This is a genomic window from Ascidiimonas meishanensis, from assembly GCF_037782385.1.
In the GTDB taxonomy this organism is placed as follows: Bacteria; Bacteroidota; Bacteroidia; order Flavobacteriales; family Flavobacteriaceae; genus Ascidiimonas; species Ascidiimonas meishanensis.
This window is the reverse complement of record NZ_JBBEXD010000010.1, coordinates 57672-115342: the sequence shown is the minus strand read 5'-3', so window position 1 is coordinate 115342 and position 57671 is coordinate 57672. Positions and strand designations below refer to the sequence as shown.

General features: G+C 35.3%; 56 protein-coding genes (1 of these 56 only partly in view). 35 read left to right on the top strand and 21 right to left on the bottom strand.

Translation table 11 applies throughout. The features are described 5' to 3' along the window. The 3 genes in view from WBG07_RS15980 to WBG07_RS15970 are tightly spaced (at most 26 nt apart) and all read right to left on the bottom strand, a layout consistent with a single transcriptional unit that may run on beyond the window. Positions 1-2007, bottom strand: partial view of a T9SS type B sorting domain-containing protein gene (locus tag WBG07_RS15980; RefSeq protein ID WP_340202674.1) — the 5' portion only. Its footprint begins 744 nt before the window's first position; only the first 2007 of its 2751 coding nucleotides appear in the window; it begins with the start codon at positions 2005-2007; its stop codon lies beyond the left edge, outside the window. Between the two features lie 26 nt (positions 2008-2033). Beyond that, positions 2034-2864 (bottom strand): ABC transporter permease, encoded by an 831-nt coding sequence (locus WBG07_RS15975; RefSeq protein WP_340202672.1) that lies wholly within the window; start codon positions 2862-2864, stop codon positions 2034-2036. A 26-nt stretch (positions 2865-2890) separates the two neighbouring features. Continuing rightward, positions 2891-3793, bottom strand: a complete 903-nt coding sequence (locus WBG07_RS15970; protein WP_340202670.1) for an ABC transporter ATP-binding protein — start codon at positions 3791-3793, stop codon at positions 2891-2893. A gap of 86 nt (positions 3794-3879) precedes the next feature. Here WBG07_RS15970 and WBG07_RS15965 point away from each other — a divergent pair, with 86 nt between their 5' ends. Next, a complete protein-coding gene (locus tag WBG07_RS15965) occupies positions 3880-4947 on the top strand; it encodes a hypothetical protein (protein ID WP_340202668.1) in 1068 nt (355 codons plus the stop codon). Here WBG07_RS15965 and WBG07_RS15960 read toward each other — a convergent pair. The 11 genes from WBG07_RS15960 to WBG07_RS15910 all read right to left on the bottom strand — a co-directional run bounded on the left by WBG07_RS15960 (position 4944) and on the right by WBG07_RS15910 (position 17965). Then, complete coding sequence (locus tag WBG07_RS15960; RefSeq protein ID WP_340202666.1) at positions 4944-5483, bottom strand: hypothetical protein; 540 nt, start codon at positions 5481-5483, stop codon at positions 4944-4946. The genes WBG07_RS15965 and WBG07_RS15960 overlap by 4 nt on opposite strands. 581 nt (positions 5484-6064) lie before the next feature. Further along, positions 6065-6775 carry a class I SAM-dependent methyltransferase gene (locus WBG07_RS15955; protein WP_340202664.1) on the bottom strand — a complete coding sequence of 237 codons (711 nt, stop codon included), beginning with the start codon at positions 6773-6775 and terminating at the stop codon, positions 6065-6067. After that, positions 6772-7248 carry a DinB family protein gene (locus WBG07_RS15950; protein ID WP_340202663.1) on the bottom strand — a complete coding sequence of 159 codons (477 nt, stop codon included), beginning with the start codon at positions 7246-7248 and terminating at the stop codon, positions 6772-6774. Before WBG07_RS15950 ends, WBG07_RS15955 begins: the two co-directional genes overlap by 4 nt. A gap of 915 nt (positions 7249-8163) precedes the next feature. Continuing rightward, positions 8164-8556, bottom strand: a complete 393-nt coding sequence (locus WBG07_RS15945; RefSeq protein ID WP_340202662.1) for a hypothetical protein — start codon at positions 8554-8556, stop codon at positions 8164-8166. Positions 8557-9148: 592 nt separating this feature from the next. Beyond that, complete coding sequence (locus tag WBG07_RS15940; protein ID WP_340202660.1) at positions 9149-9787, bottom strand: tetratricopeptide repeat protein; 639 nt, start codon at positions 9785-9787, stop codon at positions 9149-9151. A gap of 389 nt (positions 9788-10176) precedes the next feature. Further along, a complete protein-coding gene (locus WBG07_RS15935; RefSeq protein WP_340202658.1) occupies positions 10177-10917 on the bottom strand; it encodes a hypothetical protein in 741 nt (246 codons plus the stop codon). Between the two features lie 1948 nt (positions 10918-12865). After that, positions 12866-13924 (bottom strand): nucleoid-associated protein, encoded by a 1059-nt coding sequence (locus WBG07_RS15930; protein ID WP_340202656.1) that lies wholly within the window; start codon positions 13922-13924, stop codon positions 12866-12868. A gap of 68 nt (positions 13925-13992) precedes the next feature. Next, complete coding sequence (locus WBG07_RS15925; protein WP_340202654.1) at positions 13993-14505, bottom strand: IS1096 element passenger TnpR family protein; 513 nt, start codon at positions 14503-14505, stop codon at positions 13993-13995. Positions 14506-14528: 23 nt separating this feature from the next. Continuing rightward, positions 14529-15563 carry a COX15/CtaA family protein gene (locus WBG07_RS15920; RefSeq protein WP_340202789.1) on the bottom strand — a complete coding sequence of 345 codons (1035 nt, stop codon included), beginning with the start codon at positions 15561-15563 and terminating at the stop codon, positions 14529-14531. Between the two features lie 12 nt (positions 15564-15575). Beyond that, positions 15576-17009, bottom strand: coding sequence for a CCA tRNA nucleotidyltransferase (locus tag WBG07_RS15915; RefSeq protein ID WP_340202652.1), 1434 nt, complete (start codon positions 17007-17009; stop codon positions 15576-15578). A gap of 86 nt (positions 17010-17095) precedes the next feature. Next, the gene (locus WBG07_RS15910; RefSeq protein ID WP_340202650.1) at positions 17096-17965 is read right to left on the bottom strand and encodes an ATP-grasp fold amidoligase family protein; all 870 of its coding nucleotides are present in this window, start codon (positions 17963-17965) and stop codon (positions 17096-17098) included. 141 nt (positions 17966-18106) lie between these two features. Between WBG07_RS15910 and WBG07_RS15905 the strand changes: the two genes are divergently transcribed. Further along, positions 18107-18931 carry a glycosyltransferase family 2 protein gene (locus tag WBG07_RS15905; RefSeq protein WP_340202648.1) on the top strand — a complete coding sequence of 275 codons (825 nt, stop codon included), beginning with the start codon at positions 18107-18109 and terminating at the stop codon, positions 18929-18931. 42 nt (positions 18932-18973) lie between these two features. On the opposite strand, the gene WBG07_RS15900 is transcribed toward WBG07_RS15905, so the two are convergent. Together WBG07_RS15900 and WBG07_RS15895 are read right to left on the bottom strand one after the other, a co-directional pair. Then, the gene (locus tag WBG07_RS15900; protein ID WP_340202646.1) at positions 18974-19741 is read right to left on the bottom strand and encodes a glycosyltransferase family 2 protein; all 768 of its coding nucleotides are present in this window, start codon (positions 19739-19741) and stop codon (positions 18974-18976) included. A gap of 67 nt (positions 19742-19808) precedes the next feature. Then, positions 19809-20624 (bottom strand): 2,3,4,5-tetrahydropyridine-2,6-dicarboxylate N-succinyltransferase, encoded by an 816-nt coding sequence (locus WBG07_RS15895; protein ID WP_340202644.1) that lies wholly within the window; start codon positions 20622-20624, stop codon positions 19809-19811. Positions 20625-20721: 97 nt separating this feature from the next. Between WBG07_RS15895 and ruvX the strand changes: the two genes are divergently transcribed. From ruvX to WBG07_RS15810, 17 genes are all read left to right on the top strand, one after another. Beyond that, positions 20722-21129, top strand: a complete 408-nt coding sequence (ruvX, locus tag WBG07_RS15890) for a Holliday junction resolvase RuvX (protein ID WP_340202787.1) — start codon at positions 20722-20724, stop codon at positions 21127-21129. Positions 21130-21153: 24 nt separating this feature from the next. Next, complete coding sequence (gene def, locus WBG07_RS15885; RefSeq protein ID WP_340202642.1) at positions 21154-21744, top strand: peptide deformylase; 591 nt, start codon at positions 21154-21156, stop codon at positions 21742-21744. Positions 21745-21797: 53 nt separating this feature from the next. Next, positions 21798-22244, top strand: a complete 447-nt coding sequence (locus tag WBG07_RS15880) for a DUF5606 family protein (RefSeq protein ID WP_340202641.1) — start codon at positions 21798-21800, stop codon at positions 22242-22244. A 210-nt stretch (positions 22245-22454) separates the two neighbouring features. Beyond that, positions 22455-22970, top strand: coding sequence for a DinB family protein (locus tag WBG07_RS15875; protein ID WP_340202640.1), 516 nt, complete (start codon positions 22455-22457; stop codon positions 22968-22970). Beyond that, positions 22958-23638: an NRDE family protein gene (locus WBG07_RS15870; protein WP_340202639.1), complete on the top strand. Its 681-nt coding sequence runs from the start codon at positions 22958-22960 to the stop codon at positions 23636-23638. The genes WBG07_RS15875 and WBG07_RS15870 overlap by 13 nt, the downstream gene beginning before the upstream one ends. Before the next feature lie 39 nt (positions 23639-23677). Then, positions 23678-24721 carry an ATP-grasp domain-containing protein gene (locus WBG07_RS15865; RefSeq protein ID WP_340202638.1) on the top strand — a complete coding sequence of 348 codons (1044 nt, stop codon included), beginning with the start codon at positions 23678-23680 and terminating at the stop codon, positions 24719-24721. A gap of 92 nt (positions 24722-24813) precedes the next feature. Further along, positions 24814-28188 carry an amidohydrolase family protein gene (locus tag WBG07_RS15860; protein WP_340202636.1) on the top strand — a complete coding sequence of 1125 codons (3375 nt, stop codon included), beginning with the start codon at positions 24814-24816 and terminating at the stop codon, positions 28186-28188. A 234-nt stretch (positions 28189-28422) separates the two neighbouring features. Then, a complete protein-coding gene (locus WBG07_RS15855) occupies positions 28423-29535 on the top strand; it encodes a glycosyltransferase (protein ID WP_340202634.1) in 1113 nt (370 codons plus the stop codon). Between the two features lie 361 nt (positions 29536-29896). Beyond that, positions 29897-30427 (top strand): RNA polymerase sigma factor, encoded by a 531-nt coding sequence (locus WBG07_RS15850; protein WP_340202632.1) that lies wholly within the window; start codon positions 29897-29899, stop codon positions 30425-30427. Positions 30428-30457: 30 nt separating this feature from the next. Next, positions 30458-31225, top strand: a complete 768-nt coding sequence (locus tag WBG07_RS15845) for an anti-sigma factor domain-containing protein (protein ID WP_340202630.1) — start codon at positions 30458-30460, stop codon at positions 31223-31225. A gap of 84 nt (positions 31226-31309) precedes the next feature. Then, on the top strand, positions 31310-31516 hold the full coding sequence (locus WBG07_RS15840) for a membrane or secreted protein (protein WP_340202629.1): 207 nt from the start codon (positions 31310-31312) through the stop codon (positions 31514-31516). Between the two features lie 21 nt (positions 31517-31537). Beyond that, a complete protein-coding gene (locus WBG07_RS15835) occupies positions 31538-32641 on the top strand; it encodes a glycosyltransferase (protein WP_340202628.1) in 1104 nt (367 codons plus the stop codon). After that, positions 32632-33201, top strand: coding sequence for an RNA polymerase sigma factor (locus WBG07_RS15830; RefSeq protein ID WP_340202626.1), 570 nt, complete (start codon positions 32632-32634; stop codon positions 33199-33201). The genes WBG07_RS15835 and WBG07_RS15830 overlap by 10 nt, the downstream gene beginning before the upstream one ends. Then, positions 33198-34412: an Nramp family divalent metal transporter gene (locus WBG07_RS15825; protein WP_340202625.1), complete on the top strand. Its 1215-nt coding sequence runs from the start codon at positions 33198-33200 to the stop codon at positions 34410-34412. Before WBG07_RS15830 ends, WBG07_RS15825 begins: the two co-directional genes overlap by 4 nt. Before the next feature lie 47 nt (positions 34413-34459). Further along, the gene (lipA, locus tag WBG07_RS15820) at positions 34460-35335 is read left to right on the top strand and encodes a lipoyl synthase (RefSeq protein WP_340202624.1); all 876 of its coding nucleotides are present in this window, start codon (positions 34460-34462) and stop codon (positions 35333-35335) included. A gap of 41 nt (positions 35336-35376) precedes the next feature. Beyond that, positions 35377-36378, top strand: coding sequence for a type I glyceraldehyde-3-phosphate dehydrogenase (gene gap / locus WBG07_RS15815; protein ID WP_340202622.1), 1002 nt, complete (start codon positions 35377-35379; stop codon positions 36376-36378). 26 nt (positions 36379-36404) lie between these two features. Then, positions 36405-38612, top strand: coding sequence for a tetratricopeptide repeat-containing hybrid sensor histidine kinase/response regulator (locus WBG07_RS15810; RefSeq protein WP_340202620.1), 2208 nt, complete (start codon positions 36405-36407; stop codon positions 38610-38612). A 92-nt stretch (positions 38613-38704) separates the two neighbouring features. Here WBG07_RS15810 and lpxK read toward each other — a convergent pair whose 3' ends face one another. Further along, on the bottom strand, positions 38705-39721 hold the full coding sequence (gene lpxK, locus WBG07_RS15805; RefSeq protein ID WP_340202618.1) for a tetraacyldisaccharide 4'-kinase: 1017 nt from the start codon (positions 39719-39721) through the stop codon (positions 38705-38707). Between the two features lie 46 nt (positions 39722-39767). Here lpxK and WBG07_RS15800 point away from each other — a divergent pair, with 46 nt between their 5' ends. The 10 genes from WBG07_RS15800 to WBG07_RS15755 all read left to right on the top strand — a co-directional run bounded on the left by WBG07_RS15800 (position 39768) and on the right by WBG07_RS15755 (position 46741). Further along, entirely contained in the window at positions 39768-40862 is a 1095-nt protein-coding gene (locus tag WBG07_RS15800; protein WP_340202616.1) for a Nif3-like dinuclear metal center hexameric protein, read from the top strand. Positions 40863-40865: 3 nt separating this feature from the next. Next, positions 40866-41645 carry a zinc ribbon domain-containing protein gene (locus WBG07_RS15795; protein WP_340202614.1) on the top strand — a complete coding sequence of 260 codons (780 nt, stop codon included), beginning with the start codon at positions 40866-40868 and terminating at the stop codon, positions 41643-41645. A gap of 56 nt (positions 41646-41701) precedes the next feature. Beyond that, the gene (locus tag WBG07_RS15790) at positions 41702-42388 is read left to right on the top strand and encodes a hypothetical protein (RefSeq protein ID WP_340202612.1); all 687 of its coding nucleotides are present in this window, start codon (positions 41702-41704) and stop codon (positions 42386-42388) included. A gap of 117 nt (positions 42389-42505) precedes the next feature. Further along, a complete protein-coding gene (locus WBG07_RS15785; protein ID WP_340202610.1) occupies positions 42506-42976 on the top strand; it encodes a DUF2306 domain-containing protein in 471 nt (156 codons plus the stop codon). A 1-nt stretch (position 42977) separates the two neighbouring features. Next, on the top strand, positions 42978-43613 hold the full coding sequence (locus WBG07_RS15780) for a tetratricopeptide repeat protein (protein WP_340202608.1): 636 nt from the start codon (positions 42978-42980) through the stop codon (positions 43611-43613). A 35-nt stretch (positions 43614-43648) separates the two neighbouring features. Further along, complete coding sequence (locus WBG07_RS15775; RefSeq protein ID WP_340202606.1) at positions 43649-44980, top strand: 2TM domain-containing protein; 1332 nt, start codon at positions 43649-43651, stop codon at positions 44978-44980. Between the two features lie 24 nt (positions 44981-45004). Continuing rightward, a complete protein-coding gene (locus tag WBG07_RS15770; protein ID WP_340202604.1) occupies positions 45005-45307 on the top strand; it encodes a 2TM domain-containing protein in 303 nt (100 codons plus the stop codon). A gap of 15 nt (positions 45308-45322) precedes the next feature. Next, the gene (locus tag WBG07_RS15765; protein ID WP_340202602.1) at positions 45323-45619 is read left to right on the top strand and encodes a 2TM domain-containing protein; all 297 of its coding nucleotides are present in this window, start codon (positions 45323-45325) and stop codon (positions 45617-45619) included. A gap of 6 nt (positions 45620-45625) precedes the next feature. Then, the gene (locus tag WBG07_RS15760; RefSeq protein WP_340202600.1) at positions 45626-45949 is read left to right on the top strand and encodes a 2TM domain-containing protein; all 324 of its coding nucleotides are present in this window, start codon (positions 45626-45628) and stop codon (positions 45947-45949) included. Between the two features lie 36 nt (positions 45950-45985). Then, the gene (locus WBG07_RS15755; RefSeq protein WP_340202598.1) at positions 45986-46741 is read left to right on the top strand and encodes a LytR/AlgR family response regulator transcription factor; all 756 of its coding nucleotides are present in this window, start codon (positions 45986-45988) and stop codon (positions 46739-46741) included. A gap of 75 nt (positions 46742-46816) precedes the next feature. Here the strand turns inward: WBG07_RS15755 and WBG07_RS15750 are convergent, their stop codons facing one another. Together WBG07_RS15750 and WBG07_RS15745 are read right to left on the bottom strand one after the other, a co-directional pair. Next, positions 46817-48016, bottom strand: a complete 1200-nt coding sequence (locus WBG07_RS15750; protein ID WP_340202596.1) for an LETM1-related biofilm-associated protein — start codon at positions 48014-48016, stop codon at positions 46817-46819. 254 nt (positions 48017-48270) lie between these two features. Continuing rightward, on the bottom strand, positions 48271-48450 hold the full coding sequence (locus tag WBG07_RS15745; protein ID WP_340202594.1) for a hypothetical protein: 180 nt from the start codon (positions 48448-48450) through the stop codon (positions 48271-48273). A 46-nt stretch (positions 48451-48496) separates the two neighbouring features. On the opposite strand from WBG07_RS15745, the gene WBG07_RS15740 reads away from it, so the two are divergent. Next, the gene (locus WBG07_RS15740; protein WP_340202592.1) at positions 48497-49123 is read left to right on the top strand and encodes a putative quinol monooxygenase; all 627 of its coding nucleotides are present in this window, start codon (positions 48497-48499) and stop codon (positions 49121-49123) included. 84 nt (positions 49124-49207) lie between these two features. Beyond that, on the top strand, positions 49208-50068 hold the full coding sequence (locus WBG07_RS15735; protein WP_340202591.1) for a helix-turn-helix domain-containing protein: 861 nt from the start codon (positions 49208-49210) through the stop codon (positions 50066-50068). A gap of 66 nt (positions 50069-50134) precedes the next feature. Here WBG07_RS15735 and WBG07_RS15730 read toward each other — a convergent pair whose 3' ends face one another. After that, a complete protein-coding gene (locus WBG07_RS15730; protein WP_340202590.1) occupies positions 50135-51133 on the bottom strand; it encodes a nucleotidyl transferase AbiEii/AbiGii toxin family protein in 999 nt (332 codons plus the stop codon). Positions 51134-51135: 2 nt separating this feature from the next. Then, a complete protein-coding gene (locus WBG07_RS15725; protein WP_340202588.1) occupies positions 51136-51729 on the bottom strand; it encodes a DUF6088 family protein in 594 nt (197 codons plus the stop codon). A 617-nt stretch (positions 51730-52346) separates the two neighbouring features. On the opposite strand from WBG07_RS15725, the gene WBG07_RS15720 reads away from it, so the two are divergent. From WBG07_RS15720 to WBG07_RS15705, 4 genes are all read left to right on the top strand, one after another. After that, on the top strand, positions 52347-52997 hold the full coding sequence (locus WBG07_RS15720) for a DUF4331 family protein (protein ID WP_340202587.1): 651 nt from the start codon (positions 52347-52349) through the stop codon (positions 52995-52997). Between the two features lie 25 nt (positions 52998-53022). After that, positions 53023-53571: a DUF4331 family protein gene (locus WBG07_RS15715; RefSeq protein WP_340202586.1), complete on the top strand. Its 549-nt coding sequence runs from the start codon at positions 53023-53025 to the stop codon at positions 53569-53571. A 102-nt stretch (positions 53572-53673) separates the two neighbouring features. Further along, positions 53674-54966, top strand: a complete 1293-nt coding sequence (locus tag WBG07_RS15710) for a tetratricopeptide repeat protein (RefSeq protein ID WP_340202584.1) — start codon at positions 53674-53676, stop codon at positions 54964-54966. Between the two features lie 17 nt (positions 54967-54983). Further along, positions 54984-57212 carry a TonB-dependent receptor gene (locus WBG07_RS15705; protein WP_340202582.1) on the top strand — a complete coding sequence of 743 codons (2229 nt, stop codon included), beginning with the start codon at positions 54984-54986 and terminating at the stop codon, positions 57210-57212. The last annotated feature ends 459 nt before the right edge of the window (positions 57213-57671 follow it).

The window sequence follows — 57671 nt, the reverse complement described above, 5'->3', positions numbered from 1 at the left end:
TATTACAAATTCTATCAATTCAATTCCCTGGCATTGTCCTGCACTTTCAAGTCTAACAAATAATTGTGTATTGGAAGTTAAGAAGTTGCCACTTAGGGCATTTAATTCTAAGGCTGCGTCATTTCTATTCGTATAAAAAGTAGCCTCTAAAGGTGCATAGCTACTGCGAATCAATTCAAGGTCAAAAGAACTCTCTAAGAGGGTATCTTCTGCGGTAAGATCGCAGGCATAATATTTTTGAATATTGGTATCTGTAACTATGGTAGATTGAATATTTAAGATAAGTTCTGCTACGGAAAAGCATCCAGTAGCAGCTGTAATTTTTACATAGATGGTTTGGTTAAAAGGATTGGTATTTCGGTAATTTTCAGGCGAGGCAATCGCAACACCATTTTGAAGGTCTGCTGGACTTTCATGGAAGGTAATGCCATTTCCTAGGTTATTATTCATGAGTTCTGCGCTTGCCTGTTCCAGATTTACAAGGGTAATCCCATCTGATGGATTTGCTTCGTCAAAATCACATTGGGTGAGAATGGTGTTTTTTGAAGGGGGAAGCGGATTGACAGTTACAAATGCGAATCCTTCAATAGGGCAGCTACCATCATTTCTATCAATTTCAAGTTTATAGATACCAGAATCGTTTACAGTAGCATTTGCAAGGGTATAGGTATTGCTATTTCCAGGTAAAATGGTTGTATTATTGGTGGTATCTTCAAAAGTCCAAGTATAGGTTGCTCCCGGAATTACGGGTGTATTAAAAGTATAAGATTCATTTTCACAAATCACCAGATCTGTATTGCCTGTGTTACCAGCATCACCCAAAATATTTACTACCTCGTTAAAGAGCGATTGAATAAAGGGGGGGAGTCCAAATGAGGCAAATCTACCTCCCAATGCCTGCTGTCCAGCCACAAAATTACAAGCAGCCCCGCGTTCGTTAGGGTTGTTAATCACATTCAAGGCACCACTACCAAACTGTGAACCGTATATTTTTCCATTGGGCCCTAATTGCAAGGCACCATTGATAAATTCACCCAATTGAAATCTGGAAGCATCAATATCTGCATTCAACAGGTCGTATTGAAAAAGTTTTCCGTCAACATAAGAACCAAAACCATCATATAAATCAGTGGTTACATATAGAATTTCGTTACTAGGCGAAAATTCAATTCCATAAGGAGATCTGTTATCTATATTGAGTTCCTGTTCATTACTTACTTGCCCGGTAGCTGTATCAAAATTATATAGTAATAACTTTCCTGGAGCAGAGCGGTTGGTAACGTTTGAAACAGTACTATGTGCTACGGCTATTTTAGTACCGTCAGGGGAGGCTTTTAAATACCCAATAGCATTGTATCTATAACCACCTAGCGGCACCACGGTAGGCGTCACTGAAATAACGGGGGTGGTATTCACCCCTGCAGCCGAAATTTCATAGGCATAGAATGAATCCAGAAACTGGGTGATTAACCAGATAGAAGTACAATCTGCAGAGCGTACTGCGGTTATTTTTTCTGAGTTGGGTCTCAATAAGGGTTGATTGTTATTACCTCTGCCAACTACCGCACCATTGGCTCCAACACTCATATCAACAATATAATAATTGAGTCCTTGTAATAGGGTAGTATCGTGAATATCGCCTCCTAATGCATTTACCGTAAAAACATAATAGATATCATTATCATCTGGTTTTGGCACTATTAAGGCAGACTGTGTGCTGGAGGGATCTCCTAACAGTCCTGTGCCATTGGTCATGATTCCATTAGTTCTATCCCAAATAGTAATTCCGTCTGTATAGAAAAGAAGGTTTCCAAATTTATCTGAGATAGAAGCACAGCCTTCATTGGTACTTAATTCACCGTCAAGCAAGGGGATAACAGTGCCATCCCCATTAAACCGGAGTCCGGCATTGCGCCCAAAATACCAGTTAGAAGCTTCCCGTTGGGCAGATAGCACCCCGGTAGCCAATACGGCACATAGTAAAAAAATTAATCTCTGTAAGTTCATTTTGCCCCAATGCAGAGCTAAATATACTACAAATCGCGTCTTTTTAATAATAGATAGGACATATAAATGAAAAAGGCAATCCAAAACAACACTATTAGAACATCTCCAAGTTGTACTGCATAATTTTTAGTAAACTCTTCCCCCATTTGGTTGGCTACAGATCTTACTGCCGAGAGTCGGCTACCAGGTTCCTTAATCAAATTGCTCATAGCATTTAAAGGAAAGAATTGAGACACCCCATTGGCAAACGCTCCATCGCTTTGCCATCTTATGACGCCATAAGCAATCCCTTCTATAATTTGCCAGATGATTAAAAAACCTAGTGCAAAGGCAGACCTTTTTACCAGAATCCCTAAGAAAAGACAAAAACTAAAAAAGGCAGTGAGTTTTAAGAAAAATGCAAACAGGTATTCTAAATCAGTGAAAATGATGGATACATCTGTAAAATCTGAATAAATCAATCCCAGAATCAAGGAAACTACAAAAATAAATACGGTAGAGAGCGCTGCAAAACTTAAAACCGTCAAGAACTTAGAGGCTACAAACTCTTTTTTACTCAAACCATCAATAAGGTTTTGTTTAAGCGTTTTGTTGCTATATTCATTCGCCATCATAGAAACAATAACGATGGCCAGAAACAGCTTAAAAATAGCTGCTACATAGGTGTTAAAATGCCAGATGTAAGGAAAGTTAAAGATCCCTTGATCTGCTAAATGAAATTTAATAGGGCCAATATCAAATTTAATGGCAGCTATGAGCGCTACAGAAGTAAGCAGCACAAAATAAGAGATAATTAAAAACTTACTGGCTCTATTGTTCCATAGTTTGATGAATTCTATTCTTAGTAAACGTATCATTGTGTTTTTGGATTGAAGTGAGTGAATTAGTTGCTTTGGTTGTTGGTAAGGGTAAGGAATTGCTCTTCAAGGCTTTCTTTTCTCTTGACTAAATGAGATAAGATCACTCCTTTTTCAAACATTTCTTTGTTAAAAGCCGCTGCTTCCAGAGGCTCTTTAAGAAATGCAACAACTAAATCTCCTTCTTGTTTTATTTTGGCAATGGACGCATGTGCTTCTAAGAATTTTAGCATGGCCTCTTGCTGTTCACTTTTAATTTCAAAAAAGCCATGGCTGGCAATCATTTCATCTACCCTGCCTGAATATAGTTTTTGTCCTTTTCTAAGAATCACTACATGGCTGCATACTTTTTCTACTTCATCTAGCAAATGCGAAGCCAGCAGAATAGTAGTACCGCTAGACGCAATTTTTTTAATAATTTCTCTTATTTGATGAATCCCTTGAGGGTCCAGGCCGTTCGTAGGTTCATCCAAAATAAGAATCTCAGGGTCATTGAGCAATGCAGATGCAATGGCAAGGCGTTGTTTCATTCCCAAAGAAAAAGTTCTGAATTTGCTGTTTTTTCTGTCCAGTAAGCCTACTAATTCCAGTTTTTCATGTATCTTATCAAAAGGGACATCTTTTATTTGGCAAACCAGCCGTAAGTTTTTTTCGGCGGTCATATACGGGTAGAAGTTGGGGCGCTCTATAATGGCACCTACTTTTTTAAGCGCATTATGAGTTGAGATGTTTCCATCAAACCATTGAAATGTACCATTAGTAGGGTTTACCACGTTGAGCACCATGCCCAGGGTGGTAGATTTTCCGCTTCCGTTGGGGCCTAAAATACCATATACATTTCCTTTTTCAATTTGAAATGAAAGGTCTTTTACCGCTTGAACATAGCCATATTTTTTTGAGAGATTCTCGATGGTAAGGATGTTTTCCAAAATTGATTTTTTTGATTGATTATACTTACTTGACGATAACAAAGATAATTTGTTACATTTAATATTACATTTGAAAAAAATTAAGGATGCAAGAAAAGTTAATGTCTAAGAAAAAACCCTCTTTTCCTGTTTGTAAAGAATTGGGTGAATATCTTGAGAAGTACAATCGCACCATCAGGATTCCGGTTTTTTATGAAGACTTACTACGTTTTGCCGGTTCTGTAGTGGTGTATGATGAAAATGATGAAGATACCCTCTGGGTGCGGGTTTTTTATTCTGATTTTGACCGGGAAGAAATTGATCTTAGCCTGAAAAAAGTGTATACAATCCTGCATTCCGATGGTAATGAAGAAACCATTCCGTTTTTAAATATAGATGCCGTAGACTATTGCACCTTTGGAAATTCTAAACCCTTTCGGATTAAAGTACGTAATATTTTAAATGATAATTACACTTACTTCTACGTTAAAAAAGCAGATGCTTCCAGAATTTACGGTTTAGAACTAGAGCATTTATTATCACCAGACCGAATTAATTTTCTGGTATACAAAGAGACCCTAATAGAAGCACATATTGCCGGAATACCTGGGGATGTTTTTATAAAAGAAATGCTTCCGTCTTTTACTAATGCACAGAAATCGCAAATTTCAAAAGAGTTTGTAAAGTTTAATGAACGCTGTATGATTCGTTTGTTAGGTGATATGCGATCGTATAACTATGTAGTGATTCCCGTGCATGATTTTGATCATGTGGTCTTTAAAATACGTGCCATCGATTTTGATCAGCAATGTTATGAGGGGAATTTTAAATTATACCGCCCCCAATTTTTTAAAGAGAATTATGATATGGTAAGTATGGTAGAAAGTAGATTAAAAACAGAATCTATCGCGCAATATCAAAAAGAAGAACGCTCTCTTATCGCCAAACGAATCTTAACCGCTAATAAGCGCATTAAGGTATTATTAAAGGTAATGATCAAAGACGAGATTTCTTCTAAAAATAAGATACTAGAGTTACGCAAAGATTTGTATAACTATACCCTGGACGTAAAGTTTAAACGCTCTAAAAATATGGGGCAAATTGTAAGGACTGCTCTTGATTATGTAAAGCGGAATTATGAAGATGTAAGTATGAAAAGATTATTGCAAGGCTAATTTTGATTATTTAAATATTTAGGAGGAATAGGGTGGTCTTCCGTTTCTATAGACCATACCAAATTGGCAATCCACCATCTGTTGTTAAAATATACCAATTGGTAACTGGTGATACCTCTGCCTTCGCTATCTTCTGAATCTTTGGCATAAAAACTTTGAAACACCTGCGCAATGCCGTTGTATTCATCTACTACTTTACCTATTTCATATTCAATAAATCCTTCTCCGTAATAGGTGTCGTTCATCAATTCAATAAACTCATCTAGGGTTACCGTCTCTACAGCATCGGGCATTTTATCAAATTGATTTAGAATGGTAAATCTAACCGAAGGAAGAAATAAATTTCTAAACGCCACCCAATCTCTTACTTTTCCCTTTTCGCCCGAAATAATGTGGAGTACTTCTTTTACGGTACCATCTATAGTTTTAGTCGCTGTTGAATCCGTAGGCATTTTTTCTTGTGCTAAAAGGCTGTTGAGCATAAAAAGAAAGACTGCTAAAAGGTGATACTTAAAATGGAGTGAAGGATTTTGCATATTAAATAAAGTGATTTCTATATCACTTCAAAAATAACATTTTAAATCCTTTACACAATTTCGAGTTAACAAGCTTATTCTAAGATTCTTATTTTCATTTTCTTTGCGCGCCCATCCTTCGACAAAATGCTCAGGTTTCAGAAACCAAACAAAAGAATTCCGAAGTATCGGGAGTTTTTTAAGAGGTATTTTTAACGGAAAATCCCTGCTATACTGCGGAAAAGAAAAAATCCATAGAAAAAACAGTCCTTTTTACATGGAACTCAGGTTAGAATAACGTGATTTCTATGATATAACCTCCATAAAATATAATCTCAAAATTTTTAGACTATTTTAATATAACAATCTTATTTTTAGACTATTACTTTCATTTTCTTTGTTCGCACAAAGAAAACGAAACAAAAGAAAGTGCGCTTTTCCAGAGGTGTTTTTAGCCGAAAAGGCTAAAACCGCATTCATTTTCCTAAATTTTCTCCAAGGCTTCAAAAATTTTTAACGGAAAATCCCTGCTACACTGCGGAAAAGAAAAAATCCATAGAAAAAACAGTCCTTTTTACATTGAACTCAGGTTAGAATAAAGATTATTTTTTTATGCCACGTACATGCATAAAGGCAGGAAATTTGTTTAACTCTTTGTAATGTATGGGGTCTAGCTGTTTAAATTCTTCTACGGGTTTGGGTTCTATAAGTTCGTCCAAATAAAAGCCATTCTCAGTAAGGGGTCTAATACATTTCTCTAGCGGTCTTCTATAGCTATGCATTTTAATTGCCTTGCCAAATCCCCTCCAGGTGGTGCTCACAGCCTCTACTTCAAAATACTTCTTAGATTTAAAGTAGTTGTATTCAAAAAATGGATGTTCTATAGAGATCACCAAACTCCCGCCGGGTTTTAAAACTCTTTGAAACTCCTTGATCACGGGATTCCAATCTGCTACATAATGCAGCGCCAAGGCGCATAGCACCACATCAAAAGCCGCATCCTCACATCTAGTAAATGGAGCTGAGAGGTCATGCACAAAGAAATTAGCTTGGTTTTTATTTCTTTCTTTTGCCAAGGCAATCATGCTCGGGCTCAGATCAAAACCAGTAACGGTAGCTCCTTTGGCAAGCAAGATTTCTGCATATTTTCCCGGGCCACAGGCGGCATCTAAGATTTTTTTACCCTTTACATCACCTAGCAATTTCAAAGTAGTAGGTCTGTCATAATACGCATTATGTGGTTTTTGGTCTATAAGATTGTTATAGCTTACTGCCATGGTTTCATAGGCCGCTAAAATCTTTTCTTTACTCATGATGAGGTTTTAGTTTGTGCTAATTTTTTTAGTAAAGAGATCTGCCCTAAATGGTAATGGGTATGTTCTATAAAACCTAAAAAATTACGGTGGTAGTTTCCGTATTTAGCATCGGTAAAATCTGCTGCGAGAATGCTATCGGGTAGTTTTGCTACGAGCTCGCTTAATTCCAACCCTTGCTGTAAAACCTTCGCTACAAGAGCTTGCCATTCTTCTTCTGTATGAAGCGGCGGCAGATCAAAACTGTATTTATCTTTGGCTTCTAAGGGTTTTCCTTTGAGCACCCCGGTAATCGCATTTGCATAGTAATTGATATGAAATACCAAGACCGCAATAGTATTGAGATCTCCTATCTTAGTGGTAGCTTGTTGCAAGTTCACATTTTCTAATTGCTCTTTTAAGTTAGAAGCGGTCCAATTACCCCCAAAATGTACGTCTTTAATATGTTTGGCGAGTTGTTCAGTAGTATTCATAAGCCGTAATGCGGATTAGTGTTGTTACAAAGCTAGTGATTTTGCGGAATTTGATAAATCGTGTTTCTTTAACCGCTATTTCTTTCGCTATTTAAAATTTCAACTTAGAAAAGGCGGTTTATACAGTTTTTAAGGGTTTAGTATGGAGTTGTAGATTATAATCGATTTTATAAAATACTAATTATGAGTTTATTGAGTCTTTAATCATGGAGTAAACTTTACACGAAACGTTCCTGTGGATTACAGGAGGGAATGGTTGGGTTTTTTGTGGTTGTTTTTCTGCGCTGGTGGTACTACGGGAACCTCAGTGCCCGGTGCAGGATTTGGGTACGAAATGAAGAGTCCATAAGAATTTTCACTACGCGGAGCTTTTAGAGTGTAGTCATTTCGATGGAGCGTAGCGACGGAGAAATCTGCCAGACGTTTACTACCATGCCAATTGATCCTTGCGCCGGGCACTGAGGCACTCGAAGTGCGAGGGTTGGACAAGCAAAAGAAATGAAAGGCAAAAGCAAACGAAATAAAAATAGGGCACTTTACTATCTAGTAAAACCCTTGTCATTCATAGTTCTTATAAAAAGCAACCACATAGTACCTTTGGCAGATTTCTCATCATAAGACGGCACTTCGAGGGCCTCAGCGTCGGGCTTGGGCTAGGTTTTTAAAGGAATACTTAAAATTCACTCAAAATAAAGTGAAAAGTGGGGTAAGCCTACGGTTTTTATTTTATTGTCTAAATAGGCCTATTTTATACAAATTTGTGGTTTGTGCTGCACTTACTGGTTTTGGCAACAGGTTTTTAATTTTGTGTAGGAAATAAGTTAGTCTGATTACATTATTTCTTTAATTATCGGCGAGTATAAAAAAGCACAAACTATAAATAAATTTGTGCCCAAGCAAGATTACTATACTAATTTAGTATTTTAAAGGAGGAATGTCTACATTCCCCTTATTTATAACCTCAATATTGTAATTAGGAGTATTATCTTTTTTTATTGGAGCTATAAAAGCAGTATTCGTTCCATTTTCATATTGAGACATGTATACTCTGATTTTTTCAATGTCTTCACCTTTAGATTTTTTATATTCAATAAGTTCTACAAATTTTTTCACTTGTTCATAACTAAAAGTCACGTCTGTAACTTCTTTATTGCTATTTTTAATAAAATTGGAGCGATTAAGTTTTGCCTGTTCAATAGAAATAGAAGATTCAGGAACAGGAGGAGTAAAATCAGATTTCGTAAAGCTATAAATTAAAAATGTTAATAATAGAGGAATTGTTAACAGTACTTTTTTTCGATTTTTCATTTTAAAATTTTAATAGTTAATAACTAATTAAAAGTAAGAAAATAATTTTAGGGATTATAATTTTTTACAACGTTTTTGTGTAAGATTAGTTGCATATTATAAGCATTTAATTTAGCAAATAAAACCGAATAGAAAATCCTCGAATACTTTGGTAAAAAGGCTAGAACTAACAATTAATTTTATGCGGTGTGCCTGTTGCACAACTATTGCTTAAAGATAGGAAATCATATTAATTTTAATAACTACTAATCTAATGGTTTATCGAAGTAACCATTGGAATTAGGCAGGCTAATAAATGTATGCAGCTGTCTGAAATTGCTTATAAACCTTCGACAAAATGCTCAGGGCAAGCTTGAAAAAATACTTGAAATTCACTCAAAATAAAGTAAAAAGTGGGGCGAGAAACCTCCACTTTGTGCAAATTATAAAATCATGGCTTCAAAACTGTTTTTCCGCCTATTTAAAACCTGTTAATTTGACAATCTAAATCAATAAACTAAAATAAAAAAGCCCTTCTGAAGGGCTTGAAATGATTAACTTTATCATCAATTATTGGCTTGTGCAACGACTACCATCTTAAGTTTGAATTTCATTATTCATTTCCAAATATTGCGTTATATCCACCACCTTTATAATTCCGAATGTAAGGTTCAATCGAATTCACGTATTGTTTTTCAGAATCGGTCAATTTTTTTGACTTAAGTCTGTCCAATTCCGCTATTGCTTTTTGTTTTTCACCAACAACAGTTTGTAAAGTCAAATAACCAATATATTCCATTAAATTTTCTTCGTTCTCATAACGTATTTTTGGACTTTGTTCAAATGCTGTTTTATATAAATCCATTGCCTGATTTAGTTTGTCCATTTTTTCTAGCGTCATTCCTTTCAAAGTCAAAATAGAGTTAGTTTTTTGCATTTCTGTTGGTACAGATTCTAAAATTCCTATAGCCAATACTGGTTGTTGATTCCACCAATATGTTTTAACCAGACTTTCATAAGTCGGAATATCAGTTGGGTCAATTTCAAGAGCTTTCTTAAAGTAAACAATTGCGCTGTCCGATTTATTCTGCATTTGAAATTCAATTCCCTTTTCTTGGTATTCGATAACCAACGGATTTGTTTCTTTTTTCTCGTTTTTACAAGAAATAAAAAGGGTCAAAACCGATATGTAGATTGCTTTTCTCAAATTAATGCCAACTAGTAAATAAACGCAATTGCGTTTATTTACCATATATTTATTTTAGCCTAATTCTTTGTAATTCAAGAGTATATCCATTTTTAGTCGTTTGTAATCGCTTGTAAACGGCTCTTTATATGGCTAATTAGTAACCAAACATACCAAAAACCAATGGTTTTTCTTATAACTTAGTTGCAAACACGTATTTATTCGTAAGAAAATAGCACATATAGTTCTTATTCTTGCGGCAAGATAAAAAAGTGGAGGTTAAAATAGTTACGGGAATCCGCAAGGGGGAGGTAGTTTTAGTAATTGGATAAAAGTTGATGGTTTAGTGCTATTCATTATGCTAGTATTCTAAAAGATTCCTTATCTTCAGATGGCACTTCGAGGGTCTGAGTGGCGACCATTAAGTCGTCACCCGTCTGCTCGATTATGCTCTTTTATTGATTCTCAATTATATAAATAGGATAACCAAATGTCGATACATGTCCTCCATTTGGTGAATCATTACAGGATGCTCTCAATCTATAGACTACAGTAATATTTCTTTTATCAAGGAATTTTGCCCCAATTTGTCTAAATTCAATTAAAGGTGCAATTGAAAAACTATCATTTTGACCAGCAAAATAAAAATCATCTCTTTTAGTTCCTAATATGGTTTTTTTCAATTCCTCGTAATAATCATCTATTACCAAGTTCAATATTGTATATCCACTTAAAATTCTTGGTTGTTTATCTTCTCCCTTAAAATCCTCAATTAAAAACAGATGTCCATTCTGAAATTTGTCAGCTCCATATTCCTTGAACTTGTTTTCTTCAATCCAAATATTTAACCCATTGTTTACTTTATTTTCACTTGGTGCTAAATAAACTTTTTGAGCGATTATATTTTCTTTTACAAACACTTTAGTACTATTCCACCTTTTCCTATCGTTGGGTCTACCATGATTCAACTGTTTGTGTTTCGTAATATGTTTCTCAAACATTTCTATTTTCTCAATAAGAGTGTATTCTCTCTTTCTCTTGGATTGATTAATTTCAAATCCAGCATTAGTTATTCCTAATTTAAACTTTTTCAGAATTGATTTTTCCGTTTTTTCGGGAGAAGAAAATTGTTGAAAATATTTATCCAACCTACTCTCATCTATATATAAATACTCTAATATTTTTTCTTTTGACATGATTCTTCTTTTAATAGAGCATAATTAGTAAATCAACGCAATTGAGTTCTCTCATATTTATTTTAAGTTAAATCCTGAAAATCAATTTCATATTCGTTTTTAGTCGTTTGTAAACATTTAGAAACGTCTAGGGTTATCTCAGATTACCTATTCAAACATACCAAAAACCAATGGTTTTTCTTATAAATCAGTTGTAAAAACGTATTTATTCGTAAGAAAATAGCATATATAGTTCTTATTCTTGCGGCAAGATAAAAAAGTGGAGGCTAAAATAGTTACGGGAATCCGTAAGGGGGGGGTAGTTTTAGTAATTGGATAAAAGTTGATGGTTTAGTGCTATTCATGATGCTCGTATTATAAAAGAGTTCTCCTTATAAGACGGCATTTTGTGGGCTTCATTGCTCGGCGCAGAGATCAATTGGCATGGTAGTAAACCGCTGGCAGATTTCTCAGTCGCTACGCTTCTTCGAAATGACATTATTTGAGAACAGTGTTAGAAATGAAGGTTTTCTATATATGTTAAGAAGTCAATTAAAAACTATTTCTTTCACGTAAGTGTAGCAATCAGTATCCGTTAAAAAAAGTCGAAGCCTTGGAGACTTTTTAGGATGATGATTGCGGTTTTAAAAGTTGGTAAAACTTTTAAAAACACCTATCGGGAAAGGGTCTTTTTCTTTGTTTCGTTTCTAGCTTGCCCTGAGTTCTATCGAAGGGTGGACAAGCAAAAGAAATGAAAGGCAAAAGCAAACGAAATTAAAATAGGGCACTTTACTACCTAGTAAAATCCTTATCATTCATAGTTCTTACAAAAAGCAAGAAGATTGTAAACCGCTGGCAGATTTCTCAGTCGCTACGCTTCTTCGAAATGACTACACTTTAAAAGCGCCATGTAGTGAAAACCCACTGAGATTCTTTGTTTCGTACCCGAAGCCTGAGCCTGGTACTGAGGCACTCGAAGTGCCAAGGGTGTAGGAGCAAAAGAAATGAGAGGCAAAAGCAAACGGAACAAAAATAGGGCACTTTACTTCCTAGTAAAACTCTTATCATCCATAGTTCTTACTAAAACCAAGAAGATTGTAAACCGCTGGCAGATTTCTCAGTCGCTATGCTTCTTTGAGATGACTACACTTTAAAAGCCACGCAGTGAAAACCTACTGAGATTCTTTGTTTCATACCCGAAGCCTGTGCCGGGCACTGAGGCACTCGAAGTGCCAAGGGTGTAGGAGCAAAAGAAATGAGAGGCAAAAGTAAACGGAACAAAAATAGGGCACTTTACTTCCTGGTAAAACTCTTATCATCCATAGTTCTTACTAAAACCAAGAAGATTGTAAACCGCTGGCAGATTTCTCAGTCGCTATGCTTCTTAGAGATGACATTATTTGAGAACAGTGTTAGAAATGAAGGTTCTCTATATATGTTAAGAAGTCAATTAAAAACTATTTCTTTCACGTAAGTGTAGCAATCAGTATCCGTTAAAAAAAGTCGAAGCCTTGGAGACTTTTTAGGATGATGATTGCGGTTTTAAAAGTTGGTAAAACTTTTAAAAACACCTATCGGGAAAGGGTCTTTTTCTTTGTTTCGTTTCTTTTGGACAAGCAAAAGAAATGAAAGGTAAAAGCAAACGGAACAAAAATAGGGCACTTTACTTCCTAGTAAAACCCTTATCATTTATAGTTCTTACAAAAAGCAAGAAGATTGTAAACCGCTGGCAGATTTCTCAGTCGCTATGCTTCTTCGAAATGACTACACTTTAAAAGCCACGCAGTGAAAACCTACTGAGATTCTTTGTTTCATACCCGAAGCCAGAGTACTCGAAATGTCTTTAGTAAACGTGCCAACCGCTGGCAGATGTCTCACCCTAAAGGGATTCGACATGACCTTTGCCGCAAAAAATGAAGGGTCTTAGCATGGCTACATGGGTGCTAAGGCTACCCAACTAGTTGAGGCGTTAAGACTTCTCTTCTTTGTTAAAATACACTAAATAGTAGTACATCTGTTTTTCTTCATCCCAGCCTTTTTCTACAAACTTATCTGCAGATTCCGGATTGATAAAATCCATTTTAATCTGAATATTGGTATCTAGATTGATAACGTTTTTAATTTTCTTCCGGGCTTCTGAAACGGCTTTGTTGGCAATAGGGAAGGTAGACACGTCTTCTATGCTGTATTTTGGCCCTTTTTCTACTTTGTAGTGCTTGAATTCTGGTATTAACTCCGGATTTTCTATGACCTCGTTCATAAAACTGGTCTCTTCAAAATTATCATTCTTCGCAAAGTGATTCACCGCACGGTTCATAAACATCACTTGTTCTTTTTTATCTTCTGCGGGCAGCACCACATCTTTGGCAAAGTTCTGGCAGAACTTGAGGTATTTTTTGGTAATAAAGTTTTCATCGGCTAAGACATCTACCTCTAAAAAGTTTTCTATCCAGTATTTGGCATCATATCTATTACTGTCTACAGATAGAATTTTATAGCCTTCTTCTTGGGCTACATTAAAAATAAGGCAGCCTTTGTCTAGTTTATTGATGTTTACCCCTTGCTGAATCACAATATCCAGATTGTTGGTGCTTTCTTCAAACTGAAGGAAGTCGTGTTTTAATTCGCTTTTAAAGATACCAATAGCCTCTGTTTTTTGATTGTCTATCACTACATCTGTAAAATGGGCTACGTATACTTCTCCGTTTTTAATATGCGGGTGGTTGGATTGCTCAAAAAGATGGGTAGCAATTTTCTTAGAATTGGCATGGATGGTAGACGGGTCTGCAAAAGTAGCCGCTATAATAGGGTAGAGGGTATTAAAATCTACATCTACTTCATTGGTAAATCTAAAATAGTTTTCTTCTTTCTCACGAAAGGGTTTAAAGAAGTATTCTTTGAGAATCGCTGAGATTTCATCATTTAACCGATAGGGCTCTGCGGACAGGAAAACAGCTTCGTTTCTACTCTTATTTCCTATTCTATGCACAGAAAGGCTTTCTATTTGAGCGGGGTATAAATTGATCATCTACAGGGTATGTTGTTTGTTATGGGTTCTTAAATTTATTAGGTATGGTAAATGGATGCAATAAAGGATTAGTTCCAGTTTTCGTCAAAATCAAGATTGTCGTAATCTTCAATGTCCATATCATCTGGGTCCATAGGCTGCGGACTGTCTCCCGGAACTGCTTCAAACTTTTTCTCTGGAGGCGAATCTGGCAGTATGCCATGCGCAAAAAGAAGGTTAGGGTATAACTTGCCATTTTCCTTTTCGTCTATTTCTCTAAGTTCTACAAAGAAGGTCCACATATTCAAAAAATCGTACACATAAATAAGATGCGGATTTTCTTCATTTAAGACATCATCTATGGGAGTTTCGTTCATCAACCGAATATCCGTACCCGATTCACTCATGTCAAATAAGGAAATCTCTTCTCCTTGTTCCCATTCTTCGTCTGCCACATAGAAGGAAGCCATTTCGCCTCCATCAAAGCCAAATGCCTGAGTGATGGCATTGTGAAGCTCTTCTAAATGGTGCTCTTCTTCAATTTCTATATCTCTAAAGATATCTTCACTTGCATCAAGAATCACTCTAAGTTTAAAAATCATCTTAGTAATTTTGGACTGCAAAGTTACAAAGTTTCCCGCTGTTTTTTAGCTTCTAGGGCTTCTAGAACCAAATAAAATTGTACGCCAAACAATAGTGAGGCAATTACAAGGTGTAGCGGTTGCGATAAGAATGGAAAATCTACATAATACATGAGAATTCCCGTAAGAATTTCACTAAGGAGTAATAGCAATACCCAATTCATTTTATGATAGCCTAACTTGAGTTTTTTGTACTGAAAAAACAAGAGTACATTAAGGGCTAGCACCACTATGGAAAAAGAGCGATGGATATAAAATTGTACATTAGGATCTTGCAACCACAGATTTTTTGCGAGTTCTCCCACTTGGTCTATTTGATCGTCTACAAATTGCCTTACTTGTGTGCCTAGTATAACCTGAAGCATCGTTAGTAGCAAAGCCAGCCATAAGCCTGCATAAAATTTTGAGTTGTACACAAAACCCTTTTTGAGTTCGCGGCTACTACTTATAATATAGAGTACCAGTGCCACCAGTACTAAGGCGGCTACCATGTGTATGGTAATCTTAACGGGTTGTAAAACGGAGTATACCACTTTGGCACCTAACCACGCCTGAAAAACCATTCCAAATACCACCGTCCAAGACAGCAGTGTGATTTTTTTATTTTTTCGCCAGTAGCCAAAAGAAGCAATGGCCATTAACAGGGTAGCGAGCCCTGCGAGTGCCCCGATAAGACGGTTTATAAACTCTGTCCAGGTATGGAACGCATTAAAAACAGCATAATCATGTTTTATATAGGGTTTCCAGTTGCTTTCCTCATAAGTACTGCCTGTAGTGAAGTCCTTAGAAGCAACTTTGAGATTTTCGTTATAAATAATTACTTGTCCTTCTTCATACGCTCTACCTTCTTGCCATTCTAGTTGGGCTCTTTCTGTAGGTGGAATAAGGTATCCGAAGCATTTTGGCCAATCTGGGCAGCCCATGCCGCTTCCCGTCATTCGCACCACAGCTCCCGCAACAATAACGAGGTAAATAAGGATTAATGCCGTTTTTGCAATGTTTTGAAAGTTATTTTTCAGTAGCTGCATGGCTTACGATTTTGCAGGGGTTTTAAGTCCTAATTCTTTTCCTTTATTTAGCATAAATTGTCGGGCGTCTTCATATTCATTGGGAATCTCACCTTCTAAAATAGCTTCTTTAATGGCTTCTTTAATAATGCCTACTTCTCTTGAGGGGGCAATACCAAAGGTGCTCATAATTTCTTCTCCGCTAACGGGAGGTTGAAAATTTCTGATGTGATCTCGCTCTTCTACCTCGGTCATTTTTTGCCTTACGAGCTTAAAATTATGGTGGTATCTCCGAAAGCGTTTGGGGTTTTTGGTGGTAATATCTGCTTCGCAAAGTGTCATTAAAGACTCTACATCATTCCCTGCATCAAAAATAAGGCGGCGCACGGCAGAGTCCGTTACCGCATCGTTAGAAAGTGCAATGGGTCTTGAACTCATCAGCACCATTTTTTGAACGAATTTCATTTTCTCGTTGAGAGGCATGCGCAATCTTTTGAAGAGTTTATAGACCATTTTAGCGCCTACAAACTCATGCCCGTGAAAAGTCCACCCCACTTTTTTATTAAATCTTTTGGTGGGTGCTTTACCTATATCGTGCAATAAGGCAGCCCATCTAAGCCATAAATCATCTGTATGTACCGAGATATTATCTACTACTTCCAGGGTATGCCAGAAATTATCTTTGTGTTTTTGCCCTTCTACTTCTTCAATCCCTTGCAAGGCAGTAAGCTCTGGTAAAATAATCTGGAGTAAGCCAGATTCAAACAACAGTTGAAAGCCTACGGAAGGTTTTTTACTGAGCATTATTTTATGCAACTCATCTACAATCCGTTCATTAGAAATAATTTTTATACGTTCTTTATTTCTGCGGATAGCACTAAAGGAAGCTTTCTCAATTTGAAAGTCTAGTTGGGTAGCAAAACGAATGCCTCTCATCATTCGCAAGGGATCATCGGAATACGTAATATCTGCGTCTAAAGGGGTGCGAATAATTTTCTTTTCCAGGTCTTCACAGCCTTGAAAAGGGTCTAGTAATTTTCCAAAATTAGCTTTGTTCAAAGAGAGTGCCAAGGCATTAATGGTAAAATCTCTTCGGTTTTGATCGTCTTGAAGGCTTCCATTTTCAACGGCAGGTTTTCTGCTGTTTTCGTCGTAACTTTCTCTGCGGGCACCCACAAACTCTACCTCAATATCTGCCATTTTAATCATGGCGGTGCCATAATTTTTAAAGATCTGTACTTTGGGCTGGTTGGGTAGTTTTTTTGCAACCGCAATGGCGAGTTCAATTCCGCTGCCTACGGCAACAATATCAATATCTTTAGGTTGAGGTCTTTTGAGCAGATAATCGCGAACATACCCGCCTATTACGTAGGTTTCAAGGTTTAATTGAGAGGAAACCTGAGTAATTATATTGAAAATTTCGTGATCTAGTGCTGCTGTGTAATATCCTTCGCCCATACTTTGTTTTCAATACCATTTTAAGAGATGGCAAAGGTACGATATAAGTTCAGTTTGCACAAAAAGCAGCGCCGGATAAATGTAGATTAAAATGCTTTGGTAATTATCTTTTTTCCTTTTTCAATTTTCGGTAAGGTAATCATATCTCCTATGATCTTGTTATACTGATCTGGTGTAAAATCAATTCTACCATCTCCCGGATAAAACGTCATTTCTCCAAAAAGTACTTTTCCGTTTATATTGTATAGATCTACTCTCACAAAAGGAAATTTCCCGGCTAGTTTTTTAGTGATGCTAACCATTTCATCAAAATTCTCAGGCCGCTCTAATTCTCCTTCGTAAAGCTTCACCTTCCCTTTGTTGAAATTGGTTTTTTTCCAATTCATATCGTAATAACAACGCTGATTGGCTTCATTGCCTCTTTCCAGATCAATTTGAAGAAAAGTGGGTTCTCCGTTAAAGCAGTAAAATTTGTAATCGCTAATGGCTTCCTTACCCATTTCAGACAAATACTTTTCTGCCAGCAAGCGAGGTTTTACATCTTTATATGCCCATTCCAATCCGCCTCTGTAATATTGATTTTTGTTCATCCACTTTAGTAGTTTAAAGCGAGATTTAAGCGCATTCATTTTAGATTTATCATTTACAATAAGGTTAAAATGGCAACCGTGTACCCCTTTAATCACAAATTGGTCTGGGAGTTCATCAAAATTAACATCTCCCGCTTTGTCATACACCGCAATGGTTTCATTGAGATACTGTGCGCCTATTTTTTCTTCTACATAGGCTTTTACTGCATATTTGTCTACTAGCGTATTGAGTATTTTTGGTTTGTAATACACCTTGAGCCATTGTATTTTTTCATTAAATTCTTGGGGCTCTTTAAGATTGAGCTTTTTACCTGTATAATATTCGTAGTAAATCTTAACATAAAACTCCGGTGGAAGGAATTTCATTTTTTTTATCAATCCGTAAGCAATTTTTTTAAAGTTACTTGTGATGGCAGCAAACATTTTGGCAGGTGGTTAATGAAAAAACGTAAAAAGCAAAGATATGTAAATTGGCATTCATATTTTTGTCCTAAATTCTATTATATAATGGCACATCAAATATCGGTTATCATTAGCACCTATAATGCAGAAGCCTGGCTGGAAAAAGTATTGTGGGGTTATAACCAACAAACTTTTAAGGACTTTGAGGTAGTGATAGCAGATGATGGTTCTGGACCGGCTACAAAAGCACTTTTAGACCGAATGAAGAAAGAGGTGTTTTATGAATTGGTTCATGTTTGGCAAGAAGATGATGGTTTTCAAAAGTCACGTATTCTAAACAAAGCCATTACGGCATGTTCTGCTCCTTATGTGGTAATGAGTGATGGAGATTGCATACCCCGTGCAGATTTTCTTGAAGTACACTATAATGAGCGACAAAAAGGCTATTTTATCTCTGGCGGATATTTTATGCTGCCTATGCATATTTCTAAGTTGATATCAAAAGAAGATATAGAAGCTGGCCGCTGTTTTGATATAAATTGGTTGTTAGCAAATGGATTGAAACCGTCGTTTAAAAACAATAAGTTAACGGCCACCGGATGGAAAGCGAGATTTTTAAATGCGATTACACCTACCAACGCAAGTTGGAATGGACATAATTCTTCTGGTTGGAAAGAGGATATAGAAACCGTGAATGGTTTTGATGAACGGATGCAATACGGAGGGCAAGATCGTGAACTGGGGGAACGTCTTTTTAATTTTGGGATTAAATCAAAACAACTTAGGTATAGTGCAGTTTGTATTCATTTAGATCATAAAAGAGGCTATAAAACTCCGGAGTCTATTGCCAAAAATCAGGCGATTCGTAAACATACCCGCAGCAGTAAATCACCTTGGACGCCTTATGGTATTATCAAAAAAGAAATATAGGAGGAAGCTATTTTAGATTCCGTTTTCAAGATGAAAAACTAACTATTTTCTTGATCTGCGGAGTAGCCATAATTTCACGTAGCGCATAAAAACAGTATATCCTTGAATATACCCTATGACGAGACCGGGAACCCCGTCTCTAAATCCGCTTTGTACCATATAGTGCTTTACAAATCCCCAAATGGGTTTTACTACAAAATGATAAGCGGTTAAACGACCCGTTTTTGCATCGTAATCTCTTGCCTGCAAGGTAGCATATCTATTTAGTTTTTCCATAAATGTGTCCATAGACGCATAGGTGTAATGTAAAAGTTTTGCGTTTAATTGTGCAACTTCTCCTTGGGCAATGATTTCTTCATGTACAAATTTGTCTTCATAGCGGCATCTGCTTTTTCTAAAGAAACGAATCACCTTGTCATTACGCCAACCACTGTAATGAATTCTTTGTTCCATAAAATGATTGATTCTACCAATCCAAAAACCCGCTACAGATGCTTCTGGCGGATTTGCTAAGTGGTGTAAAATTTCTTCTTTTAATTCTGGAGTTACTCTTTCATCTGCATCTACAATTAGAATCCATTCATGAGAAGCCTGCGGAATAGCCCAATTTTTTTGAGCAGCGTGGTAATCAAATTTTCTCTGGAGTATTGTTGGATTGAATTCCCTTGCAATTGCCAGCGTATCATCTGTACTGTAGGAGTCCAAAACAATAAGTTCATCTGCAAAATCAACAGAAGCTAATACGTCTTTAATATGTATCGCTTCATTATAAACCGGAATAATTACCGTGAGTTTTTCTCGGGTCTTCAATGCTCCAAAATTAGAGACAAAAGATACAGATTTCTGCGAATATGAATGGTTTTAGACTTTAAGGCTCCTATACCGCTACATCATATTCTCTAAGCGCATCATTAAGAGATGTTTTCTTATTGGTACTTTCTTTTCTTTTGCCAATAATAAGTGCACAAGGCACTTGGTAAGAACCTGCGTTGAATTCTTTGGTATAGCTACCAGGGATCACTACAGATCTTGCAGGAACCAAGCCTTTTCTTTCCACAGGCGTATCTCCTGTAACATCTATAATTTTAGTAGAAGCTGTAAGCACTACATTAGCACCTAATACCGCTTCTTTTTCTACACGAACCCCTTCCACAACAATACAACGGGAACCTATAAAGGCATTGTCTTCAATAATTACCGGAGCTGCTTGTAAAGGTTCTAATACCCCCCCTATACCTACACCACCGCTTAAGTGTACATTTTTTCCTATTTGAGCACAACTTCCAACCGTAGCCCAGGTGTCTACCATACTTCCCTCATCTACATATGCGCCAATATTCACATAGCTAGGCATCAAAATTGTCCCTGAAGAAATATACGCTCCATGTCTGGCTACTGCATGCGGAACTACTCGGATTCCTTTTGCAGCATAGTCTCTTTTTAATGGAATTTTATCATGAAACTCCATAGGACCTGCCTCAAAAGTTTCCATTTTTTGTATAGGAAAATAGAGTACTACTGCTTTTTTGACCCATTCATTCACTTGCCAACCTTGATCTGTAGGTTGCGCTACTCGTAAACTTCCAGCGTCTAACAAATCAATAATAGCGCGTATAGCATTTATAGTCTCTGTTTCTTTGAGTAATTCACGATTATTCCAAGCGTTTTCTATAATAGGTCTTAAAGATTCCATACGTTATATTTTGAACAAATATAAACTCATAAATCGTAATAAATAATCGTTTTTTACAGTTATAACAATTTATCCCTTATTTTTGCAAAAAATTGTAGTGGGTAGAATTCTGGCTTTAGATTACGGTGTTAAAAGAACAGGTATTGCAGTAACAGATGAACTGCAAATTATTGCTTCTGGTTTAACAACGGTTGCAACAGAAACCTTAATCCCTTTCTTGAAATCATATCTAGCTAAAGAAGTGGTTGATATTTTGATTATAGGAGAGCCAAAGCAAATGGATAATACCCCCTCTGAGAGTGAAAAGCATATTGCGGTTTTTATTAAAAAACTAGCAAAAGAGCTTCCTGAGGTACCTATTGAAAGGGTAGATGAACGATTTACTTCTAAGATGGCTGTTCAAAGTATGATTGCCGGGGGAGTAAAGAAAGGAAAGCGAAGGGATAAAGCTTTGGTAGACGAAATTAGTGCTACCCTCATCCTACAAAGTTTTTTAAATAAGTAGTAGAAAATTAACTTTAAGAATAAGATGATTTTACCAATTTTAGCCTACGGTGATCCAGTATTAAGAAAAAAATGTGACACCATTGATAAGGATTATGAAGGCCTAGATACCTTGTTAGAAAGTATGTTTGAAACCATGTATGCCGCTTCTGGTGTAGGTTTGGCAGCGCCTCAGGTAGGGTTGCCCATACGTCTTTTTATTGTAGACGCCACTCCTTTTGGAGAAGATGAAGAACTTAGTGAAGAGGAGAGAAAGGAGTTAGAAACTTTTAAAAAAGTATTTATCAATGCAAAAGTAATTGATGAAACTGGTGATGAATGGGCTTTTAATGAAGGATGCCTTAGTATTCCAGATGTGAGAGAAGATGTTTTTAGACCAGATACGTTGCATATTGAATATATGGATGAAAATTTCAAAAAACACAAAGAAACGTTTACTGGGATGGCAGCAAGGGTGATTCAACATGAGTATGACCATATAGAGGGTATTTTGTTTACAGATAAACTCTCTCCGTTAAAGAAAAGACTTATCAAATCTCGATTAACCAATATTACCAAGGGAAATATTAAAGTGGACTATCGGATGCGTTTTCCTGCCATAAAAAAAGGAAGATAAAGTTTTGATATTCATTTTAAAGATTAAATATTTGCGCACTAAAAATTAAAAAAATGGCTCTGGACAAAATACTTTCAATTTCTGGAAAACCCGGATTGTATCATTTAAAAACACAAACAAGAACTGGCTTTGTAGCAGAATCTTTACTAGATGGTAAGCGCGTGACTATAGGTCTAAGACATAATGTAAGCATCCTTTCTGAAATTGCTATATATACACTTCAAGAAGAAGTTCCGCTTGCAGAGGTGTTTAAAAAGATTAAAGAAAAAGAAGGAGATGCGTCAACTTCGGTATCTCATAAAGATCCTAAAGTTAAATTGGAGGAATACTTTTTTGAAATATTACCAGATTATGATGAAGATCGTGTGTATGCTAGTGATATTAAAAAAGTAGTGCAATGGTATAATTTATTGCATTCTAAAGGGTTGACTGATTTTGAATTGCCTGAAAAAGAAGCGCAGGAAACACCAGAAGAGACAACAGAAGCAACAGAAGAATAGTAAAATACCCGAGAGGGTATTTTTTTATCTAATGATTAAGTGGTTTTTATAACTATTGAAAAGAACTTCCTTGATAGCTCTGAAGATTACAAATAAATTTGATATCTTGATCTAACGAAAACTCACTTTACATTATTTATACGTTTTTTATGTAAGGATTGAGGTGAAGTACGACTGTAATAGCAACAAAAATCAGAAAAAACCGAATCAATGCTTCTGGATGCAACCCGCCTGAATTTAAATCAATTAATCAGTTTGCTAAATCAATTATCAGATGTTGAGTTTTCTTCTAGATTGGAGATACTTAATGAATCTTCTATTGGGATGCATATAAGACATATTATTGAATTTTATCAATGCTTGGATAGTGCTACTAAAACCGGGCAGGTAAATTATGATGGTCGTAAAAGAAATCTCTTGCTGGAGAATGATAAAGCACTTTGTGTGAAAGCGATACAAGAAATAGAAACTTCTATTAGCAGTATCAAGACAGATCAATCCTTAGTACTCTGCTGTGATTATAGTCAGGAGGAGGATACTGCATCTGAATTAATACACATCAACACCTCCGTTTTACGAGAGTTACAATACAATTTAGAACATACCGTACATCATATGGCGATTATAAGAATAGGAGTTAAAACCTTTGAGACCAGTGTTGAATTGGATCCTGATTTTGGTGTAGCCGCTTCTACCATTAGAAATAAAAAAGTATGTGTACAGTAAGCTATATACCGCAAGAAGGCGGATTTGTACTTACCTCGAATAGAGATGAAAATCCCAATAGAAAGACTTCTGCTCCAGAATTGTTTACTTTAGAGAATTCAGTACTTCTTAAAGCTCCATTAGATATGGAAAAGGGAGGAACATGGATTGCTATGGAGCAGGGAATAGGTAGAGTTGCTTGTCTTCTAAATGGAGCGAGAATCAAGCATAAAAGAACACCTCCATACAGAAAAAGCAGAGGTGAAATTGTATTAGATGCTTTTTTGAGTAGAACTTTTGAGCAATTCGTAAAAGAGGTTTCTCTAGAAGAAATAGAACCTTTTACCCTTATTCTAGCCGATGCTAATTATTTAATAGAATTGGTCTGGAACGGAAATAGAAAAGAAATAAATAGCCTTGATAAGAATGCTAATTATTTATGGTCTTCAAGTACACTTTATAGTTTGGAACAAAAAAAGACTAAACAAGCGGTATTTGAAGCATTTGTAAATAACAAAATACCATCACCTAAAGAAATACTATCACTTCATGGCATTCATGGTAGAAAAGATTTCTTACTCAACAGAGAAAAAGTAAAAACCGTAAGCATCACACAGGTAATTACTACAGCAGTTAACGCTGTAATGGAATACCATGATCAAAGTGTACTGGAAAAAACAAATGCATAACTATTCATAGATTTAAGTTGGCATTCTTTAATTTAAAAAGTGGGAAATATTAAGAATCATCCTCTACTTATTAAATGGTCCAATTGGGAATATTGGCCAATGTATATTCTGTATGTTCCTGTTTGTATTCAACATATATGGTTATCTTTAAAGGCAAGAAATCCCTTTTTTTTTCTTACCGCTAATCCTGCTATAGATGAAGGTTTTATTTTAAGTGACAGCAAATACAATACCTTGCAACTGGTGCCAAAAGAATTTAAGCCAATAACTATCTATGTAGCAAATAATAAATCATTTGAGGGTGCATTAGCACAATTAACTATAGAAAAAATAGCGTTTCCTGTAATTCTTAAACCTGATATTGGCTATAGGGGGCTATTGGTTAATCGCGTTACCAACTTAGAAGATTTAAAGAAATTAATCACAGATATTAAGGTACCTCATATTATTCAAGAATATGTGGATTACGATGTTGAAATAGGTATTTTTTATTATCGTTTCCCAAACACAGAGACAGGGCATATACCCTCAATTACAGTCAAAGAATTTTTATCGGTAACCGGTGATGGCAAGCATATGCTGAAAGAATTAGTATGTCAAAATCAAAGAGCCATCCTTCAAAAAGAAAAGCTCAAGACCAAGTTTAGGAAACGTTGGGATGAGGTTTTGAGAGACGATGAAAAACTAGTATTAGAATATATTGGAAATCATAACCGAGGTACAAAATTTGTCAATGCAGCAGAATTGTATGATGAAGAATTACTGAAGGTCTTTGATGCATTAAACAAAAAAATGAATGGCTTTTATTACGGGAGGTTTGATATTCGCGCAAAATCAATACAAGACTTAAAGGAGGGTAGGAGTTTTAAAATATTAGAGGTAAACGGAATAGGAGCAGAGCCTACTCATATCTATGACCCTTCCTACAAGATTCTCAAAGCATGGAAAGAATTGTTGTATTTGTGGCGCATTGTGTTTAAAATAGCGTCTATGCATAAAAAATCAGGACTACCCTATTTACCGTGGATGGAAGGCACATCTAGATTTAAGGAGTATATAAGATATACCCGCCTGTTTAAATAAGAACTTTTGTACATTAGATGTTTCCCGATTTTTGTGTTTTTTTTATATATGAAAAACGGTATCTTGTAACTTCTAATTCTCAACACTTTTTTATGAAAAAGTTTGGTCTCTTCACCATCACCTTATTGACTTCTTTATTTTCTTTAAATGCACAGGAAGAAACAAAAAAGCAAATTGCCGACAGCCTTAAGAAGGCTACTAAAGAACTTCCACTAGAACCGGAGCGTACGGTTTCATTTTCAACGGATTCTGGCACTTGGATTTCACTGGATGTAAGTCCAGATGGGACTCAAATTGTTTTTGACCTTATGGGCGATATCTACCTGATGCCTATTGATGGCGGTATGGCAGAACGGTTAACTGAAGGTTTACCCTACGATGTTCATCCAAGGTTTTCACCTAATGGGGCTAAAATTGTTTTTATCTCAGATAAAAGTGGCTCAGATAATGTTTGGACCATGGATCTCACAAACAAGGAAGCAAAGCAACTGACTAAAGATAAAAATCAAAACTATTTCGCCGCAGATTGGAGTCCTGATGGAGCTTATTTAGTAGTGGCGAAAGGGCGTAGGAACATTAAATTGCATTTGATTCATGAAGAGGGTGGCAAAGGCGCACAGTTGTTAAAAGAACCCAAAAATCTTAAAATGACAGATCCTGCGTTTAGTGCCAACGGGAATCTAATTTATTTTTCAAAGAGAAATAATGCGTGGAATTACAATGCACAACTTCCACAATACCAAATAGGTGTCTATAATAGAGAAGATGGAACTCTAAATACAATCACTTCTCGCTATGGTTCCGCTTTTACCCCAACTCCTTCGCCAGATGGTAAATGGTTGGTGTATGGTACCAGATATGAAACTGAAACCGGATTAATATTGAGAAATTTAAAAACCGGCAAAGAAGAGTGGCTTGCCTATCCTGTGCAACGTGACGATCAAGAATCTATAGCTCCTCTGGGAGTTTTGCCAGCCATGTCTTTTACTCCGGATAGTCAAAAATTAATCCTTTCTTACGGGGGTAAAATTCACGCCGTTACGGTAGCAGATAAAAAAGCCGAAGCACTTCCTTTTACTGCAGCGGTAAATTTGGATTTAGGCCCCATGCTCAATTTCAAATATCCAATTGAAGACAAAACCGAAGCCACTGTGACGCAAATAAGAGATGCTGTTCCCTCTCCAGATGGAACCCAGCTGGCATTTACTGCATTGAATAGATTGTATGTAATGAATTTGCCAGATGGAACCCCCAGAAGAATGACGAATCATGATTTTACCGAGGCACAGCCAGCTTGGTCACCAGACGGAAGTTCTTTGGTTTTTACTACTTGGAATGCTTCCGGAGGACATTTGTATAAACTGAATGTAAAGGGAAAAACAAAAGTAGTAAAACTAACATCGGAACCAGGGTTGTATACAGACCCTGCCTGGTCTTACCAATCAAACCGTATTGTATTTACAAAAGGAGCAGCACAAACCTATAAAGATGCAATTGATCCGTTTAAGCCGGGAACAAAAGAAGAGATAGCATGGATTTCAAGCAGAGGAGGTGAAGTTGTCAAAATTGCGGATGCAAACTCAAGGAGTAATCCGCATTTCACAAAAGAACAAGATCGTATATATTTAAACCATCCAGAAAAAGGACTTGTATCCATTAGGTGGGATGGTACAGATGAGAAAGAACATCTAAAAGTAACCGGAATAACCACCTATGGCTCCTCAGATATTTTTGGAATAAGACATAATGATGCAGCACATGCTGCACTCCCGCAGTTAGAAGATGCATGGCGAGAAAATAAAAAAGCTTCAAAACCTTCAGAAATTTTAATTTCTCCAGATGCAACTCGTGCCCTTGCCAAAATAAATAATGAAATTTATACGATGGTTTTGCCAAGATTTGGGAAGACTCCGGAAATATCAGTGGCCAATCTAGAGAAAGCATCTTTTCCAGCAGAAAAGTTAACTATTTTAGGAGGTGAGTTTCCAGTTTGGGCAGCTACATCAGATAAGATACACTGGTCTTTAGGGGCGAGTCATTTTGTATATGACTTAAAGAAAGCTAACAGCTTTAAGGATAGCATAACCCAACTAGAAAAGTTTAAGAAAAAAGAAAAAGATACGCTTGCTGATGAAAAGGAAAAAGAAGATCTGAGATTTTATCCTGAGGAATTCAAAATTTCAGTTCGTTATAAAAGATTAATGCCTAAAGGATTATTAGTGTTAAAAGGCGCTCGCATTATTACCATGAAAGGCGAAGAAGTTTATGAACAAGGCGATATTTTGATAGAGAATAATCGTATTAAAAAAGTGGGTGCTTCTGGGAGTTTCACCATGCCAGAAGAAGCAGAGATAATGGATGTAAGTACCAAAACAATTCTTCCAGGGTTTGTAGATACCCATGCGCATATGTGGCCTAATTGGGGAATTCATAAAAATCAAGTATGGATGTACGCGGCTAATTTAGCTTATGGGGTAACTACTACCAGAGATCCTCAAACTGGAACAACAGATGTGCTTACCTATGCAGATATGGTAGATGCAGGAATGATGCCTGGGCCACGTATTTATAGCACAGGCCCAGGAGTAGGATATTGGTCTTATAAAATAAAAAGTCTAGCACATGCCAAAGAGGTATTAAAACAATATAGTGCGTATTATCATACCAAAAGTATTAAAATGTATCTTGTAGGGAATAGACAACAAAGGCAATGGATAATTATGGCCGCTAAGGAATTAGGGTTGATGCCAACTACAGAGGGTGGACTTGATTTTAAACTTAATATGACGCAGCTTTTAGACGGATATCCAGGTCATGAACATTCGTTGCCTATTTATCCTATCTACACAGATGTAGTAAATACGATTGCGGAAGCAAAGATGGCAGTAACTTCTACCTTATTAGTTTCTTATGGAGGGCCTTGGGCAGAAGAATACTTTTATGCCACAGAACAACCTTATCATGATAAAAAGCTTCGTTACTTTACTCCTTATGACGAGCTTGCGGGAAAATCAAGACGTCGTGGTTCATGGTTTATGAAAGAAGAGCATGTATTTCCAAGGCATGCAGAATTTGTGAATGATTTGGTAAAAGCTGGAGGTCTTGCCGGTATTGGCAGTCACGGTCAATTACAAGGTTTAGGGTATCATTGGGAATTGTGGGCAAATAGCAGTGGAGGGTTATCAACTATGAATGCGCTCAAAGTGGCTACTATTTTAGGCGCAGAGGCTTTAGGTCTTGACAAAGATTTAGGCTCTATTGAATCTGGTAAAATAGCCGATATAATTATATTGAATGAAAACCCATTAGATGATATAAGAAACACCAATAGTCTTGAATTGGTGATTAAAAATGGGGTGATATATAATACAGATAATCTAGATGAGGTATATCCTAATAAACAGAAAGCAACTAAAATAGAGTGGCAAGAAGAAATTCCTGAAAATCTACCTGGAATTAAAGAGTAGTGCTCACTGTTTTTAAGAATTGTAATATAAAAGGTGTCAGTATTTGCGATATCCATAGGGTTCACAGATAAATTTTCATGTACCTTTGTAACCTGATTTTTCAGGAGTAAAAGTATTTGTGGTTTTAATGAAAGAATCAGGGGGATTTGTCATGTTATGATCAATTTTGATATCGTATTTAAATATTGCCTTAATTACATTAACCTTAAAAGTTACAGGCGTTATCTGGATTTATTGAAAACACGCCGAAGCATCTCTTTGCAAAAAGTTGAAAAAGGGTTAAAAAGTAAGTACGCATATTTTAATCTTAAAGGTCCTGTTTGGCATTTTGATTCCGGTCGTTATACATATCTACTAATTAAGAGTTTTCATTTAGCAGGATTCCCTGTTTTAATCCGAAAGAATTACGGTTTATTATCCAGACTTGTAAAATACAAATCACTATTACTAAAACTTTCTTTTAAGATCGTATCAGAAGGTCTTGATACTAAAAAACAAGAGAGAGCTAATGTAATTCACATTCAAAACGGAAGTTTTGAAAAGCGGGTACATCTTTGCTTTAAGGATGAAATACCCGCAGAAAGTTCTACTACGTTTCTTATGCCTTATTTAATGCATCCGATGATGTATGCTGAAAATTATTTAGATAGTATTTACAAATTGAGAGAAAAAGATACTTCTTTCAAAATTATTTTTGCAGGAAATACTGATGAAAAGGAATATTCAAGATCTATTTTAAAGGATAAGTTTGCAAAGACAAATAGATTTCTGGCTATAAGCTATTTAATAGAGAATCTTTTAGAGAGTCAGGTAATCTCTGTAAAAAATGACAAAACCTTAGCGTGTTCAGGTGCTTATTTAAACAAATTACTTTTAGTACAATCCTCTCATTTAAAAGTACCTTTTAAAAATTGGTTGCCAACCTTGGCGAAGGCAGATTTTTTTCTTGCATGTTCTGGTTCCAGAATGCCTATGTGCCACAATGTAATAGAAGCTATGGCGGTAGGCGCTATACCTATACTTGAATATCCCGAATATTTTCATCCTCCATTAAAGCATGGGTATAATTGTATTGTTTATAAGGGAGTAGAAGATTTGAAAAATAAAATTGACGAAGTGTTGATTATTGACGAAGAAAAAATCAAATTATTAAAGCAGAACGTAGTAAATTATTATGATACCTATTTGGATGCATCTGCATGGATTAATGATCTTTTGGAAATGCCTTATAAAGAAGTTGAGTTAGTTGTAAATGCACATCTTGTGCCCTCAAATAAAGAAATCCCCACTGATGTGTACACCAGTGAGGATTCCATCCCAAACTTAACTAACCAAAAGTTATTATAGTTATCTCGGTAACACAAATTTATTTCATGTTATAAACTATAATAACCTAGCCTCCCTTTTCCACTGTAATTAATGACAACAAGAGTTGCCTTACAGCGAACTTTTTAACCATACATAGGTCATATTTTAAAAAATCATTCATTCTAATGATTTATTACTATCTTTTCTAAGTATCAAAATGTTTTCCAGATCGTGTTAGGTGTTTTGCAAAACTCAGAAAACCTTTTATTTTACGGTTTTTAAGATTTTTGATATATTAATTAATAAATTTGAATCTCAAAAGTTAACACCTACTATATTTACGTATTGGATTTTTATTTTGGACGGAATGAAAGTCTTAAAGTTTTGTTAACATTTTTATATGGCGAAATTATTAGAAAAACATATCATAGAGCTTCTTATGGAAGGGGACGAAAAAGGAATGTCTTTACTTTATGATTATTATGGAGAAACTTTATTTGGAGTAGCTTTAAAAGTTACTAATGACGAAGATTTGGCAAAAGACGTACTTCAAGAAAGTCTGATAAAGGTTTGGAAAAAAATAGATAAGTATGATGCTTCTAAGGCAAAATTATTTACTTGGTTATTTAGAATAACCCGAAATACTGCTATTGATAAAATAAGAAGTATTAGTGTAAAATCAGAACAGGAAATCCAATTTGAAGTTTCAAACGTATATAGTGTAGGAGTAGATGATATTAAACCAGAACATATAGATGTTCAGAAGCATATTAATACTCTAGAAAAAAAGTATCAAATAGTTCTGGAAGCCTTGTTTTTCAAGGGTATGACACAACAAGAAGCTAGCGAGGCTTTAGATATGCCGCTAGGAACTGTTAAGTCGCGCCTCAAAATTGGGTTAAGAGAATTGAGAAAAATTTATGATGTTTAATGCATTATTTAGGTTTAATTATTAGAAATTATGAAACAGGATATAAAAATATTTCTTGAAGATGATTTGCTAGAGAGGTATCTTATGGGAGATACGACTTCGCAAGAATCTATTCAAGTAGAACATTTTATAGATAAACATCCGGAAGTTAAAAAGCAGTATGATCTTCTTCAAAATGATTTAGAGCAATTTGCAGGCTCCTATGCCACAAAGCTTCCAGATAGTTTTAAAGAAGAGTTGTTGGCAAACATACCTCGTAAATCAACGGGTAAATCTTTATACCGTATTTACTTTATGGCTGCTAGCGTTGCCGCGGTAATATTTGCTGCAGTGAGTATTACACTATGGTCTCAGAATAACATGTTACTAGAAGAAAATAATATGGTGAGTTCTGAAATCTTAAGCCTTAAGGAGGATGTAGTAGCCACTAATATGAAACTTGATGGGATTAAGAATCAGTTTATAATGTTAAGCAATCCTGAAACACGAAAGTATGTTTTAAAAGGAAATGAAAGAGCTCGCAAACTGCAAACCGTTGCATACATTAATCAGGTAGAAAAGCTATCACTCATTAACGTGCAATCTTTACCTGAGTTACCAGAGGAGCAAGTATACCAAATGTGGGCCGATGTAAATGGTGAAATGGTAAGTCTGGGGGTTTTGCAAAAAGACAAAGAAAAGTTTGTGCCTGTGCCTTTCAATGAGAATGCCAAAAGTTTTAACATAACAATAGAACCAAAAGGAGGTAATGACCATGCAACTGTAGAAAACACGGTGGCAAATATTTCTTTCGAGTAAAATTTTAAAAAATATAATCTTATTAAAAACTTAGTCCTAAAAGGGCTAAGTTTTTGTATTTTTGTACAAATTTTTAAAAGTAAGATGAAATTATTTTTGATAACCATTGTATTGCTAGGCTTAGCTTTTGCAGGTATTGCTATAAAAATTTGGGCTAAAAAAGATGGTAAATTTGCAGGAACCTGCGCCAGTCAAAGTCCGTTTCTTAATAAAGAGGGAGAAGCTTGTAGTTTTTGTGGTAAGTTACCAGATGAACAAGATTGTCGTAAACCCAATCCGCAACATAATTAGAGGGTTTTGATAGCCAACCTCTTGTTTTACGTATTCGTCTCGGCGGCTGTAATTCAGTTGTTTTATTTTATTTTTATTTTTAGAAAGGTATCTTTTAGAGGTATAGACAAAAACAAACCTCTTACTAAAGAGTCTGTACCCGTTTCTGTGGTTATATGTGCTAAAAATGAAGCACAGAATTTGAAAAACAATCTTCCCCATATTCTAAATCAGAATTATAAACTTTTTGAAGTAGTGTTGATTAATGACGCTTCCTCAGATGAGACGCTGGATGTAATGGAAGAATTTGCCGCATTGAATTCCAACGTGAAAGTTGTAAATGTTTCAAATAATGAGACTTTTTGGGGCAATAAAAAATATGCCTTGACCCTTGGAATTAAAGCTACTACAAATGATTATTTGCTTTTTACAGATGCCGATTGTAAGCCTAGTAGTGCTAATTGGATTATTGAAATGGTCAATTGTTTTAGTGCCGATAAAACCATTATATTAGGATATAGCCCTTATGAGCGCATTAAGAATTCACTGGTAAATATGCTCGTTAGATTTGAAACTATGCTAACAGGATTACAGTATTTGTCTTATGCAGATATAGGAATACCATATATGGGTGTAGGCAGAAACTTGGCATATCATAAAAGTGAATTTTTTAAAGCCAAGGGATTTATAAATCATATGAAACTATTAAGTGGAGATGATGACCTATTTGTAAATCAAGCGGCAACAAAAGGGAACGCTACTATTTGTACAAATCCAGAAAGTTTCATGATTTCAGTTCCTAAAAGAACTTTTAAAGATTGGTTTAAACAAAAAAGAAGACATGTGTCTACGGCTTCTTACTATAAATTATCTCATAAACTGCTTTTAGGAACCTATTATTTGTCTAAACTATTGTTTTGGTTCACGTTAATTTTATTATTGGCTTTTTTTGTAAAACCAGTTTGGACTATCAGTATAGCAGTTGCTTTAATTTTTATTAAAATTATATTTTATAAGCAAGCTTTTAAAATATTAGGAGATATATCTATCTGGTGGTTGACTCCAATACTAGAAGTATTTCTTATTACAATTCAATTTGCTATTTTTATAACAAATAGCTTATCAAAACCAACCCATTGGAAGTAACGTCCCAACTTATCAATCAAGCAATAGAAAAAGCGAAAGAAGGAGATCAAAAGTCATTCAGTTTTTTATTGGATTATTTTTGGAATAATGTTTATGGTTTTCAACTTAAGAGAACGCAAAGTGAAAACGACGCAGAAGATATTACTATACAAACATTCTCCAAGGCTTTTGACAAAATAGGTACCTACGATTCTCAGTACGAATTCAAGACCTGGCTTATTGCCATTTCAAAAAATGTTCAAATAGACCTTCAGAGAAAAAGGAAATCTAATATCATAGATCAGGCATTAAAGGCAGAAGATAAAGCATTATTCAAGGTGGCAGATGAGACTCCTAGCGGAGAAGACCAACTAATTCGGGAACAAAACCTTGCCCATCTTCTGAAATGTATAAAAAGATTAAAAGAACCCTATCAGAAAGTTATAAACCTTAGGTATTTTCAAGAGTTGTCTTATAAAGAAATAGCAAAAGAACTTAATGAACCCTTAAATAGTGTAAAGGTTAAGTTGTTGCGAGCTAAAAAATTACTTTTGGAAGTCATACAAGGCACTCAAGAATGAAGAGCTTATTTAAAAAATTAGGACCAGGCTTGCTTTTTGCAGGAGCTGCAATTGGTGTTTCTCATCTAGTTCAAAGTACCAGGGCGGGTGCAGATTTTGGATTTGGATTATTATGGGCGCTGTTTTTAGTAAATATTTTTAAGTATCCATTCTTTCAATACGGACCAAAATATGCATTGGCAACGGGTGAAAATTTGTTAGACGGGTATAAAAAATTAGGAAAAGGTTTTCTAATTGCCTACCTAATAATCACCATGGCTACTATGTTTACTATTCAAACTGCTGTTACGATAGTGACCGCCGGTCTTGCGTCTCAGCTTTTTGGAATCTTTGATAACGTGATTGTCTGGAGCGTTTTAATAGTTTTTGTTTGTCTTATTATTCTTTTGTTAGGAAAGTACAAAGTTTTAGATCAATTGATAAAATATGTTATTGTTACATTAGCAATTAGCACTATTTTGGCTGTTTTTCTAGCTTCTGGTAACCAAAGGCCAGCGCTTACATTAACACAAGTTTTTCCTCAAGGCACCGCAGAAGTTGCTTTTTTAATTGCGTTTATGGGTTGGATGCCGGCACCCTTGGATATCTCTATATGGCATTCACTTTGGGCACTTGAAAAGAAAAAAACACTTACTTCATATAAATCTAAGGCAGGATTACAAGACTTTAATGTAGGGTATGTGGGAACCCTTGTTTTAGGAGTTTGTTTTTTAAGTTTGGGGGCTTTTATAATGCATGGTTCTGGAGAAGCTTTTGGAAGTGGTGCTTCTACTTTTGCAGCACAGCTTATCACCATGTATACTGTTAATATGGGTGACTGGGCATATGTAGTAATAGCATTAGCTGCTTTCACCACTATGTTTAGTACTACAATTACTACCTTAGATGCCTCTCCAAGAGCAATGGCTCATACCTCCAAACTGCTCTATCCTAATTCTAAATTTACTGGATATTTATTCTGGATTTTAGTGTTGAGTATAGGCACCAGCGTAATTTTTATTTTCTTTCTCTCTGAAATGAAATTATTGATAGAAATTGCTACGATTCTATCTTTTGTAACCGCTCCTTTTTACGCCATTGCCAATTATATATTAATTACTTCAAAACATACTCCTAAAGAACATCATCCTGGCCTGTTTATGCGAATTTTAAGTATTACAGGAATACTGTTTTTATCTGGATTTAGTATTTGGTATCTCTTAACATTGTAAAAGAAATTTTCAAAGATTAGTTTGTATCTTTGTCTCAAAATTGCATCATGAGCGCAGATACTTTAGAGAGCGTTGCTCCTCCAAAAGGAAAACCAAAATGGCTACGTGTAAAATTACCTACGGGTAAAAAATATACAGAACTTAGAGGGCTTGTAGATAAATATAACTTGCATACCATTTGTACTTCAGGGAGTTGCCCTAATATGGGAGAATGTTGGAGTGAGGGTACAGCAACATTCATGATTCTTGGTAATATATGTACCCGTTCTTGCGGTTTCTGTGGAGTAAAGACAGGAAGACCGGAAACAGTAGACTGGGAAGAACCAGAAAAAGTAGCCCGCTCAATCAAGATTATGAATATTAAACATGCGGTGGTTACCTCTGTAGATCGCGATGATCTAAAAGATATGGGATCCATAATCTGGGCAGAGACTGTAAAGGCGATTAGAAGAATGAATCCAGAGACTACTTTGGAAACATTAATCCCTGACTTTCAAGGAGTAGAACGCAACATAGATCGTATAATAGAAGTTGCTCCAGAAGTAGTTTCACACAATATGGAAACAGTTCGTAGACTAACTAGAGAAGTACGTATTCAAGCAAAATATGAGAGAAGTCTAGCTGTTTTAAAATATTTGAAAGACAACGGTATAAAGCGAACCAAATCTGGAATCATGCTTGGTCTTGGTGAAAGGGAGGAAGAGGTTATAGAAACCATGAGGGATCTCAGAAAATCCAATGTTGATATTGTGACTATTGGTCAATACCTTCAACCTTCTAAAAAACATCTGCCGGTGAAACAGTTTATAACTCCAGATCAATTTAAAAAGTATGAGCAGTTAGGGCTTGAAATGGGTTTTAGACATGTAGAAAGTGGTGCGCTCGTTAGATCTTCTTATAAAGCACATAAACATATTCAATAAGCCAATATTTAATAGCTACCATAAGGGATTTAACCTAAAATATGCAAAAAACAACTATTGCCATTAATGGTTTTGGCAGAATTGGAAGGACACTCTTTAGATTGCTGCTAAATCATTCTCAAATTGAGGTAGTTGCTATTAATGATCTAGCAGACGCGGCAACTTTAAGTCATCTGTTAAAATACGATAGTATTCATGGAGTTTTAAATGCAGCCGTATCTCATCGGGGAAATAATTTGGTGGTTAATGGTAAAGAAATTCCAATTTATAATGGTGAAAAACCTTCTCAGATTCAATGGAATTCGTGCGGTATAGACATTGTTGTTGAAGCTACAGGTAAGTTTAAAAGTTATGAGGCGTTACTTCCTCATTTAGAAACAGGTGCTAAGAAAGTAATACTATCCGTTCCGCCCTTAGATGATCAGATTAAAACCGTGGTGATGGGAGTAAATGAGCATATACTAGATGGTTCTGAAAAAATAATATCAAATGCATCATGTACTACTAATAATGCGGCACCTATGATCAAAATTATGGATGAATTATGTGGTATTGAGCAGGCTTACATTACAACAGTACATTCTTATACTACAGATCAAAGCTTGCATGATCAGCCACACAGGGATTTAAGAAGGGCGAGAGCAGCTTCGCTATCTATAGTGCCTACTACAACAGGAGCGGCTAAAGCACTTACTAAAATTTTTCCTCATCTAGGCGATACTATTGGAGGCTGTGGGATTAGGGTTCCTGTGCCGGATGGATCACTAACAGATATCACTTTTAATGTGAAGAATAAAACCAGCATTGAAGCAATTAATAGTGCTTTTAAAGAAGCAGCACAAGGAGATTTAAAAGGTGTTTTGGCGTATACAGAAGATCCTATAGTTTCTGTAGATGTTATTAACTCCGACTATTCCTGTACATTCGATGCACTTATGACCTCTGTGATAGGAAAGATGGTAAAGATTATTGGCTGGTATGACAATGAAACTGGTTACAGTAGTAGAATTATTGATTTAATCAATTACATTCATAAGAAATAATTATATTTACAGATTAATAACTGCCTATGAATCGATACCTAACCTGTCTTTTATTGGCTTTGGTTTTTGCCGGATTTTCTTTTGGGCAGGGAAAAGGTGCGCTAGAAGATAGCATTAATGATCTTTTTAGAAGGGCGTATTACTACAAAAATAAAGCTAATTATCGTCAAGCTATAGCCACTGTTAATGAGTTACATGCTCTTGCAGATAAACGTGTAAACAAAAAAAATCTCATTATTGACTGCAATAATTTATTTGCGCTGATCAATATTGAATTTGGAAGAATTGAAAATTCAGAGCACTTTCTTAAAGTTAACGAAATAACTTCTAAAGGGTATGAATATCCGGCAGGAGAAGCTACGAGTAATGCTTTAAATTCAGTCATACTGGCCAATCAAAAACAATATATTGAAGCACTACAGCTTTTGCGCGAATCTGAAACACTGATAAGATCTAAGAAAATAAATTTACAAAGCATGCTCTCTTACTATGAGGGAGCCATTCACTACCAAAGACAAGATTACGAAAAATCTTTGCTTGTTTTTCGAAAGTTATTACCAGTGCAAGGAGGTTGGGAGCCAGAATATATAAACACGAAAATTTTAATTTATCTTGCTTCTATTGATAGTAAAAGAGGGCTATTAGAAGAGGCAATGATTAATGGAAAAAAAGCACTTAGTGGGGCCATAAATAATGATTTCCCAAAACTTCAACAAGAAATATATCATATTTTGCATGAAATCTCCAGTAAAATGGGAGACTATGAAAAAGCCTATGCATATCTTGTTGATTTTAACAGAGTAAAGGAGGTACTCGAAAAAAAAGAGAAAGAAATATATTTAGAAGAACCCCTTGATAAAAATGCTCAAGATTATTTTGAAAGAGCATTGGATCAACTAGGTCGGGATGCCAAGGAGCAAGAAGAAAGGGTTAATATGTCTAAACTTACTTCTGTTTTAAGCTCTGCCTTACTTATTATAATTTCACTTTTAACTATTTCCTTATATCGCAATAATCAGATAAAATTCAAAACAAATGATCTGCTTCTAAAAAAGAATCTTGAACTGGAAACAGCAAAAGAAGAAGCAGAAAAGGCAATGCAGGCAAAAGCACAGTTTCTATCTACCGTAAGTCATGAACTTAGAACCCCTTTATATGCGGTTACAGGTCTCACGCATTTACTCTTGGAAGAGAACCCCAGTGAAAGTCAGAAAGAGCATCTAAAGTCTTTGAAATTTTCAGGGGAATATTTATTGAACTTCATCAATGATATCTTACAGATAAACAAAATAGAGGCTAAGAAACTTACAGTACAAAAAGTACCTCTTAATATCAGAAAAGTGCTTAAGGATGTGGTAGATTCATTATATCAAACCGCTAAGGAAAATCAAAATGTAATCCGATTAGAAATAGATGAAGATATTCCTACTGAACTTTTAGGAGATCCATTAAAGTTATCTCAAATACTTATCAATCTTATTGGCAATGCTTCTAAATTTACACAAAAGGGGCAGATCACAGTAATAGCAGAACTTGTTGATAGTAATGAAGATAATGCTTCTATCTACTTTAAAGTTAGAGATAACGGTATTGGTATCTCTAAAGAAATGCAAGCTACTATATTTGAAAGCTTTGCTCAGGGATCTGTACAGATAAATAGAAAATATGGAGGAACGGGTCTTGGTCTTACTATAGTTAAGAGCCTATTGAGCCTTTTTGATTCGGAAATTGAGCTGGAAAGTGAGATAGGTAAGGGGAGTACTTTTATGTTTAATATTAGGTTTGATACCGCAACTGGAAGCGAAGAAGTTCCACCTGTGGAAACTAAAATTGATGTGGACGATCAGTTTTTTGAAAACCTTCATTTACTGCTAGTAGAAGATAATAAAATTAATCAGGTGATTACCAAAAAGATGTTGGCGAAAAAAGGAATGACCTGTGATATAGCAAATGATGGTTATGAGGCCATAGAACGCGCTAAAAAACCAATATACAATGCCATTTTGATGGATATACACATGCCTGGCATATCAGGAATTAAAACTACCCAGGAAATTAGAAAGTTTAATAAAAAGGTGCCTATCATTGCACTTACGGCAATCTCTTTGGATGAAAGTACAGAAGACTTTTTTGAGGCCGGATGTAATGACCTAATTACCAAACCTTTCAGACCAGAGGTGTTTTACCAAAAAATAGGAGACAATATCCTTAGAAATATAAAGGTAGATATATAAACTCAACTTTGGCATGAACATTGATATTTAGATAAATAAATAAAGTTGTTCTTACAGTTAAATTTTGAGTTAGTTAGTTTTAAAAAGCGTATTCACTGAATGCGCTTTTCTTTTTGCAGATACTCAAGAATAAGCTTATCAAATACTAATTTTTCATCATCTAAAAAGAAAGGCTTAATAGCAATATAAAAACTCTCTGGAATATGCTTCTCCAATCGCATAAAATCTTTTTCTGTGGTTACTAGCTTTGATTTCTTTTTTAACTCTTCCAGTTCTGCAGCCGTAAAAAAGTGATGATCTCTAAACTGAATATGATCAAAAACATACCCTTTGTCTTTTAAATAGTTTACCAACGGCATAGGGTTTGCAATACCAGTAACCAAGGTAAAAGCTTGTTGTTTTAAATTGTCTAATAAAAATTCTTGATCATTATTTCTTATTGCTTCATCATATTTTATTCCAGTAAAGAAAATAGGGCTATTTGTAAAGCGTTTTATTTTTTTGCGAATAGTTTGTTTGTTTGATAAAGAAAGGTTGTTAGGACATTTGGTAATTAAGATCACATCAGCGGCACTGGCTCTTTTTTTTAAATCTCTTAAGTTTCCTGCTGGCAATAATAAATCTTCTGTAAAAAGATTTCCATAGCTAGAAAGTAAGATGTTAAACCCTGCTTTAACTTTACGATGTTGAAACGCATCATCCATTAAAATTACTTCTGAATCAGTATCTTGAAGTAATTTTTCAATACCAATTTGTCTGCTTTCAGAAACAGCAACCGTTAAGTCTTTAAACTTTCGATGATATTGATAGGGCTCATCTCCAATTTGCAGTGCATTAGAATTATTGTCTGCCAATATATATCCAGCGGTTTTTCTTTTGTACCCTCGGCTCAAAACAGCAACATTAAAATCTGGTTGAAGCAAGCGGATTATATACTCCGTCATAGGACTTTTTCCTGTGCCTCCAACACTTAAGTTACCCACACAAATAATAGGAAATTTATACGTCACAGATTTTAAAACTTTGGTATTGTAAAGAAAATGTCTTAACCAAATCACAAGTCCGTATAACAAAGAAAAAGGATACAGTAATTTTCTAAATCTGCTCATTATAACGAAAGTATAATATTTTATCTTTGAAAAAAAATTTGAGATCATGAACGTACAGCAAGTTATCGAGCTTTTGGAAGAATTAAGTCCTTTGAATTATGCCGAAGATTTTGATAACGTAGGTTTATTGGTAGGGGATAAGCATCAAGAGGTATCTGGAGTATTGGTTACCCTAGACACTTTAGAGAATGTGATAGATGAGGCCGTTGCTAAAAAATGTAATCTAATTATTAGTTTTCATCCAATTATATTTTCTGGCCTTAAAAAGTTAACGGGTAACTCTTATGTGGAAAGAGTGGTGATAAAAGCCATTCAACACCAGATAGCCATCTTTTCTATGCATACTGCCTTAGATAATTCATTTGAAGGAGTCAATGCAAAAATCTGTAGCGTTTTAGGGCTAAAAAATAGAAAGGTATTGATACCTCAAGAGCGAACCATTAAAAAATTGGTGACTTATGTGCCTGAAGCTAATGCTACTCCATTAAGAGAAGCACTTTTTAAAGCAGGAGCCGGTAATATTGGTAACTACAGTAATTGTAGTTTCAGTATTGGAGGCATGGGTACGTTTAAAGGGAATGAGGAAACTAATCCTGTTATAGGAGAGAAAGGTGTTGCGCATCAGGAAAAAGAAGTACAAATAGGAGTTACATTTGCGAGACATCTTAAAAGCTCCATTTTAAAAGCATTGTTTGAAAGTCATCCATACGAAGAAGTGGCTTATGAAATCACGACACTTGAAAATATCAATCAACATTTGGGAATGGGAATGGTAGGTGAATTGTCTGAAAAAATGGACGAACAAACATTTTTAAAGCATTTAAAAAAATGCATGCATACCTCTTGTATACGCCACTCAGAATTTACGGGTAAAAAAATAGAAAAGGTAGCTGTATTGGGGGGTAGTGGAGCTTTTGCAATAGAAGCAGCAAAACGATCTGGAGCTCAGGTCTTTGTGACTTCAGATGTGAAATATCATGAATTTTATAAAGCGGAAAACGTTTTAATGATTGCCGATATAGGTCATTATGAAACAGAACAGTTTACAAAAAACCTTTTAGTTGAGTTTCTTAAGGAAAAAATTCATAATTTTGCAATCATTTTATCGGATAGTATAACAAATCCCATCAAGTATTTTTAACATATGGCAAAGAAAACTGAAACAACTGTAGAGGAAAAACTAAGAGCTCTTTTTGATCTTCAACTCATAGATTCCCGTGTTGATGAAATCAGGAATGTACGAGGAGAACTTCCATTAGAAGTAGAAGATCTTGAAGATGAAGTACAGGGACTAAAAACACGTCTTGAAAAACTAAACGAAGAGTTGGAAAAACTCAATAATGACATTACTGGAAAGAAAAATCTCATTGAAGAATCAAAATCACTGATTAAAAAATACAATGAACAACAGAAAAACGTTCGTAATAATCGTGAATTTAATTCTTTAAGTAAAGAGATAGAGTTTCAAGAATTAGAAATTCAACTTGCAGAAAAGAATATCAAAGAATTCAAAGTACAGATTGAGCAAAAGAAAGAGGTGATTTCGCAAACCAAAGAACGCATATCAGAGCGTGACAGTCATTTAAAGCACAAAAAAGGAGAGCTTAATGATATTATGGCGGAAACCGAAAAAGAAGAACAAGCACTTATTAAAAAATCCAGTGAATATCAGGAAATGATAGAGGAGAGATTGGTGAATGCTTACAATAGAATTCGTGAAAATGTAAAGAATGGTCTAGCGGTAGTTCCTGTTGAAAGAGGCGCTTCTGGAGGTTCATTCTTCACAATTCCTCCTCAAGTACAAATGGAAATTGCTGCTAGAAAGAAAATAATTACCGATGAGCATAGCGGTAGAATTTTAATTGATCCTGCTATGGCTTTTGAGGAAAGAGAAAAAATGGAAAAGTTATTCTCTTCTCTCTAATTTAAATCATAGAATTTAAAACCCGCTTCTTGCGGGTTTTTTTGTTAAAAAAAATCATGCCGCAAACAACATTGATATCTTTTTTTAAGTATAATGGTATTGTATCTCAGTGGAATGCATTTACCCGCATGGGCTTCCCTCCCTTAAAAAAAAATCAAATCCCAGGTTTGGTTTTTTGGAAAGCATTAGGGAGTGGTGGTAAAAATGGATTTTCTATAAGACCAGATTTCTCTGTATATGCATTACTTACTGTATTTGAGAGTGAAGAAATGGCCTTTGAGTTTTCTAATAGTGCTATTATGCAAAGTTATCTTGATAAGGCAGATAAACATTCTCACATATATATGTACAATGTACATGCGCATGGTCAATGGGCAAAACAGCAACCATTTAAAGAAGAAATAATGCTAGATCGCTCTAAACCTATGTGTGTTATTACTAGAGCTACTATTAAACCATTAATGGCAGCCAAATTCTGGAGGTACGTACCCTCAGTCTCCGCTGCAATTGAAGACTATGAAGGGCTCGTTTATTCTAAAGGAATAGGGGAGTGGCCTATTTTTATGCAAGCTACTTTTTCCGCATGGCAATCGGCAGAAGATATGATGTCTTATGCCTATAAAAATAAAAGGCATGCAGAAATGATTAAGAAAACCAGAGAGTTGGGTTGGTATCGTGAAGAGCTCTTTTCAAGATTTCATCCATTTCAACAAATTGGAGATTTTCTTCCTTCCTTTCTCTAAGTATATTTCCCTTCTTTTTACGGTTTTACAATTCATCCTTCTGATTTAACAGTTCAGTACACTAGTTTTTAATTCTTCTTTTTGTTAGTAGATATTTGTGCTATAAAACAATAAGAAATGCATCTTCATTTTAGCACCACCGGATTAATTCACCTTACCACAGCAGTAATTGCATTGCTTGCCGGCACGATGGTTCTCATTCTTAAAAAAGGCGATCAAAAGCATAAAATATGGGGATATATCTACGTAGGATCTATGACGGTAATGTTAATTACCTCCTTTATGATTTACAGATTATTTAACGGATTCGGAATCTTTCATTTCTTTTCTATTATCAGTACAATTACCCTAGCAGCTGGTATGATGCCATTAGTCTTTAAAAGAAAAAATGCCATCGCTTTACACTTAAGTTTTATGTATTGGTCTGTAATAGGGCTATATGCAGCTTTGGTTTCTGAAATATTTACCAGAGTACCCCAGGCTCCTGCCGGAATCGTACTTTTCATTTGTATCATGGTGGTAATGGTAGTGGCAAATATAGTCTGGCGTAAAAAACAAAAACATTGGCTAACCTTTAATAATAATTAATATGATACGAGTAATTTTTTATCTAGTTGTTTTTTTAATAGCCCAAATGGGTATCACCGCTCAAGACACTACCTATGAAAAGGGAATGCAAAAAGGCTTTACACTTTGGGAGCAAGGTAAGCCAGAAGAGGCCTCTCAATTATTTGAAAGAATTGCAGCTGCAGAAAAAGAAAACTGGGTTCCTTTTTACTATGTTGCCTATCTTAATACAATACATTCTTTTGGAGAAAAAGATCTGGAAAAATTAAATTTTCATCTCGCCAAAGCTCAAAAATATATAGACAGTGCAATTACCATTTCAGAGAACAATGCAGAATTATTAACTTTACAAGCATTAATCCACACGGCCTGGATTTCTTACGACGGTCAGACTTATGGAATGAAACTTTCGGGTAAAACCACCGCTTTGCATCAAAAGGCAATGGCTTTAGCGCCCCAAAATCCTAGAGTAGTATTGGCTAATGCAGAATGGAATATGGGAAGTGCTAAATTTTTTGGAAAAGACACCAGTCCGTATTGTCAGGATATTGCGAAAGCATTAGAACTTTTCGCTACCTTTAAAACAGAAACCCAATTTCATCCCTCATGGGGAAAGGAAAGAGCAGCAGTGTTATTAAACTCTTGTGAAGCGAAGTAATTAGAATAAAAAAGAAGTTAATCCAGAAAAAAATCATGAAAAATTTCTTTAAAACTGTTTTTAGTGGCATGGTGATTGGCATCTTGATAACAGTGGTTTTTGGAATTATTAGGACGATGAATGGCAATGTCTTAAATTTTGATTTTGATTTCTTAAAAAACTTCTTGTATACAGTGTTTTTCTCTATCAATATAACACTGGTAAACAGTTATTACTTTGATTATATAAACGCTAAAATAGACTGGAAAAATAGTAGAATAAACAGGTTCCTTTTAGGCGGGGGAGGCAGTATAATCCTAACTATGATTGTTATTCTAATTTCAAAATTTATCATAAGAATAGGTTTTGAGAGAGAACCCATAGCTAATTTTATACCAGGGGAGCGGGCGGTATTTTATTTTAATGCATTGCTTATCACCATCATAATAACCATCTTTTTTCATGCGGCTTATTTCTATCGTGAAATGCAGAAAAATAAGATCAAAGAACAGAAGATTATTGCTGGTACAGCTTCTGCTCAATTTGATGCTTTAAAAAATCAACTGGATCCGCATTTTTTATTCAATAGCTTAAATGTATTAACGTCGCTTATTGAAGAAGATCCAATTGCAGCGCAAAAATTTACTACTGCCTTGTCTAAAATATACAGGTATGTATTAGAGCAAAAGAATAAAGAATTGGTTACTGTACAAGAAGAAATTGATTTTGCCAAACTGTACGTAAGACTACTTAAAATGCGCTTTGAAGATAGTATCATTTTTGAAATTCCAGAAAGATTAACGAATCCGGAGGCTAAAGTAGTACCATTATCACTCCAGCTATTACTGGAAAATGCCGTAAAGCATAATGTGGTTACTCCATCGGCTCCACTTAAAGTGGTGATAAAAGAAGAAAATGGGAATTTAATTATCCAGAATAACCTTCAACCCAAACAGGTATTGAAAAAAAGTACTGGGGTGGGACTCATGAACATTAGACAACGGTATGGGATTTTAACACACCGCCAGGTAGAAATTGAAAAAGATAATCAAGTTTTTAGAGTAAAATTACCTTTATTAACTAAACAAAAAAGCACTATGGAATCACAACAAAATTATATACAAGATAAAAGATATCAACGAGCTCTAGATAGAGTGGAGGCAATCAAGTCTTTTTATGGAAATTTAACCGCCTATCTAATCGTGATCCCTATTTTGATATTTATTAATTATAAAAGCACCAGTTTTCCTTGGGCTATTTTTCCAGCTTTAGGTTGGGGTTTTGGAGTCATAGCACATGGACTTGAAGCTTACGGGTTTAATCCTTTTCTTGGCAAAAGATGGGAAGAACGCAAGATTAAAGAGTACATGGAAAAGAATAAGAATTAAACAATCAAATCAAAAAAAAATTTTATGAATGATTTAGATCAAAATAAAAGATATATGAAGGCAAAGGAAAAAGTAGAAGCCGTAAAAAGCTTTTATTCCAGTTTGTTTTCTTACGTAGTTTTTATTAGCCTTCTTGGGGCATTAAACTATTATATTGATGGATGGAATTATCCATGGTTTTTGTGGGCAGCTCTGGGTTGGGGCATAGGACTGTTTTTTAAAGGAATTAAAGCCTTTAGGTTTAACCCGTTTTTTAATAAAGATTGGGAAGAGCGAAAGATCAAAGAGTTTATGAATGAAGACAGCAATAAAAGAAGATGGGAATAATTAAAATTAAGAAACATGGAACAGCAAGATAATTATGCATATAAAGAAGCTCGTGAACGAGTAAAAAGATTAAAAGGTTTTTACATTCACTTGGCAGTATTTGTAGTTATTAATAGTTTTATTTTAGTAAATGTATATGTAAGAACGCTTTATAATGACGAGACATTTTGGCAAATAAGTACTTTTTTTACACTTATCTTTTGGGGAATAGGACTCGTATTTCATGCCTTTGGAGTCTTTGCTAAAGAATTAATTTTTACCAAAGAATGGGAACAAAGAAAGCTTAAGGAATTTATGGATAAAGAAAATTAGTATAGGATGAATGATTTATTAAAAGAAGAAAAATTAGCAAGAGCCAGAAAGCGTATTGCATCGCTCAAAGGATTTTATTGGCATTTGTTTGTCTATATAATTATGAATCTTATTTTTATTACCATTATAGGAAGTAGTATTATGGGGTCTGGAGGTAGTTTTTGGAATCTAGGCACTTTTGTCATTCCATTTTTTTGGGGCATTGGCCTCGGGTTACATGCGTTAAGCGTCTTTGGAATTAATTTTATATTTGGTAAAAATTGGGAAGCCAGAAAAATAAAAGAGTTAATGGACAAAGATCAAGATAGCTTTACCTCCCATATACACTAACCTTAGTATTAATAATCTACTTGATCCTTAGCGTACATGAAAACTATTATCATTGAAGATGAAAAGCCCTCTGCAAGGCGTTTGCAAAGAATGCTAGAAAGCAATAAAGTAAGAGTAGATACACTATTGCATTCTGTAGAGGAATCCATCAATTGGTTTCAACAAAATACACACCCTGATCTGATCTTTTTAGATATTCAATTATCAGACGGTCTTTCTTTTGAGATTTTTGAACATATAGATATCAAAAGTGCTATTATTTTTACTACTGCTTATGATGAATATGCACTACAAGCATTTAAATTAAATAGTATAGATTATTTATTAAAGCCTATTGACGATGAAGATTTGGAAGTAGCTATCCAAAAGTTCAGAGAACGTATCCCTGAAAAAAAGCAGTTAAAGGTAGACTTTGAAGATATTAAAAAGTTATTGGTGAATCCCTTAGAACGGGAATACAAAAAACGTTTTACCGTAAAAGTAGGGCAGTATCTCAAGATGATTACCATAGATGAGATAGAGTGTTTTTATAGCGAAAACAAAGGCACGTATGCACATACTATAGAGGGTAGGAATTATTTATTGGAATCTACTATTGAAAACTTACAACAAGAATTAGCGCCCGATGTTTTTTTTAGAGTGAGCAGAAAATTTATTGTAAATATCAACCATATTAAAGATATGGTTTCTTATACCAATTCTAGGTTACAAATAAAAATGAAGAAGTTTAATGAAGGTGAAATTATTGTGAGTAGAGAAAGAGTAAAAGATTTTAAAGACTGGTTGAGTTAGAAATCAAACTAAGGTCTTTTTATGGTGAAAATTTTAGATTTTACAGAAGATTTCTACTGTATAGATAAAAGATGGTTATTCCTCATCCACAATTTTGTTTTCATTAAAAGCAGAAGGTAACAACTTAGGAATAAATTTCACTAGTAAAGGTAATAAGAGTCCGCCGCCTGGCAAGGCAAAAATAGCAAGAGAAGGAATAGATTTACAAATATCTAACAGTTGTTCTTTTACCTTTTGCTTTTCTGCATCGGTAAGATCCTTCACCGTAGAGCGGGTTAACAGTACCATCAACTCACCACTCTCTGTAAGCTCTTTGGTAAGTCGGTTTTTATTTCGTAAAATTAATTTACTCACTGTTTTAGAAGACTGCTCATAAAATGTTTTTACCGGATTTGCCGTATTAAAAAAAGACATTTGATCTCGATACAATCCAATAAACTCTTGAATAAATGTGAGTGAATTTTCAACTTTAATACGCGCTATATTCAAATCGTTTCCTAAAGACCATAAAAAGTGCGTTTCGCTGCTGTCAATTTCGGCATCGTCCCAAACTGCCATACACGCAAGATCCAGCACATATTGATCTGCCATGGCAGACCAGAGCTGTTTTTTATGGGCATCCTTTTCTTCCAAAAGAATGACCTCTTCGTTTTGATGATACCGCATAGAAGAAGCTACTAATTTAATTAAGAGCTCGTCATATTCTGTTTTTTGAGCCTTAGAATTTAGCGCATTATAAACCACGGTAGAGATTCTATTTTCCAATTGAATGGCGTAGGCTTCGGGATCTTTTTTCTTTTGTAAGAAATTAATAAACGCCAATACATCAGAAAACAATAAGGCATTGGTAATAATACTACTAAAGTTTTGCGTTAGCATATTAGATTTCAATCGTATTCTGGAATCTAATACTTTTTCAAGCTGTGCAGAACATTCACTGCCAATAAGAATCTTATCTAGAAAAGATAACTTTTTTACCTTGATCTCTTTATAGAAACTTAAGATCTCTTTAATTGCTTCCTCGGCTCCATGGGTTTTATAAGACTGCCTATAATAGTAAACTAGACCCAAAAACAGATTTACCTTGGTAATTTCATCTTCAGACAAAGTAAGGTCTGTAGGAATAGGAAAAGCCGTTTTAACGTTAGAACCATAAATAAAACCAGAAGCGCGTAAGTTTTCATAAAACAAACCCTCTTGCATCTCCACAAAATCTGGATGCTTAAAGACCAATTTGTTTAACTTATCTATCCAACCACTTGCCGAAGGATTCATAGGGCTTAATTTGTTTCAAAAATACATCTAAAATTAAAACTGGAAATTTTTTTAAGGTTAAATACGATGAGAGGTGTTTATCTTTTGAGTAGATTAAAAGGGACAAATTGGTAGCTTTTATATAAATAGGATCGTCTATTCTTTCCATTTTTCAAGGGAGCTACTTGAAAGAATTCTATGATACTTTTTTAAAGAACAGACCACTAAAGATTTACTGCAATTAGTAGTAAAGCTCAAGCGAACACTTTTTGACATTATAAGTGCCTACAAGAAGGGGCTTCTATACTTTTCTTAGGTAATGGAAAATTGTCCATGCTAAAACGATGAATATCCATTCTACCGCCTTTCAACAGTATATAAATTTGCAGTGTACCAAAAAGATAATTACTCATGATAAAGAAAGTTCCTTTAAAATTTATGTTTCTAGTATTCATTCTAGGAATTTCATTTCAAACAATTGCACAACTAAAAACAAACAACATGAAAGAATCAGCAAAAGAACAAATCGGATTATTAGTAACCATGACAGCTAAGCCAGGTAAGGAGCAAGCGGTGAAAGACTTTCTGCTAGGCGGACTTGAATTGGTGCATCAAGAGCCATTAACACAAGCATGGTATGCCTTTCAAATTAATGAAAATACATTTGGGATTTATGACACCTTTACCATAGAAGAAGGTAGAAAAGCCCATTTGTCTGGTGAGGTAGCAAAAGCGCTGCTCGCAAATGCAGGAGATCTTTTAGTAGATTTTGATGTTAATGTTCACATCCAAGCAGTTCAATTAATGGCTTCTGAATTCAAGAAAGGCCAGCAGAACAAAGGGCTACTGGTAATTATGAAAGCGAAGGCAGGTAAATCAGCAGCTATAGAGAGTTTTCTTCTTGCGGGGAAGCAATTGGTTAAAGATGAGCCTGAGACAGTAGCATGGTATGCAATACAAATTGCAGAAGATACCTATGCTATTTTTGATACTTTTGCTGATGATAAAGGACGAGATGCCCATCTTAATGGTAAAGTAGCAGCAGCTCTTATGCAAAATGCTCCTTTAATTTTAGAAGGGTTTGAAGCAGCTGCCATTCAAAAGATAGCTATTTTAGCCTCCAAATAATTCAAGTATCTTGGTGGAAGTGTTACTATACTTCCACCAATTTTGTTTTCATTTAAAAGAGTAATAGAAAGCGTTATAAGATTCATGGCACAAATAATTATAAACAAACAAAATGGTGAATTGGCATTTAGGCTAGAACAGTTTAATGATCTTTCACAGTTTGATCATATTCAAAGAAAAAATTACTATTCCATGATCTTAATTGATGCCGAGAATCTAATGCTTCAAGCAGACTTTTCAAAGTATCAACTAGAAGGTAACTATATGATTTGCCTTTCTCCATACCAACCATTTATGCTAACGTCTGCATCTAAGCGTTCTGGGGTACTATTAAATTTTCATCCAGATTTTTTCTGTACCTACAGGCATCAAAATGAAATTGAAACAGAAGGCATACTCTTCCATAACTTTAGCGGATTGCCTTTTTTAAAAGTTATTGAGGCAGCCATGTTTACAAGTCTCATCAACCATATTTCTAAAGAAATGGAGCGAGATTCTTTGGCGCAGCATGAAGTATTAGTTGCTTTTTTAAAAGTATTTCTGATAGAAGCTGTCCGGCAAAAGAAATCGTTTGATCTGGATGCGATAGAAAAACATAGAAATAGGCAAACAGAATTACTACAAGCGTTAGTAGATTTGATAAACGACAATTTTTGGACCATGCACTCTCCAAAAGAATACGCAGATCAATTATGTGTGAATTCAAAAACATTAGGCGCAATCGTAAAGAAATACCTGCATCAAACCACCTCAAGCTTAATTGTTAACCGAATCATGGTAGAAGCAAAAAGGGAACTTTACCTCACTTCAAAATCAGTACAACTCATTGCTGCTTCATTAGGCTATGAAGATGAATTTTATTTTAGTCGTTTATTTAAAAAGAAAGTAGGCGTTTCACCAGATATGTATCGCAAATCAGTGGGTTTTGCTAAGATGGAGGGGTAGTTAAGGAGGTTTTTTGTTTGGTTTGTAAGATTCCAAATAATAGCTCTTCTCTTATTTCGTTTTCATTCATAATGAAATTGTTTTAATTCTTGCGTTTAATTCAGCTATTCGTTCCATCATTTTATTAAAAGATACAGTAGCACCATAAAACATGCTTTCTCGCATGGTTTTATAATCTTTCTCCCATTCTTTAATTGTTTCTTCTGGAGGTAGAATGCTAATTAATTGAGGGCTATGGTTTGCGTAGTCTATTCCTCTTATAGCATTAAAGTTCTTTCTGTGTATTACAATTGTATTGTATAATTCAATAGCTTTCAGGGCTTCGTTGCCGTGAGTTGTATCCATTAGTTTTTCTAAATCATATAAATGACGACTCATTCTTTCTACCCTTATAAACCGAGTGTCTTTTTGGAATTCCTCATGCAATAGAAATATCTTCTCCAAAAAGGTTCGCTTAGGCGAAACAACAGGTATTGTTATTTCTGTTTCAGCAAAGGGAAGTTCTCTAAATTCTTCAGAAACCATAGAAATAATGGCTTTGTTTTCTACAGGCTCCATTAAGGAACGTGCACCAACTTCTATCAAAACCCTTGGTCTTAAATAGTCAGATTTTTCTGTTAAAGATTTATATCTTAATTCAATAACTAAAGGGTCGGTATCTGAGTCTTTTGTTTCTTGAATAACTAGTTCATAATCCGGAACACCTAGTTTAATTAAAGTCTCGTTGATATCATTATAGAATTCATTCCCAATAAAGGAACAAGCCGCTTTCCTTAATTTTTTAACTTGGGTTTTGCTTAATTCACCTTCAAATCCTAAATATTTTCTGTCAATGCCTAAGTCAATATCTTCTGAAAAACGTTCAATTAAATTCCATGCTTTACTCAAAGATGTTCCTCCCTTAAAAACAATATGTTTTGAATAAGACAAAGAAAATATAATATTCAATGATAAAGTTACCCACCAATCCTTTTCAACTGCAGAAGATGGAAGCCCCGTTTTTTCACTTACTTGATTGAATATGTTCAGTTTATCCTTATTGCTAAGTTGTATAAACGCTTCCATATTTAATTATTCTTCATTATTTTTGATATCCAAACAGGAGCTAGTTTAGCATCATGTTCTATAATTTCTTGTTTTACCTTTTCAAGGTGTGTTTTTATCTTTTCTAATTGTTCTACTGTTACATTGTCTTTTCCAATTTCCTTAAGTGCTTGAATAATTAAACTTGTAATTTCTCCTTTTAAAGCTAAGTTTTTTGGAGATGTTCGTTTGAATTTTATTGTTCTTTTACCAACCACTATGCTTCTTGGAGCTCCGTCAGTTAAGAAAATAATATTCATTGGAACTTGTTTTGATAATCCTAATTTATTAAGAGCTGTTGTTCCTGTTGGGATAATTCGTGCTTTATCTCGCTTAGCAATTGCAGCAGCAATTTCTTCTATTGTTGGATATAGAACTCCTAAAAGTTTGTCTTGTTTTGGGTATAAATAGATTCCATGAGCTAACCTTACTAAAAACTTTTTGTTTTCAAGTCTTAATAAGGATTTTTTCACAACTTCAACATTTCCAATATCATCAAAGTTAGATGGGAACAGAATACTCCCTCTTCTCATTGATTTTATTTTATTTTCAATTCTATGCTGAACTGATTCATTCATTCTTTATTAATTATGTCCCAAATTTAGTAAATATTTGGGACAATAATTCTCTTTAAGCCTACAAACTATTTTTGAGGTGGAAGTTTAAAATGTCTCTGAGCGTGAGGCTGGCTTTTTGCCTTGCAACCAACGTATTTATAAATAACAAGAGTGTTTTTTCTTAAAATATTTGTTGAAATACCTCTTTTTACTTCCAGCTGATAGTTTGAAAATTACATCCAAATTCTCGGAAAACAAGATAACAAGACAATCTCCATAAAAACTTACGGATATCCGTAAAACACTAATTTTTTAAGGTATACAGCGTGATGCTTCCCTGAAAATCATCTAAAGCTTCCACTCAAAATATGCAAAGGTTTAGCATGAAGCGATAAAAAATACTTCTCAGCCCTTCCTAAAAAGTATAAAATGTAAAGTTTACTTGATTTGTAAAGTATTTTCCATGCTTTTCTACTGCTACCGTTTAAAAAATAATCCCATTTCAGCCTAATTCTATGGGGTAATTCAAAGGATTTCTGCATGAAAATTATAAGCCTTATAAATATTTCTTTTAAAAAAATAAAACCGCTCCCTGGAAAACCTCGTAGGTATGGCTGAAACAAAAAATACTTTCACAAATGAAAAAATCAAAAATCTTATTAGGAGTATCAATTCTGGCGATTGCGGGATTGGTAGGTATTGCGGCAGACCATATTGACGCGCCTGCTGTGCAAGGGGGAACGGCAGATATTACCGATTATTTTGCCTTTCAGGGTCAGGATACAGATAATCTGGTATTTGTAGCTAATGTGCAAGGCTTACTGAGTCCCGGGGCTACTGCCAACGCTGCATTTGAAGAAAATGTACTGCTGGAGTTTAACATAGACAATAACGGAGATAACGTAGAAGACCTAGTAATACAAGCAATCCCAAGAGATGGTAAAATGTATTTCTTTGGTCCCGTTGCACCAAGTACTACCGGAACCACTAGCACCATTGAAACCAGCGCAACTACTGCAGAGGTAGCTATTACCGCCTATGGCAGCAGTGCTATTATTGAAAACAGCAACGGCATGAGCTATTTTGCAGGGCCAAGAGACGATCCGTTTTTCTTTGATTTTGGTCAGTTTAATGAAATCCTGGCAGGAAATGCTACCGGTTTCAACAACCCGGGTACAGATACGTTTGCAGGGTCTAACGTACTTTCTGTAGTAGTAGAAGTTCCTAAAAACCTACTAGGAGGATCTGGTTCACTTAATACATGGGTAGAAACCAAAAGAAAACAATAATAACAAACTTATAAAATAGAAGATCATGAAATCAAGAGTACTAAAATATACCCAATTAATAGCAATGGCAACGCTGTTTGTATTTGCTAGTTGTAGTAATGATGACGATAATAATGGTATGGAGAATCCGGAATTTTCTGGAACCTATGCCCAAGAAGACCAAATGGGCAGACCCGCTATTAATACGGTATTTGTAAGTAGCGCTATGAAAGATAATTTTAATGTAACCACACCAGCCGCTATGAACGCCGCTTTTCAGGCCTCATTCCAATCAAGACTCACCGCGCTTAATCCTGCATACACCACTAATGCATTAGGGCAAGACGCAGCAACGTTTACTGGATTATTGGCTACAGATGTTTTAGGGGTAGCCACTACCGGAACCACTACCTTTTTTGACGGCACGAATGTGCTCACCGGAAGAACTCTTTCTGATGACGTAATAGACGTAGAGCTCCTTCTTATTTTTGGAGGATCAGACGGCATGGCTAACCCAGGCTTAACTTCAGACAATGTAGATGCGAATGATAAAACCTATTCTGCATCTTTTCCATACCTCGCTTCCCCTTGGTAATAAGCATCTTTAAACCGGAGTCTCATAACTCCGGTTTAATTTCTTTTTGAGAAAAATCAGCTTACCAACAAACAGCTTTCAAACATAAACCACAAAAAAATCATGAAAACGTACATAATAGCAGCTGTGCTTACTTCTTTGATACTGCTAGTTTCCTGTTCAGATACCACTAATGCTATTGCAAATAGAAAAGAATATCAGTACAACCTAGAATTACAAAACAATACCCATACCACCTATGCCTTAAATGAAATAGCTTTCTGGAAGAATAAACTAAAAGAATCTCCACATCAGATTTCCTGGATAGGCCGTTTGGCATCTGCAAACACGCTTGCATTTAGTGCTACCGGAATCATAGATTACCTCAAAGAAGCAGAAAGTCTTTTACAGGAAGCCAATGAACGTACTCAATTTAAAAATGCAGGTTTTTTAAGAGCCATCGCTAGAAATTATATTTCACAACACCGTTTTAAAGAGGCTTTGCAAACCTTAGAAAAAGCAGTTGCTACACAAGACGATCTTACCGCTACTCATAAAATGCTTTTTGATGTGTATCTGGAACTAGGAAAAGATACGTTGGCAAAAACAACACTAGAAACCATTAAGAAGGAGGGTGATTTTGATTATTACATTCGGTTAGCCAAGTGGCAAGATCATAAAGGCAAACTACAAGAGGCTATTTATACACTTGAAAAAGCCGCTAGAATTGCTACTGATGCCAATAGTAAGGAGTTAAAAATATGGACATATTCTAATCTTGCAGATTTTTATGGACATGCGGGACGCATAGCAGATGCTTACCAACATTATTTAAAGACGTTGCAGCTAGACCCTCATAATGCCTATGCCTTAAAAGGAATTGCTTGGATTGCCTATGCTCATGATCAAAACCCCGAAGAAGCCTTAGCAATTATAGATGCAATATTAACAAAATACAGCAACCCAGATTTGTATGTACTCAAAGCAGAAATTGCCACTACACTGGGAGATAAGGATTTGAAAGAACAAGCTGAACAATCGTATGAAAAGCTTATTTCTAAAAAAGGGTATGGTGAAATGTACAACAGTTACCAAATTCTTTTATTAGCAGACCAGCCCGATAAGCATGCTAGAGCAATGCAGATTGCCAAACGAGAGATTTTAAACAGAGCCACCCCTTCATCGTATGATTTATTGGCATGGGTTTATTACCAGCAAGGAAATATTACAAAAGCAGCAGCAATAGTAGAACAGCAGGTATACCAAAAAACCTTTGAACCAGAAGCCATGTATCATATGGCAGAAATTTTCAAGGCGGCAGGGCAAACCAATAAAGTAGTCACCCTAAAGAAAGAACTCCAAGAAAGCTATTTTGAACTAGGCCCATTGCTAAAAGTAAAAATAGAAAAGCTGTAAATCTCACAAACTAAATCATGAAACCGACATATTTTTTAATCACCTTTCTATTGATAGGGTACTATACTTTTGCCCAAACTTTAAGGGGAACCGTGCAAGATGAGCAACAATTTCCTGTAGAAGGTGCCTATGTTTACAATGTAACTTCTGGAGCGCACGCACATACCAATGCATCTGGAATGTTTGTTTTGAACAACACCTCTCCCGGAGATTCTTTGAGGATTGGAAGTTTAGGCTTTAAAAAGTATTCTCTACAACTAACAAAAACTGATTTCTCTAAGTTATTACTCATTTTGTTGGAGGAGAAGGCCTTGGAGCTTAATGAAGTAGTCATCAAGAATACAGTAAATGCATTGAGTACTATAAATGCTATTGATTTAAAAACAGATCCGGTGCAGTCTTCGCAAGAGATTCTTAGAAAAGTACCAGGGCTGTTTATTGGTCAGCATGCAGGAGGAGGAAAGGCCGAACAAATTTTTTTAAGAGGTTTTGATATAGATCATGGTACTGATATTTCAATAGAGGTAGACGGACTTCCCGTAAACATGGTCTCCCATGCCCACGGCCAAGGTTATTCAGATCTTCATTTTCTAATTCCAGAAACCATAGATAAGATTGATTTTGGCAAAGGACCTTACAATGCCAACAAGGGAAATTTTGCTACTGCGGGTTATGTAGGTTTTCAAACCAAAGAACGCTTTAAGAAAAGTAGTATTTCTTTGGAGGTAGGGCAGTTTAACACCTTAAGAACCTTAGCTGCCTTCAATTTGTTGTCTAAAGGTAACAGGCAAAATGCGTATGTAGCTATGGAGTATGTTTCTACCGATGGGTTCTTTCAATCGTCTCAGAATTTTAACCGAATCAATCTCTTTGCTAAATATTCCGGTTACTTAAATGATACAGATAAACTAAGTTTCTCGGTTTCTAATTTTTCCAGTACCTGGGATGCATCCGGGCAGATACCGGAAAGAGCAGTGGCTAGCGGACAAATTTCTAGATTTGGAGCGATAGATGACACCGAAGGAGGTACCACAGGTCGTACCAATATAAATATGACCTATCATAAAATAATTTCCGATAATACCTTTGTGAAGAATCAGGTATTTTATTCCCATTATGATTTTGAGTTGTATTCTAATTTTACTTTTTTCTTAAATAATCCGGAAGAAGGCGATCAGATTAGGCAAAAAGAAAACAGACAGATTTATGGTTTTAAAAGTGAACTACAGCATCGTACCACATTTGCCAAGCATCCTTTAGTGCTTAAAATAGGCGCTGGTGGACGTTTTGATAAGATGGATGAGGTAGAATTATCAGAAACTGCTAACCGAACCACTACTTTAGAAAATATTCAATTGGGAGACATCAAAGAAAACAATCTGTATGGTTATGTTGAAGCAAAGTGGAATCTAGGTAAGGTGAGTGTAATACCTTCTTTAAGACTTGACCATTTTAAATTTGCGTATGCCAATGCATTGGCAAACAACTACCAAAATGACGCAGAACAACAAGCTATTTTAAGCCCTAAATTGAACCTGCTTTACAACCCAACTGAAAACTTACAATTATTTGTGAAATCAGGAGTAGGTTTTCACTCCAATGATGCTAGAGTAGTCACCCAGCGTCTTTCTAGGAATACGTTGCCCAAAGCCTTGGGTCTAGATGTGGGAACCATCTGGAAACCGTCTGCCAGAGTTGTTTTAAATACTGCGTTATGGTATTTATCGCTGGAAGACGAACTAATTTATGTAGGAGATGCTGGTATTGTAGAACCTAGTGGAAGAACGCGGAGAACAGGAATAGATTTGGGTATGAGGTATCAATTGAGTGATTATTTGTTTTTTGATACCGATGCTGCTTATGCCTACGCACGTAGCTTGGATGCACCTAACGGACAAGATTACGTACCATTAGCCCCCAATTTTACCTGGACAGGAGGCTTGAGCCTGCTAGATTATAAAGGTTTTAGTGGTGGTTTACAATATCGTTTTCTAAATGATAGAGCAGCCAATGAAGATAACAGTATTGTGGCAGAAGGGTATTTTGTGACCGATGTGAATCTTAGGTATCAATGGAAAAACTATGCGTTGGGAATAGCAGTGGAGAATTTGTTTGATACCAAATGGAAGGAAACCCAATTTGCAACGGAGTCAAGGTTACAAGAAGAGACAGCAGCCGTTGAAGAAATTCATTTTACGCCCGGAACACCTTTCTTTTTAAAGGCAAGTTTCAGCATTACTTTCTAAGTAAACCGTTTATCTATTTTACGTGAGTTCGATATAAATTTCATAAAATATAATTTAATTTTTTTTACACTATTTTAATTTAACAATTTTATTTTTAGATTATTACGTTCATTTTCTTTGCTTGTCCAAAGAAAACGAACCAAAAGAAAAGACACTTTTTAGTTCATGTCATATCTATTTTTCTTGAAGGTATTCATGAATCTTCGATTTCCAAGGTATTTTTGTCCAGAAAGTGGACAAAACCACAGGGCTTTCCTAAATTTTCTCCAAGGCTTCGAAAATTCTTAACGTAAAACCTTGTTATACTGCGGAAAAAGACAACTTTGAACTCGATTTTAATTCTTAATTATGTCGAACTGACGTTATTTTGATTGATTTTTTTATCAAAAATCAACTAACCAGAGGTATTCAACAGTATTCAAATTTTAAGATATACAAGATATCTGGTATGGAAGTTTA

Coding starts and splice junctions, on each gene's coding strand:
- WBG07_RS15975 (WP_340202672.1), bottom strand. CDS start 2,864: ATGATACGTTTACTAAGAATAGAATTCATCAAACTATGGAACAATAGA.
- WBG07_RS15965 (WP_340202668.1), top strand. CDS start 3,880: ATGCAAGAAAAGTTAATGTCTAAGAAAAAACCCTCTTTTCCTGTTTGT.
- WBG07_RS15960 (WP_340202666.1), bottom strand. CDS start 5,483: ATGCAAAATCCTTCACTCCATTTTAAGTATCACCTTTTAGCAGTCTTT.
- WBG07_RS15955 (WP_340202664.1), bottom strand. CDS start 6,775: ATGAGTAAAGAAAAGATTTTAGCGGCCTATGAAACCATGGCAGTAAGC.
- WBG07_RS15950 (WP_340202663.1), bottom strand. CDS start 7,248: ATGAATACTACTGAACAACTCGCCAAACATATTAAAGACGTACATTTT.
- WBG07_RS15945 (WP_340202662.1), bottom strand. CDS start 8,556: ATGAAAAATCGAAAAAAAGTACTGTTAACAATTCCTCTATTATTAACA.
- WBG07_RS15940 (WP_340202660.1), bottom strand. CDS start 9,787: ATGGTAAATAAACGCAATTGCGTTTATTTACTAGTTGGCATTAATTTG.
- WBG07_RS15935 (WP_340202658.1), bottom strand. CDS start 10,917: ATGTCAAAAGAAAAAATATTAGAGTATTTATATATAGATGAGAGTAGG.
- WBG07_RS15930 (WP_340202656.1), bottom strand. CDS start 13,924: ATGATCAATTTATACCCCGCTCAAATAGAAAGCCTTTCTGTGCATAGA.
- WBG07_RS15925 (WP_340202654.1), bottom strand. CDS start 14,505: ATGATTTTTAAACTTAGAGTGATTCTTGATGCAAGTGAAGATATCTTT.
- WBG07_RS15915 (WP_340202652.1), bottom strand. CDS start 17,009: ATGGGCGAAGGATATTACACAGCAGCACTAGATCACGAAATTTTCAAT.
- WBG07_RS15910 (WP_340202650.1), bottom strand. CDS start 17,965: ATGAAATTCCTTCCACCGGAGTTTTATGTTAAGATTTACTACGAATAT.
- WBG07_RS15905 (WP_340202648.1), top strand. CDS start 18,107: ATGGCACATCAAATATCGGTTATCATTAGCACCTATAATGCAGAAGCC.
- WBG07_RS15895 (WP_340202644.1), bottom strand. CDS start 20,624: ATGGAATCTTTAAGACCTATTATAGAAAACGCTTGGAATAATCGTGAA.
- def (WP_340202642.1), top strand. CDS start 21,154: ATGATTTTACCAATTTTAGCCTACGGTGATCCAGTATTAAGAAAAAAA.
- WBG07_RS15880 (WP_340202641.1), top strand. CDS start 21,798: ATGGCTCTGGACAAAATACTTTCAATTTCTGGAAAACCCGGATTGTAT.
- WBG07_RS15875 (WP_340202640.1), top strand. CDS start 22,455: ATGCTTCTGGATGCAACCCGCCTGAATTTAAATCAATTAATCAGTTTG.
- WBG07_RS15870 (WP_340202639.1), top strand. CDS start 22,958: ATGTGTACAGTAAGCTATATACCGCAAGAAGGCGGATTTGTACTTACC.
- WBG07_RS15860 (WP_340202636.1), top strand. CDS start 24,814: ATGAAAAAGTTTGGTCTCTTCACCATCACCTTATTGACTTCTTTATTT.
- WBG07_RS15850 (WP_340202632.1), top strand. CDS start 29,897: ATGGCGAAATTATTAGAAAAACATATCATAGAGCTTCTTATGGAAGGG.
- WBG07_RS15845 (WP_340202630.1), top strand. CDS start 30,458: ATGAAACAGGATATAAAAATATTTCTTGAAGATGATTTGCTAGAGAGG.
- WBG07_RS15840 (WP_340202629.1), top strand. CDS start 31,310: ATGAAATTATTTTTGATAACCATTGTATTGCTAGGCTTAGCTTTTGCA.
- WBG07_RS15825 (WP_340202625.1), top strand. CDS start 33,198: ATGAAGAGCTTATTTAAAAAATTAGGACCAGGCTTGCTTTTTGCAGGA.
- lipA (WP_340202624.1), top strand. CDS start 34,460: ATGAGCGCAGATACTTTAGAGAGCGTTGCTCCTCCAAAAGGAAAACCA.
- gap (WP_340202622.1), top strand. CDS start 35,377: ATGCAAAAAACAACTATTGCCATTAATGGTTTTGGCAGAATTGGAAGG.
- WBG07_RS15810 (WP_340202620.1), top strand. CDS start 36,405: ATGAATCGATACCTAACCTGTCTTTTATTGGCTTTGGTTTTTGCCGGA.
- lpxK (WP_340202618.1), bottom strand. CDS start 39,721: ATGAGCAGATTTAGAAAATTACTGTATCCTTTTTCTTTGTTATACGGA.
- WBG07_RS15800 (WP_340202616.1), top strand. CDS start 39,768: ATGAACGTACAGCAAGTTATCGAGCTTTTGGAAGAATTAAGTCCTTTG.
- WBG07_RS15795 (WP_340202614.1), top strand. CDS start 40,866: ATGGCAAAGAAAACTGAAACAACTGTAGAGGAAAAACTAAGAGCTCTT.
- WBG07_RS15790 (WP_340202612.1), top strand. CDS start 41,702: ATGCCGCAAACAACATTGATATCTTTTTTTAAGTATAATGGTATTGTA.
- WBG07_RS15785 (WP_340202610.1), top strand. CDS start 42,506: ATGCATCTTCATTTTAGCACCACCGGATTAATTCACCTTACCACAGCA.
- WBG07_RS15780 (WP_340202608.1), top strand. CDS start 42,978: ATGATACGAGTAATTTTTTATCTAGTTGTTTTTTTAATAGCCCAAATG.
- WBG07_RS15775 (WP_340202606.1), top strand. CDS start 43,649: ATGAAAAATTTCTTTAAAACTGTTTTTAGTGGCATGGTGATTGGCATC.
- WBG07_RS15770 (WP_340202604.1), top strand. CDS start 45,005: ATGAATGATTTAGATCAAAATAAAAGATATATGAAGGCAAAGGAAAAA.
- WBG07_RS15765 (WP_340202602.1), top strand. CDS start 45,323: ATGGAACAGCAAGATAATTATGCATATAAAGAAGCTCGTGAACGAGTA.
- WBG07_RS15760 (WP_340202600.1), top strand. CDS start 45,626: ATGAATGATTTATTAAAAGAAGAAAAATTAGCAAGAGCCAGAAAGCGT.
- WBG07_RS15755 (WP_340202598.1), top strand. CDS start 45,986: ATGAAAACTATTATCATTGAAGATGAAAAGCCCTCTGCAAGGCGTTTG.
- WBG07_RS15750 (WP_340202596.1), bottom strand. CDS start 48,016: ATGAATCCTTCGGCAAGTGGTTGGATAGATAAGTTAAACAAATTGGTC.
- WBG07_RS15745 (WP_340202594.1), bottom strand. CDS start 48,450: ATGAATACTAGAAACATAAATTTTAAAGGAACTTTCTTTATCATGAGT.
- WBG07_RS15740 (WP_340202592.1), top strand. CDS start 48,497: ATGAAAGAATCAGCAAAAGAACAAATCGGATTATTAGTAACCATGACA.
- WBG07_RS15735 (WP_340202591.1), top strand. CDS start 49,208: ATGGCACAAATAATTATAAACAAACAAAATGGTGAATTGGCATTTAGG.
- WBG07_RS15730 (WP_340202590.1), bottom strand. CDS start 51,133: ATGGAAGCGTTTATACAACTTAGCAATAAGGATAAACTGAACATATTC.
- WBG07_RS15725 (WP_340202588.1), bottom strand. CDS start 51,729: ATGAATGAATCAGTTCAGCATAGAATTGAAAATAAAATAAAATCAATG.
- WBG07_RS15720 (WP_340202587.1), top strand. CDS start 52,347: ATGAAAAAATCAAAAATCTTATTAGGAGTATCAATTCTGGCGATTGCG.
- WBG07_RS15715 (WP_340202586.1), top strand. CDS start 53,023: ATGAAATCAAGAGTACTAAAATATACCCAATTAATAGCAATGGCAACG.
- WBG07_RS15710 (WP_340202584.1), top strand. CDS start 53,674: ATGAAAACGTACATAATAGCAGCTGTGCTTACTTCTTTGATACTGCTA.
- WBG07_RS15705 (WP_340202582.1), top strand. CDS start 54,984: ATGAAACCGACATATTTTTTAATCACCTTTCTATTGATAGGGTACTAT.